Origin of the sequence: Kribbella sindirgiensis, assembly GCF_004331435.1 — a bacterium.
In the GTDB taxonomy this organism is placed as follows: Bacteria; Actinomycetota; Actinomycetes; order Propionibacteriales; family Kribbellaceae; genus Kribbella; species Kribbella sindirgiensis.
In genome coordinates this window covers 1-56,816 of the sequence record NZ_SJKA01000005.1, presented here as the reverse complement: position 1 = coordinate 56,816, position 56,816 = coordinate 1, and the positions used below count along the sequence as shown (strand labels likewise).

General features: G+C 69.1%; 53 protein-coding genes and 1 pseudogene (1 of these 54 running past the window's edge). 42 read left to right on the top strand and 12 right to left on the bottom strand.

All coding sequences use genetic code 11. The features are described from left to right. The 6 genes and pseudogenes from murD to ftsZ form a co-directional block, all read left to right on the top strand. Nucleotides 1-794: the 3' portion of a UDP-N-acetylmuramoyl-L-alanine--D-glutamate ligase gene (murD, locus tag E0H50_RS15325; protein WP_131288711.1), read on the top strand. It extends 640 nt beyond the left edge of the window; only the last 794 of its 1,434 coding nucleotides appear in the window; its start codon lies beyond the left edge, outside the window; it ends in the stop codon at nt 792-794. A gap of 4 nt (nt 795-798) precedes the next feature. Then, the gene (ftsW, locus tag E0H50_RS15320; RefSeq protein ID WP_131288710.1) at nt 799-2,046 is read left to right on the top strand and encodes a putative lipid II flippase FtsW; all 1,248 of its coding nucleotides are present in this window, start codon (nt 799-801) and stop codon (nt 2,044-2,046) included. Nucleotides 2,047-2,068: 22 nt separating this feature from the next. Further along, on the top strand, nt 2,069-3,169 hold the full coding sequence (gene murG / locus E0H50_RS15315) for an undecaprenyldiphospho-muramoylpentapeptide beta-N-acetylglucosaminyltransferase (RefSeq protein WP_131288708.1): 1,101 nt from the start codon (nt 2,069-2,071) through the stop codon (nt 3,167-3,169). Then, on the top strand, nt 3,166-4,626 hold the full coding sequence (gene murC / locus E0H50_RS15310) for a UDP-N-acetylmuramate--L-alanine ligase (RefSeq protein WP_131288706.1): 1,461 nt from the start codon (nt 3,166-3,168) through the stop codon (nt 4,624-4,626). Before murG ends, murC begins: the two co-directional genes overlap by 4 nt. An 18-nt stretch (nt 4,627-4,644) precedes the next feature. Further along, nucleotides 4,645-5,385, top strand: coding sequence for a cell division protein FtsQ/DivIB (locus tag E0H50_RS15305; RefSeq protein WP_131288704.1), 741 nt, complete (start codon nt 4,645-4,647; stop codon nt 5,383-5,385). Nucleotides 5,386-5,543: 158 nt separating this feature from the next. Then, nucleotides 5,544-6,743, top strand: a pseudogene (gene ftsZ, locus E0H50_RS15300) (cell division protein FtsZ); the annotation flags it as partial. A gap of 313 nt (nt 6,744-7,056) precedes the next feature. On the opposite strand, the gene E0H50_RS15295 reads toward ftsZ, so the two are convergent. Next, complete coding sequence (locus E0H50_RS15295; RefSeq protein WP_131288700.1) at nt 7,057-7,578, bottom strand: ArsR/SmtB family transcription factor; 522 nt, start codon at nt 7,576-7,578, stop codon at nt 7,057-7,059. A gap of 57 nt (nt 7,579-7,635) precedes the next feature. Between E0H50_RS15295 and E0H50_RS15290 the strand changes: the two genes are divergently transcribed. The 6 genes from E0H50_RS15290 to E0H50_RS15265 all read left to right on the top strand — a co-directional run bounded on the left by E0H50_RS15290 (nt 7,636) and on the right by E0H50_RS15265 (nt 11,862). Then, nucleotides 7,636-8,538: a S41 family peptidase gene (locus E0H50_RS15290; RefSeq protein WP_131288698.1), complete on the top strand. Its 903-nt coding sequence runs from the start codon at nt 7,636-7,638 to the stop codon at nt 8,536-8,538. Nucleotides 8,539-8,547: 9 nt separating this feature from the next. Next, complete coding sequence (pgeF, locus tag E0H50_RS15285; RefSeq protein ID WP_131288696.1) at nt 8,548-9,276, top strand: peptidoglycan editing factor PgeF; 729 nt, start codon at nt 8,548-8,550, stop codon at nt 9,274-9,276. Further along, complete coding sequence (locus E0H50_RS15280; RefSeq protein WP_131288694.1) at nt 9,273-9,986, top strand: YggS family pyridoxal phosphate-dependent enzyme; 714 nt, start codon at nt 9,273-9,275, stop codon at nt 9,984-9,986. The genes pgeF and E0H50_RS15280 overlap by 4 nt, the downstream gene beginning before the upstream one ends. Before the next feature lie 80 nt (nt 9,987-10,066). Continuing rightward, complete coding sequence (locus tag E0H50_RS15275) at nt 10,067-10,633, top strand: cell division protein SepF (protein ID WP_131288692.1); 567 nt, start codon at nt 10,067-10,069, stop codon at nt 10,631-10,633. 38 nt (nt 10,634-10,671) lie between these two features. Beyond that, nucleotides 10,672-10,977, top strand: a complete 306-nt coding sequence (locus tag E0H50_RS15270) for a YggT family protein (protein ID WP_130379857.1) — start codon at nt 10,672-10,674, stop codon at nt 10,975-10,977. 135 nt (nt 10,978-11,112) lie between these two features. Beyond that, entirely contained in the window at nt 11,113-11,862 is a 750-nt protein-coding gene (locus tag E0H50_RS15265) for a DivIVA domain-containing protein (RefSeq protein ID WP_131288690.1), read from the top strand. A 95-nt stretch (nt 11,863-11,957) separates the two neighbouring features. On the opposite strand, the gene E0H50_RS42960 is transcribed toward E0H50_RS15265, so the two are convergent. Then, entirely contained in the window at nt 11,958-12,131 is a 174-nt protein-coding gene (locus tag E0H50_RS42960; protein WP_165547151.1) for a hypothetical protein, read from the bottom strand. 287 nt (nt 12,132-12,418) lie between these two features. Beyond that, entirely contained in the window at nt 12,419-15,562 is a 3,144-nt protein-coding gene (gene ileS / locus E0H50_RS15260) for an isoleucine--tRNA ligase (protein ID WP_131288688.1), read from the bottom strand. Nucleotides 15,563-15,841: 279 nt separating this feature from the next. On the opposite strand from ileS, the gene E0H50_RS15255 reads away from it, so the two are divergent. From E0H50_RS15255 to E0H50_RS15220, 8 genes are all read left to right on the top strand, one after another. Beyond that, nucleotides 15,842-16,117: a DUF167 domain-containing protein gene (locus E0H50_RS15255; protein WP_131288686.1), complete on the top strand. Its 276-nt coding sequence runs from the start codon at nt 15,842-15,844 to the stop codon at nt 16,115-16,117. Between the two features lie 187 nt (nt 16,118-16,304). Next, nucleotides 16,305-16,991 (top strand): TraR/DksA family transcriptional regulator, encoded by a 687-nt coding sequence (locus tag E0H50_RS15250; RefSeq protein WP_131288684.1) that lies wholly within the window; start codon nt 16,305-16,307, stop codon nt 16,989-16,991. Then, nucleotides 16,964-17,575: a signal peptidase II gene (lspA, locus tag E0H50_RS15245; protein WP_131288682.1), complete on the top strand. Its 612-nt coding sequence runs from the start codon at nt 16,964-16,966 to the stop codon at nt 17,573-17,575. The genes E0H50_RS15250 and lspA overlap by 28 nt, the downstream gene beginning before the upstream one ends. Nucleotides 17,576-17,607: 32 nt before the next feature. Then, entirely contained in the window at nt 17,608-18,516 is a 909-nt protein-coding gene (locus E0H50_RS15240; protein WP_131289580.1) for an RluA family pseudouridine synthase, read from the top strand. After that, nucleotides 18,513-19,118: a Type 1 glutamine amidotransferase-like domain-containing protein gene (locus E0H50_RS15235; protein WP_131288680.1), complete on the top strand. Its 606-nt coding sequence runs from the start codon at nt 18,513-18,515 to the stop codon at nt 19,116-19,118. Before E0H50_RS15240 ends, E0H50_RS15235 begins: the two co-directional genes overlap by 4 nt. Before the next feature lie 129 nt (nt 19,119-19,247). Beyond that, entirely contained in the window at nt 19,248-22,796 is a 3,549-nt protein-coding gene (gene dnaE, locus E0H50_RS15230) for a DNA polymerase III subunit alpha (RefSeq protein ID WP_131288678.1), read from the top strand. A 153-nt stretch (nt 22,797-22,949) separates the two neighbouring features. Next, complete coding sequence (locus E0H50_RS15225; RefSeq protein WP_131288676.1) at nt 22,950-23,621, top strand: Abi family protein; 672 nt, start codon at nt 22,950-22,952, stop codon at nt 23,619-23,621. Beyond that, nucleotides 23,618-24,256, top strand: coding sequence for a hypothetical protein (locus E0H50_RS15220; RefSeq protein WP_238150979.1), 639 nt, complete (start codon nt 23,618-23,620; stop codon nt 24,254-24,256). Before E0H50_RS15225 ends, E0H50_RS15220 begins: the two co-directional genes overlap by 4 nt. On the opposite strand, the gene E0H50_RS43805 is transcribed toward E0H50_RS15220, so the two are convergent. Next, nucleotides 24,253-24,678 carry a hypothetical protein gene (locus E0H50_RS43805; RefSeq protein WP_238150978.1) on the bottom strand — a complete coding sequence of 142 codons (426 nt, stop codon included), beginning with the start codon at nt 24,676-24,678 and terminating at the stop codon, nt 24,253-24,255. The two genes, E0H50_RS15220 and E0H50_RS43805, sit on opposite strands and share 4 nt — an antisense overlap. On the opposite strand from E0H50_RS43805, the gene E0H50_RS15215 reads away from it, so the two are divergent. From E0H50_RS15215 to E0H50_RS15205, 3 genes are all read left to right on the top strand, one after another. Further along, nucleotides 24,673-26,175 carry a DUF3352 domain-containing protein gene (locus tag E0H50_RS15215; RefSeq protein WP_238150977.1) on the top strand — a complete coding sequence of 501 codons (1,503 nt, stop codon included), beginning with the start codon at nt 24,673-24,675 and terminating at the stop codon, nt 26,173-26,175. The genes E0H50_RS43805 and E0H50_RS15215 overlap by 6 nt on opposite strands. A gap of 135 nt (nt 26,176-26,310) precedes the next feature. Continuing rightward, the gene (locus E0H50_RS15210; RefSeq protein ID WP_131288674.1) at nt 26,311-26,682 is read left to right on the top strand and encodes a VOC family protein; all 372 of its coding nucleotides are present in this window, start codon (nt 26,311-26,313) and stop codon (nt 26,680-26,682) included. Nucleotides 26,683-26,744: 62 nt separating this feature from the next. Further along, entirely contained in the window at nt 26,745-27,893 is a 1,149-nt protein-coding gene (locus E0H50_RS15205; protein ID WP_131288673.1) for a serine hydrolase domain-containing protein, read from the top strand. On the opposite strand, the gene E0H50_RS15200 is transcribed toward E0H50_RS15205, so the two are convergent. The 3 genes from E0H50_RS15200 to E0H50_RS15190 form a co-directional block, all read right to left on the bottom strand. Next, the gene (locus E0H50_RS15200; RefSeq protein ID WP_131288672.1) at nt 27,894-28,463 is read right to left on the bottom strand and encodes a dihydrofolate reductase family protein; all 570 of its coding nucleotides are present in this window, start codon (nt 28,461-28,463) and stop codon (nt 27,894-27,896) included. Between the two features lie 78 nt (nt 28,464-28,541). Further along, nucleotides 28,542-30,374: a DNA helicase RecQ gene (gene recQ / locus E0H50_RS15195; protein ID WP_131288670.1), complete on the bottom strand. Its 1,833-nt coding sequence runs from the start codon at nt 30,372-30,374 to the stop codon at nt 28,542-28,544. 10 nt (nt 30,375-30,384) lie between these two features. Next, nucleotides 30,385-31,257 carry a helix-turn-helix domain-containing protein gene (locus E0H50_RS15190; protein ID WP_131288668.1) on the bottom strand — a complete coding sequence of 291 codons (873 nt, stop codon included), beginning with the start codon at nt 31,255-31,257 and terminating at the stop codon, nt 30,385-30,387. 122 nt (nt 31,258-31,379) lie between these two features. On the opposite strand from E0H50_RS15190, the gene ilvD reads away from it, so the two are divergent. Together ilvD and E0H50_RS15180 are read left to right on the top strand one after the other, a co-directional pair. Beyond that, nucleotides 31,380-33,230: a dihydroxy-acid dehydratase gene (gene ilvD / locus E0H50_RS15185; RefSeq protein WP_131288667.1), complete on the top strand. Its 1,851-nt coding sequence runs from the start codon at nt 31,380-31,382 to the stop codon at nt 33,228-33,230. Between the two features lie 10 nt (nt 33,231-33,240). After that, a complete protein-coding gene (locus E0H50_RS15180; protein WP_131288665.1) occupies nt 33,241-34,008 on the top strand; it encodes a phosphotransferase in 768 nt (255 codons plus the stop codon). Nucleotides 34,009-34,130: 122 nt separating this feature from the next. Here E0H50_RS15180 and E0H50_RS15175 read toward each other — a convergent pair whose 3' ends face one another. From E0H50_RS15175 to E0H50_RS15165, 3 genes are all read right to left on the bottom strand, one after another. Next, nucleotides 34,131-34,433: a type II toxin-antitoxin system PemK/MazF family toxin gene (locus E0H50_RS15175; protein ID WP_131288663.1), complete on the bottom strand. Its 303-nt coding sequence runs from the start codon at nt 34,431-34,433 to the stop codon at nt 34,131-34,133. Between the two features lie 10 nt (nt 34,434-34,443). Further along, on the bottom strand, nt 34,444-34,680 hold the full coding sequence (locus E0H50_RS15170; RefSeq protein WP_131288661.1) for a ribbon-helix-helix domain-containing protein: 237 nt from the start codon (nt 34,678-34,680) through the stop codon (nt 34,444-34,446). Between the two features lie 283 nt (nt 34,681-34,963). After that, on the bottom strand, nt 34,964-35,635 hold the full coding sequence (locus E0H50_RS15165) for an LON peptidase substrate-binding domain-containing protein (RefSeq protein ID WP_131288659.1): 672 nt from the start codon (nt 35,633-35,635) through the stop codon (nt 34,964-34,966). Between the two features lie 135 nt (nt 35,636-35,770). Between E0H50_RS15165 and hisD the strand changes: the two genes are divergently transcribed. From hisD to E0H50_RS15110, 11 genes are all read left to right on the top strand, one after another. Continuing rightward, the gene (hisD, locus tag E0H50_RS15160) at nt 35,771-37,108 is read left to right on the top strand and encodes a histidinol dehydrogenase (RefSeq protein ID WP_131288657.1); all 1,338 of its coding nucleotides are present in this window, start codon (nt 35,771-35,773) and stop codon (nt 37,106-37,108) included. Then, complete coding sequence (locus tag E0H50_RS15155; protein WP_131288656.1) at nt 37,108-38,226, top strand: histidinol-phosphate transaminase; 1,119 nt, start codon at nt 37,108-37,110, stop codon at nt 38,224-38,226. Before hisD ends, E0H50_RS15155 begins: the two co-directional genes overlap by 1 nt. Further along, nucleotides 38,223-38,825, top strand: a complete 603-nt coding sequence (gene hisB, locus E0H50_RS15150; RefSeq protein WP_131288654.1) for an imidazoleglycerol-phosphate dehydratase HisB — start codon at nt 38,223-38,225, stop codon at nt 38,823-38,825. Before E0H50_RS15155 ends, hisB begins: the two co-directional genes overlap by 4 nt. After that, a complete protein-coding gene (hisH, locus tag E0H50_RS15145) occupies nt 38,822-39,463 on the top strand; it encodes an imidazole glycerol phosphate synthase subunit HisH (protein ID WP_131288652.1) in 642 nt (213 codons plus the stop codon). The genes hisB and hisH overlap by 4 nt, the downstream gene beginning before the upstream one ends. A 153-nt stretch (nt 39,464-39,616) precedes the next feature. After that, complete coding sequence (locus E0H50_RS15140) at nt 39,617-40,402, top strand: ABC transporter ATP-binding protein (protein ID WP_131288650.1); 786 nt, start codon at nt 39,617-39,619, stop codon at nt 40,400-40,402. Next, complete coding sequence (locus E0H50_RS15135) at nt 40,399-41,220, top strand: ABC transporter ATP-binding protein (RefSeq protein WP_131288649.1); 822 nt, start codon at nt 40,399-40,401, stop codon at nt 41,218-41,220. The genes E0H50_RS15140 and E0H50_RS15135 overlap by 4 nt, the downstream gene beginning before the upstream one ends. Beyond that, entirely contained in the window at nt 41,217-43,055 is a 1,839-nt protein-coding gene (locus E0H50_RS15130; protein WP_131288647.1) for an AMP-dependent synthetase/ligase, read from the top strand. Before E0H50_RS15135 ends, E0H50_RS15130 begins: the two co-directional genes overlap by 4 nt. Beyond that, entirely contained in the window at nt 43,052-43,939 is an 888-nt protein-coding gene (locus E0H50_RS15125; RefSeq protein WP_131288645.1) for a branched-chain amino acid ABC transporter permease, read from the top strand. Before E0H50_RS15130 ends, E0H50_RS15125 begins: the two co-directional genes overlap by 4 nt. Beyond that, entirely contained in the window at nt 43,936-45,039 is a 1,104-nt protein-coding gene (locus tag E0H50_RS15120; protein WP_131288643.1) for a branched-chain amino acid ABC transporter permease, read from the top strand. Before E0H50_RS15125 ends, E0H50_RS15120 begins: the two co-directional genes overlap by 4 nt. Before the next feature lie 9 nt (nt 45,040-45,048). After that, entirely contained in the window at nt 45,049-46,350 is a 1,302-nt protein-coding gene (locus E0H50_RS15115) for an ABC transporter substrate-binding protein (RefSeq protein ID WP_131288641.1), read from the top strand. A gap of 91 nt (nt 46,351-46,441) precedes the next feature. Continuing rightward, nucleotides 46,442-47,842, top strand: a complete 1,401-nt coding sequence (locus E0H50_RS15110) for an alkaline phosphatase PhoX (protein ID WP_131288639.1) — start codon at nt 46,442-46,444, stop codon at nt 47,840-47,842. A gap of 545 nt (nt 47,843-48,387) precedes the next feature. On the opposite strand, the gene E0H50_RS15105 is transcribed toward E0H50_RS15110, so the two are convergent. After that, complete coding sequence (locus E0H50_RS15105) at nt 48,388-48,801, bottom strand: ferritin-like domain-containing protein (protein ID WP_131288637.1); 414 nt, start codon at nt 48,799-48,801, stop codon at nt 48,388-48,390. Continuing rightward, a complete protein-coding gene (locus tag E0H50_RS15100) occupies nt 48,798-49,355 on the bottom strand; it encodes a cell division protein FtsK (protein ID WP_131288635.1) in 558 nt (185 codons plus the stop codon). The genes E0H50_RS15105 and E0H50_RS15100 overlap by 4 nt, the downstream gene beginning before the upstream one ends. Nucleotides 49,356-49,494: 139 nt before the next feature. Here E0H50_RS15100 and rimP point away from each other — a divergent pair, with 139 nt between their 5' ends. The 6 genes from rimP (at nt 49,495) to truB (ending at nt 56,162) form a co-directional block, all read left to right on the top strand. Beyond that, nucleotides 49,495-50,040: a ribosome maturation factor RimP gene (gene rimP / locus E0H50_RS15095; RefSeq protein ID WP_131288633.1), complete on the top strand. Its 546-nt coding sequence runs from the start codon at nt 49,495-49,497 to the stop codon at nt 50,038-50,040. Between the two features lies 1 nt (nt 50,041). Further along, a complete protein-coding gene (gene nusA, locus E0H50_RS15090) occupies nt 50,042-51,034 on the top strand; it encodes a transcription termination factor NusA (protein WP_131288631.1) in 993 nt (330 codons plus the stop codon). Nucleotides 51,035-51,079: 45 nt separating this feature from the next. Next, the gene (locus E0H50_RS15085) at nt 51,080-51,385 is read left to right on the top strand and encodes a YlxR family protein (protein WP_131288629.1); all 306 of its coding nucleotides are present in this window, start codon (nt 51,080-51,082) and stop codon (nt 51,383-51,385) included. 134 nt (nt 51,386-51,519) lie between these two features. Beyond that, nucleotides 51,520-54,726, top strand: coding sequence for a translation initiation factor IF-2 (gene infB / locus E0H50_RS15080; RefSeq protein WP_131288627.1), 3,207 nt, complete (start codon nt 51,520-51,522; stop codon nt 54,724-54,726). A gap of 96 nt (nt 54,727-54,822) precedes the next feature. Next, on the top strand, nt 54,823-55,263 hold the full coding sequence (gene rbfA / locus E0H50_RS15075) for a 30S ribosome-binding factor RbfA (RefSeq protein WP_202868161.1): 441 nt from the start codon (nt 54,823-54,825) through the stop codon (nt 55,261-55,263). 8 nt (nt 55,264-55,271) lie between these two features. Beyond that, on the top strand, nt 55,272-56,162 hold the full coding sequence (gene truB / locus E0H50_RS15070; protein ID WP_131288623.1) for a tRNA pseudouridine(55) synthase TruB: 891 nt from the start codon (nt 55,272-55,274) through the stop codon (nt 56,160-56,162). Nucleotides 56,163-56,816: the final 654 nt, after the last annotated feature.

Sequence of the window (56,816 nt, the reverse complement as noted above, 5' to 3'; positions counted from 1 at the left end):
CGCAGGACAAGGGCCGGATCTTCGAGAACTGCCAGGTCGCGTGCGTGTACAACGTCGCGGACCCGGCCACCGAGCACCTGGTCGAGGAAGCCGACGTGATCGAGGGCTGCCGCGCGATCGGTTTCACCCTCGGTACGCCGGGACTCTCGATGCTCGGCCTCGTGGACGACCTGCTCGTCGACCGCGCGTTCGTCGAGCAGCGCCAGACGTCGGCGCTGGAGCTGGCATCGATCAACGACGTGACGCCGCCTGCACCGCACAACGTGGCGAACGCGTTGGCGGCCGCGGCGCTGGCGCGCGCGTTCGGCGTACCGGCGACCGCGGTCCGCGCCGGGCTGCGCGGGTTCCGGCCCGACAAGCACCGGATCGCGCACGTCGCGGAGGTTGCCGGGGTCAACTATGTCGACGACTCGAAGGCCACCAACCCGCATGCCGCGCAGGCGTCGCTGCTGGCCTACGAGCACGTGGTGTGGATCGCCGGCGGCCAGGCCAAGGGCGCGACGTTCGACGAGCTGGTGATCGCGGCCCGCAAGCGTTTGCGTGCGGTCGTCCTGCTGGGGCAGGACAAGGACGTGATCGCGCAAGCTCTGCAGCGACACGCACCGGATGTCCAAAGGATCGTCGTCGAGTCAACGGACACTGGAGCCATGGAGATCGTGGTGGGGGAGGCGGCGAAGCTCGCACAGGTGGGTGACACCGTGCTGCTCGCGCCCGGCTGCGCTTCCTGGGACATGTTCGCCAACTACGGAGCCCGCGGCGACGCGTTCGCCGAAGCCGTACGCCGACTGGGGTGATCGCGTGACGTCGATCGCCGATCAGCCGGAGAAGAAGCAGAGCAGCGAACGCGCCTGGATCGCGGCGATCAAGGACGTGCTCGACCGGCCGCTGACGTCGTACCACATCGTGCTCGGCGCCACCGGTCTGCTGCTGGTGCTCGGCCTGATGATGGTGCTGTCGGCGTCCAGCGTGCTCTCGCTGCGCGTCAACGGGAACAGCTACACGATCTTCGTCCGGCAGCTGATCTGGGTCGGCGTCGGGCTGCCGATGGCGTACGTCGCCTCGCGGATGACGCCGCGGCACTTCCGGATGCTCGCCTACGTCGCGCTGCTCGGTTCGATGTTCCTGCTGGTCCTGACCTACATCCCGGGTCTCGGCGTGGGCGTCAACGGCAACACCAACTGGCTGAACCTCGGCGGGCCGCTGCAGATCCAGCCGAGTGAGTTCGCCAAGCTGGCGATGGTGATGTGGTGCGCGGACCTCTATGCGCGCAAGGAGAAACTGCTCACCCAGTGGAAGCATCTGCTGGTCCCGATGGTGCCGGTTTGTGGTCTGGTGATCGCGCTGGTGGTCGGGCAGCACGACCTCGGTACGGCGCTGGTGCTGATGGCCGTGATGATCGGCATGATCTGGATCGTCGGCGCGCCGACCCGGCTGTTCGTCGCCACCATCGCAGTGGTCGGCACGGTCGCGGCGTACTTCGTGAACGCGGAGAAGTACCGCCTCGACCGGGTGACGTCGTTCCTGGACCCGTTCGCCAATCCGACCACCGTCGGCTGGCAGGCGTACCACTCGTTCTACGCGCTCTCGACCGGCGGCTGGTGGGGCGTCGGGATCGGTAACAGCCGGCAGAAGTGGAGCAACCTGCCGGAGGCGCACACCGACTTCATCTTCTCGGTGATCGGTGAGGAGCTCGGCCTGGTCGGGTCGCTCACCGTCCTCGCCCTGTTCCTCACCCTGGCCTACGCCGGGGTGCGGATCGCGACCCGGAACACCGAGCCGTTCGTCCGCTATGCGGCGGCCGGGATCACCATCTGGATCATGGCGCAGACGCTGGTCAACCTCGGCGCCGTGATCGGACTGCTACCCATCGTGGGTATCCCGCTCCCGCTTTTGTCGTACGGTGGTTCCGCACTGCTGCCGACGCTGATCGCGATCGGCATGCTGCTGTCCTTCGCGAAGGCCGAGCCCGGCGCGCAGGCCGCCCTGAAAGAGACCCGGCGACCTCGTTTCGGCTGGTTGCCTTCGCGGCGTATGTCGTACAAATGAACCCGCGGGAGCGTTGAAAGCTGTGCCCAGCATCGTTCTGGCCGGTGGCGGTAGCGCCGGTCACACCTCACCCCTGATCGCCACCGCAGACGCCCTGCGCCGGATCGACCCGACGATCGAGATCATCGCCCTCGGCACCGAGCGCGGCCTCGAGACCCGCGTGATCCCCGAGGCGGGGTACCGGCTGGAGCTGATCCCGCCGGTACCGCTGCCGCGCAAGCCCACGCCTGCGCTCTTGGCTGTTCCCGGGAAGCTGCTGTCCTCGGTCAGCGCGGCCCGGAAGGTGCTCGACGAGGCCAAGGCCGACGTGCTGGTCGGCTTCGGCGGCTACGTCTCCACCCCGGCGTACGTCGCCGCCTGGCGGCGGAAGACCCCGATCGTGGTGCACGAGGGCAACGCGGTCCCGGGGATCGCCAACAAGTTCGCCGCCCGGTACTGCACCGAGCACGTGAAGACGTCGTTCCCGGGCACCGAGCTGCCGCACGCCGAGTACGTCGGCCTGCCGATCCGGCGGGCGATCTCGACGCTGGACCGGGCCGCGCTGCGCGCCGAGGCCCGGCGGTTCTTCGGCCTCGACCCGGACGCGCCGACACTGTTCGTGACCGGCGGCTCACAGGGCGCCCAGCGGATCAACGAGTCGGTCTCGGGCGCCGCCGCGGACCTGCAGGCGGCCGGGATCCAGGTGCTGCACGCGATCGGCCCGAAGAACACCCTCGAGATGCCCCGTGAAATTGCAGAGACCGGACCGCTGCCGTACGTCGTCCTGAACTACGTCGACCGGATGGACCTCGCGTACGCCGCCGCGGACCTCGTGGTCTGCCGCTCGGGCGCGAACACGGTCACCGAGGTGTCCGGCGTCGGCCTGCCCGCGATCTACGTTCCGCTGCCGATCGGTAACGGTGAGCAAAGACTGAACGCGAAGCCGGTGGTCGACGTGGGTGGAGGTGTGCTGATCGACAACGCCGAGCTGTCCGTGGACTGGGTGCGCGCCAACGTGCCGCAACTTCTGCTCGACCGCGAGCGTCTGACAGCCATGTCCACAGCTGCGACCGGTGTGATCCGGACCGACGCCGACGACCGATTGGCGCGGATCATCCTCGATGTGGTGAGGTCTGCGTCGTGATCGTGACCGCACCTGACACGCTGCTACCGGCCGAGAAGCTGGGCAGGGTGCACTTCGTAGGCATCGGCGGCGCCGGGATGTCCGGGATCGCCCGGATCATGGCGTCGCGCGGGATCGAGGTGTCCGGCTCGGACGCCAAGGACGGCAAGGTGCTCGCCGCGCTCCGCGCGCTCGGCGCGACCTGCTGGGTCGGCCACGCCGGCGAGCACGTGAAGGACGCCGACACCGTGGTGGTGTCGACCGCGATCCGCGAGACCAACCCCGAGGTGGTCGCCGCCCGCGCGGCCGGGATCCCGATCCTGCCGCGGGCCGCCGCGCTCGCCTCGGTGATGGTCGGCCGCCGGACCCTCGCGGTCGCGGGCACCCACGGCAAGACCACGACCACGTCGATGCTGACGGTCGCGCTGCAGCACTGCGGAGCGGACCCGTCGTACGCGATCGGCGGCAACCTGAACGAGTCCGGGTCGAACGCCCACGACGGCACCGGCGACCTGTTCGTCGCCGAGGCGGACGAGTCGGACAAGTCGTTCCTGACCTACGCGCCCGAGGTGTCGATCGTCACATCGGTCGAGCCGGACCACCTCGACAACTACGGCGACGAGGCCAGCTACCGGAAGGCGTTCGAGGAGTTCTGCGGACGGGTCCTGCCCGGCGGTTTCATGGTGATCTGCCAGGACGACGCGGGCGCCCGGACGCTGGCGTCGTACGCGCGGGACCGCGGGATCGACGTCCGGACGTACGGCGAGGCCGAGGACGCGGACCTGCATGTCACCGAGATCACCGCGACCGGGGCGACGCAGTCGTTCGTGCCGGTGTACCGCGGCCGCAAGCTGCCGGTCGTGCAGCTGCAGCAGGCCGGGAAGCACAACGCGCTGAACGCGTCGGCGGCCCTGACCGTCGGACTCGGGCTCGGGTTCTCCGCGGCCGACCTGGCCGAGGGGCTGGCGTCGTTCACGGGTACCGGCCGGCGGTTCGAGTTCAAGGGTCTCGAGGACGGCGTGCGGGTCTTCGACTCGTACGCGCACCACCCGACCGAGCTCGCCGTCGACCTGACCGCGGCCCGCCAGGTGGCGGGGGAGGGGCGCGTGATCGCGTGCTTCCAGCCGCACCTGTTCAGCCGGACCCGGATCTTCGCCACCGAGTTCTCCGAGGCGCTGGCCCTGGCCGACGAGGTCGTGGTGATGGACGTGTTCGCGGCCCGCGAGGACCCGGAGCCCGGTGTCACCGGCGCCCTGATCGCGAACCACGTGCCGCTGAAGCCCGAGCAGGTGCGGTTCGAGCCGTCGTGGTCCGCCGTACCGCAGCTGGTCGCGGATCTCGCGCAGGCGGGCGACCTGGTGGTGACCCTGGGCGCGGGCGACGTGACGCTGATCGGGCCGGAAGTCGTTGGTTTGCTGGCCGAACGCAGCCTCACCCGCGAGCCTGCGCCGGAGGTCCTCGCTCCTGTGGTGGAGTAATTGCGTGGGGTTTGTTGAATGAGTCAGAGCGTCGATCTGGCGCGGGCACAGCAGAAGTTCGCGCGCCGGCAACGGCTGGTGCGGTGGCGGAGCTGGTTGCCCTGGGCCATCGGCGGCGGGCTGGTCGTGCTGGCCGGCCTGGTCGTCTGGCTGTTCTACTTCTCCTCCGCGTTCGCGGTCTCCGGGGTCCGGATCAGCGGTGCCGACACGGTGCCGGTGGCAACGATCGAACAGACCGCGGCCGCGCCGGCCGGGACGCCGCTGGCCAAGGTCGACCTGCGGTCGATCGCGGCCCGGGTGCGGACGATCCCGGCGGTCGCGGACGCGCAGGTGACGCGGGCGTGGCCGCGCAAGATCGTGATCGTCGTCACCGAACGGGTCCCGGTCGTGGTGGTAACCGACGGCTCGCGGTACGAGCTGGTGGACGCCACCGGTACGTCGTACCGCACGGTGCCGAACCGGCCGGCCGGGCTGCCGGAGGCGAAGGTGACCGGGGTCCGGCGCGACGTAACGATCCACTCGGTGGTGACGGTGTCGGCGTCCCTCCCGGACTCGCTGCGGGCGCAGGTGGGGTCGATCTCGGCAGCGTCGCCGGACTCGATCACCCTGAACCTGAGCTCCGGCGTGAAGGTCGTTTGGGGTAGTTCCGATGACAGCGAGCGCAAGGCCGAGGTACTGAGCGTGCTGATGAAGCGGCAGGCGAAGGTGTACGACGTCTCGGCGCCCGATCTCCCTGTCACCAAAGGCGAAAAGCGGTAACGCGTCACATGTGAGACGTGCGGCGAGGCGCGTGGATTTTGGCTGGAAGCGTCCCGTATCGTGCGGCGTAATCTAAAGTTGACATAAGTCTAAGCATGTACTTGAGGTTCAGTCTTTTCGCTGGACAACGGGAAAGCAACGAGGCGAGAGGCGCGGACGTGGCGGCACCGCAGAACTACCTGGCACTCATCAAGGTCGTCGGCATCGGCGGAGGCGGCGTGAACGCCGTCAACCGGATGATCGAGCACGGTCTGAAGGGCGTTGAGTTCATCGCCATCAACACCGACGCGCAGGCGTTGCTGATGAGCGACGCGGACGTCAAGCTCGACATCGGCCGCGAGGAGACCCGCGGCCTGGGCGCCGGTGCGAACCCGGCGATCGGCCAGAAGGCCGCGGAGGACCACGCCGAGGAGATCGAGGAGGCGCTGAAGGGCGCCGACATGGTCTTCGTCACCGCCGGCGAGGGCGGCGGCACCGGCACCGGCGGCGCGCCCGTGGTGGCGCGGATCGCCCGGTCGCTGGGTGCGCTGACCATCGGTGTCGTGACCCGGCCGTTCTCGTTCGAGGGCAAGCGCCGCGCCACCCAGGCCGAGGACGGGATCGCCACCCTCCGCGAGGAGGTGGACACGCTGATCGTCATCCCGAACGACCGGCTGCTGACCATCTCCGACCGCGCCGTGTCCGTGCTGGACGCGTTCAAGCAGGCCGACCAGGTGCTGCTGCAGGGTGTTTCCGGTATCACCGATCTGATCACCACGCCCGGCCTGATCAACGTGGACTTCGCCGACGTCAAGGCGGTCATGTCGAACGCCGGCTCCGCGCTGATGGGCATCGGCTCGTCGCGCGGCGAGGACCGCGCGGTCGCGGCCGCCGAGGCCGCCATCTCCTCACCGTTGCTGGAGGCAAGTATCGAGGGCGCGCACGGTGTCCTGCTCTCGATCGCCGGCGGATCCGACCTCGGCCTGTTCGAGATCAACGAGGCGGCCCAGCTGGTCTCGGAGTCCGCGCACTCGGACGCGAACATCATCTTCGGCGCGGTCATCGACGACGCCCTCGGCGACGAGGTCCGGGTCACCGTGATCGCGGCCGGATTCGACGGCGGGATGCCGAAGCGCCGCGAACAGGCGATGAACCAGGCCCGGCCGCAGTCGTCCCGCCCGCCGTCCCAGAACTACTCGTCGCCGATGTCCGGCGGCACGACCCCGCCGCCGGCCCAGCAGTCCGGCCAGCCGAGCGTGGCCCAGCCGCCCGCGCAGCCTGCTCCGCAGCAGCCCGCGCCGACCCCTCAGGCGTCTGCGCAGCCGCCGGTCGCAACCCAGCCTGCCCAGTCCGCTCCTGCGGCTCCGGCCCAGCAGCCCGCACCGTCGTCTCCCCAGAGCACTCCGACCGACAACACGGTCCCGGTGCCCGCTCCGACCGAGCCGCGGCCCGGAGCAGGGACGACGAACTCCGCACGCCCGCAGGCAGGTGACGGCGTCCGCACCGTGCAGTCCGGCCAGCAGTCGGCCCAGCCGGCTCCGCACACCCCGGCATCCCCGTCGACAGGGCACTCCTGGCCGACACACGGCCCGAGCAGCGCCGGCGGTCAGAGCGCCCAGCCGAGCCAGCCGGCCAAGCCGAAGAAGCCGGAGCCCGAGGAAGACCTCGACATCCCGGACTTCCTGAAGTAGGTCAGCTGTCCTCGCCGGCCGTCGTGGTCTGGCGAGGACGGTAGACGGACACGACCACGCCGTACCGCGACTCTCCAGGGCCCGCGTCGGCGAGATCGTCGGCCATCTGCTGCAGCGTCGCGGTGAGTTTCTCCGCCTGCGCCGCGGTCAGCCGGAGGTTCCGGACGGTGAACATCGGATCGTCGGCGGTCTCCAGGTCGGCCGCGACTGCCTGCAGCGCGACGGTGTTGTTCGCCCGCGCGCCTTCACCGGTGAACCCGAATCGCCGTACCGACCGCCGGTAGTACTGCTCGGTCCCGCCCCGCACCTGCCGCGTCTCGGCCACGTGCACCATTCCCGCGTCGCGGAGCACGCCCAGGTGATGGGCGACGTTGCCTTTCGCCGTCCCGAGTGCAGCGGCCAGCTGGCTGATCGTGGCCGCCTCCTGCCCGAGTGCGAACAGCAAGCGGTGCCGCAGCGGGTGCCCGAGCGCCTTGAACTGCGCGGCGCTGGACACGTCCAGGTGATCGATGATCTCGCCCATGAGTAAAGCGTCGAGATTTCTTGACACTTTGTCAATCCGCCTGCTGTACTCCCGGTCATGCACACCGAAGAGATCAGGACCGTCATCGGACGGCTGGGCGCGTTGGTCGCCGAGCACTACGTCTTTCCCGAGGTCGGCGCCGAGGTCGCGCACCGGCTCGCCGCAGCAACCGCCGAGGGCCGGTACGACGACCTTCAGGCGCCGGAGCAGCTGGCGGAGCGCGTCACGACCGACCTGCAGCTCGGCAACCGCGACAAGCACCTGCGACTCAAGTTCCACCCCGACGGGCCGCCGGACGAGACGGACCCGGTGGCCGAGGAAGCGCATTGGCGCCGTCGGGCCGAGCTCGACGCAGGCGGGATGGCGCGCGTCGAGCGGCTCGACGGCAACATCGGGCTGCTCGAGATCCGGCCGTTGCTGTATCCGCCCACCTTCGCCGGCGACGCGGTCACGGCCGCGCTGTCGCTGCTCGCGTCGGCCGACGCGTTGATCATCGATCTGCGGCGCTGCCTCGGGGGATCGCCCGACCAGGTCGCGTTGGTCTGCAGCTACCTGCTCGACTCCGACGAGCCCGTCCATCTGCAGGATCTGGTCGAGGCCGACGGTACGACGCGTCAGTTCTGGACGCTGCCCTTCGTGCCGGGCCCGCGGTTCGACGGCGGCAAGCCGATCTGGGTGCTGACCAGCTCGGCGACGTTCTCGGGCGGCGAGGAACTGGCCTACAACCTGCAGCAGTTCAAGCGCGGGACGATCGTCGGCGAGCGGACGCTCGGCGGAGCCCACCCGCGCCGTGGGTTCAAGCTGCACGAGCACCTCGAGGCGTCGGTGCCCGTGGCGCGTTCCGTGCACTCGGTCACCGGGACCAACTGGGAGGGCGTCGGCGTCGTTCCCGACGTCGACGTCCCCGCGGCCGACGCCTTCACCGAGGCCTACCGCCGCGCGACGGCTGCCGCTGGGTAATCTTCAGTCGTGTTCGGCTATGACGAGGTCCTTTCCGCCGCCCGGGTCGCCTTCACCGATCGGTTCGGGGGCGCCAGCAAAGCGCCGTACGGCGAGTTGAATCTGGGCAGCGCCTCGGGGCCGGACGTCGACGGCGTGATCGCCAACTTCGGGCTGATCGCGGCCGAGTTCGGGGTGCCCGTGGAGAACGTGGTGCGGGTCAGCCAGGTGCACGGTCGTGACGTGCACCTCGTCCGGCCCGGCGACGAACTTCCCACCCAGCCGATGCCGAAGGCCGACGGTCTGGTGACGACGCGGTCCGATGTCGTGCTGGCCGTTCGCGCGGCCGACTGCCTGCCGGTGCTGCTGGCCGGCGACGGCGTGATCGGCGCCGCGCACTCCGGCCGCAAGGGCATGTACGTCGGCATCGTCCCGGCGACCGTCGACGCGATGCGGGAACTCGGCGCCTCGACGATCACCGCCGTCCTCGGACCGTATGCCTGCGGGAACTGCTACGAGGTCCCCGACGAGATGCGGGCCGAGGTCGCGGAGCGGGTCCCGGCGTCGTACTCCGAGACGAGCTGGGGGACGCCCGCGATCGACGTGGCCGCCGGGGTGAAGGCGCAACTGGCCGAGCTCGGTGTCGACGTGGTCGATGCGACCGCCTGCACGATCGAGTCCGAGAACCTGTACTCGTACCGCCGCGAAGGCCCGGAGAGCGGGCGGATGGCCGGGCTGATCAAGCTGGTCGCACCGTGAGGACACGGACCGACGAACTCCGCGCCAATCTGGTGCAGGTGCAGGAGCGGATCGAGAAGGCCTGTCAGGCGGCCGGGAGGGCCCGGGACGAGGTCACCCTCGTGGCGATCACCAAAACCTTCCCAGTCAGCGACGTACGGGCGCTCGCGGGCCTCGGGATCCAGGACGTCGGGGAGAACCGGGAGCAGGAGCTCAAGTCCAAGGCGCCGGAGTGCCCGGAGCTCAGCTGGCACTTCGTCGGTCAGCTGCAGTCGAAGAAGTCCCGTTCGATCGCGCGGTACGCGTCGGTCGTGCACTCGGTCGACCGGTCGGCACTCGTCGAGGCGCTGTCGAAGGCCGCGGTCGCCGAGGAGAAGACGCTGCGGTGCCTGATCCAGGTGAGTCTCGCGGCGTACGGAACCGCGGACGCGGCGACCGGCGCGAGCCGGGGCGGTGTCGCTCCTGCCGACGTACCGGACCTGGCTGCGCAGATCGCGGTCGCCGACGGGCTCGAGCTCGGGGGAGTGATGGCCGTCGCACCCCTCGGTGCGGACCCCGAGAAAGCCTTCGCCGGGCTGCGTGAAGTAGCGTCGCGACTACGCTCCGAACACGCCGGCGCGGACTGGATCTCGGCCGGGATGACCGGCGATCTGGAGGCCGCGATCAAGCACGGTGCGACACACGTGCGGCTCGGGCGTGCATTACTCGGTACGCGCTCCCCGCTGGGTTAGTGTCGACATCGAGCGGGTTTGCTTCCGGCTCACTGTTGTCGATGGGTTGTCGCTGAACCGGATCGAGGTGCTGGAGGGCCATGAGCGGCGCACTGCGCAAGATGGGTGTGTACCTCGGCTTGGTCGAGGACGGGGAGCGCTACAACGCGCGGTACGACGACGAGTACGACGACTACGACGAGTACGAGGACGAAGCCGTCGACGGGGACTCCCACGAGACCGAGCCGGTACCCGCCGGCCGGGAGAGCCGCGAGCCTCGCACCGAGCCCCAGTTCCAGGGCCGCGAGGACCGTCAGGACCAGAGCGGCGCCACGGTCAGCAAGTTCCCAGACCGGCGCGGTGTCGCGTCGTCCCCGGAGGTTACCGAGTTGGCCCGCATCACCACCGTGCACCCGCGCAGCTACAACGAGGCGCGCGTCATCGGTGAGCACTTCCGCGACGGCACGCCCGTCATCATGAACCTGACCGAGATGGACCACTCCGACGCCAAGCGGCTGGTGGACTTCGCGGCCGGCCTGATCTTCTGCTGCCGGGGCTCGATCGAGCGGATCACCACCAAGGTGTTCCTGGTCTGCCCACCGAACGTGACGGTGGCCGCCGAGGAGAAGGAAAAGATCGCTGCCGACGGGTTCTACAACCAGAGCTGAGGCCGGCCCTTCCGCCGTCTTCTACACTCGTTGTCGACATGGATGCTCTAGCGCTCGTCCTCATCGTTCTGTACTGGGTACTGCTCGCCTTCTTCTTGGTGCTGGTGGCACGGTTCGTACTCAGTCTGATCGTCATGTTCGCTCCGCAGTGGCACCCCAAGGGGCCGCTGCTGCTGTTCTTCGAGCTGATCTACTCGATCACGGACCCGTTCCTGAAGCCGCTGCGGCGGATCCTGCCCCCGATCGGGGCCGGCGGGATCCGGATCGACCTGTCGATGCTGATGCTGTTCGTGATGGTGTCGGTGGCGATGGCGATCAACTCGACGGCCCTTCGATCGTTGTAAGGGTGAGGACCGCGAAGACTGGGTAGATAGAGCCCGGATTCCGTCATAAGACAACGAAGCGATAACGTGATCTACTGAGTCGCCAAGGCGAGGGCCACGGGGACTCCGCCAAGACACAGACAAACGAGGTGAAAGATGCCGCTGACGCCGGATGACGTCCGCTCGAAGCAGTTCACGCCCGTCCGACTACGGGAGGGCTACGACGTCACAGAGGTCGACTCCTTCCTCGACGAGGTGGAAGCCGAGCTCGAGCGACTTCTCGCCGAGAACGAGGAGCTGCGGGCCAAGCTCGCGGCGGCTCAGCGCGCTGGTGCTGACCAGCAGCGCCCGGTCGACCAGACCGCCGCGCTGCCGCCAGTCGTGCAGCAGCCGAAGCCCCCGGTCGTGGTCGAGAAGCCCGAGGAGAAGCCGCCGGTGGTGGCGCCTCCGACCGCGGCTGCGGCGGCCGGCACCGTCGGTGACGCCTCCAGCTCCGCGGTGCGGCTGCTGGAGATGGCCACCAAGCACTCCGACGACCTGGTCCAGGAGGCGAAGGACACCGCCGACAAGATCATCGGCGAGGCCCGCGCCAAGGCGGAGCGCCTGGAGAACGAGGCCCGCGGCAAGGCCGACCGGATGACCGGCGAGGCCCGCGCCCGCGCCGAGAAGCTCGACGGCGAGATCGCCGAGCGGCGCGCGCAGATGCTCGGCACGCTGGAGAAGCAGAAGGGTCAGCTCGAGCGCACGATCGACGACCTGCACGCTTACGAGCGTGAGTACCGCAGCCGCCTGAAGACGTACTTCACCGAGCAGCTGAAGGCGCTCGGCAACGGCGACGACACGCTCAGCCCGCGCAACGGCTTCCGGCCGGAGGCGCGTGCGCAGGCGCACGGTCACGGCGTCTAAAAACCTCTGCTGAAGGGGCGGTGCTTTCCGGCAGCACCGCCTCTTCGGCATGTCTGGCCACGTTTGACTGAGGGTCCTGTCCCGGTGACAGGCTGTCAGGGCCAGACCGAATGAACCTTGCGGCCGCTGAGTGTCTCGACCTCGGCCAGCCGCAGCCGGTACGGCGTCAGCCGTAGGAGCGAGGGTGATTCCCCGGCAGGACCATCGGGGAACACACTCCAGAAGTCGTAGCCGAGTGGTGCGGGAGCGTCCCGGTACAGCTCCCACACTCGTTGCCGGGTCGCGGCATCCGTGACCCACCCGCCTCGCAGTCCGCGACGGCCACCTCACGACCGGGCTCCCAGCAGCCGCAGCTCACGTACGCGCCACCGACCCATGCCCCACTGACCCAGGTCCCACCTCCGCCCGGCCGCCGAGCCCCATTTGCCTGGTCGACCCATGAAATGGGGGGTTTGTGACCCTGGTTACGGGTCACAAACCCCCCATTTGCTGGGTCAGCCAGCCAAATTGGTGGGTCAGCCAGGCAAATGGGGACGGGCGGGGTGGGGGGTGGGGGTTAGGCCTTCGTGAGCCAGTAGGTGAGTTGGAGGTCCTCTTCGGTGCCTTCGGCAACGTCGGTGGACTCCGACGGGGCGGACTGGGTGAGTTCGACGGCGAGGACCTCGCGGGCGATCTCGTCGGCGTGTTTGCCGAGGGCATCGGTCAGCTCGGCGTCGGTCGAGGTGAGCCAGACCCGGATCCGGTCCGACACCTCGAGGCCGGCGTTCTTCCGGGCCTCCTGCAGGGTGCGGACGACCTCGCGGGCCAGCCCGGCCTGCTTGAGCTCCGGCGTGACCTCGAGGTCGAGGGCAACGGTCTCGCCCTGCTCGTTGACCACCGACCAGCCTTCCTTCGGCCGCTCGGACACCAGCACCTCGGCCGCGCTCACCTCGACGTCGGAGCCGTCGACCACAACGGTCGCCGTCCCCGACTCCTTCAGCGCGGCGGCCAGCGCGCCGGCGTCGGCAGCGGCGATCGCCGCCGCGACCACCGGGGTCTGCTTGGCGAACCGCTTGCCGAGCTCCCGGAAGTTGCCCTTGGCAGAGAACTCGACCAGGTCCGCCCCCGCCGAGGACAGCGGCGCGACCGTGCCCACGTTGAGCTCGTCGGCGATCTCCTGCAGCAGTTCGGCCGACAGGTCCGCGATCGCGGCCGACCCGACCAGCGCGCGCGCCAGCGGCTGCCGCGTCTTCACCTTCGCCTCCGCCCGCGCGGACCGGCCGAGCTCGACGACCCGGCGCGCCATCGACACGTGCTGCGCCAGTACGTCGTCGATCAGCGTCTCGTCGTACGTCGGGAAGCTCGTCAGGTGCACCGATTCGGGCAGGCCGGACGTGACCGGGCGGAACACGTCCTGCCAGACCCGCTCGGTGACGAACGGCGTCAGCGGCGCCATCACCCGGGTGAGGACCTCGAGCGTCTCGTGCAGGGTGGCCAGCGCGCTCGAGTCACCGGACCAGAACCGGCGGCGGGAACGGCGGACGTACCAGTTCGAGAGCACGTCGACGAACGAGTTGATCAGCAGACCGAGCCGCTGGGTGTCGTACGCGGCGTAGGCCTCGTCGGTGTCCCGGACCAGCCGGTGCGTCTCGCTGACCAGCCAGCGGTCGAGCACAGAGCGGTCGGCGACAACCGGCGCGTCGGCGGGGGACCAGTCGGCGAGCCGGGCGTAGAGCGCGTGGAACGCGACCGTGTTCCAGTAGGTGAGCAGCACCTTCCGGACGATCTCGTTGAGCACGTTCGGCCCGATGCCGCGCGCCTTCCACGGCGACCCGGACGCGGCCATGAACCAGCGCACCGCGTCCGCGCTGTGGTTGTCCATCAGCGGGATCGGCTCCAGGATGTTGCCCAGGTGCTTGGACATCTTCCGGCCGTCCTCGGCGAGGATGTGCCCGAGGCAGACGACGTTGCGGTACGACGACTCGTCGAACACCAGCGTGCCGATCGCCATCAGCGTGTAGAACCAGCCGCGGGTCTGGTCGATCGCCTCGGCGATGAAGTCCGCCGGGTAGGTCTCCTCGAACTTCTCCTTCGACCCCTCCACCCACGGGTAGCCCCACTGCGCGAACGGCATCGAGCCCGAGTCGTACCAGGCGTCGATGACCTCGGGCACGCGGCGCGCCTCGGCGCCACAGGTCGGGCAGTCGAAGGTGATGTCGTCGACGTACGGCCGGTGCGGGTCGGTCGCGCTCAGGTCGCGGCCGGCCAGTTCGCCGAGCTCTGCCAGCGACCCGACGCACACCTGGTGGTCCTCACCGCAGCGCCAGATCGGCAGCGGCGTACCCCAGTAGCGCGAGCGGGAGACGGCCCAGTCGATGTTGTTGCGCAGCCAGTCGCCGTACCGGCCCCACTTGACCGAGTCCGGGTACCAGTTGGTCTTCTCGTTCTCGCGGAGCAGGGCGTCCTTCACCTGGGTAGTGCGGATGTACCAGGAGGGGAGCGCGTAGTACATGACCGGCGTGTGGCAGCGCCAGCAGTGCGGGTACGGGTGCTCGTACGGCACGTGCTTGAACAGCAGACCGCGGTCCTTCAGGTCCCTGACCAGCGTCTCGTCGGACTTCTTGAAGAACTGCCCGCCGACCAGCGGTACCTCGGCGTTGAAGTGACCGCTCGCGTCCACCGGGTTCACCACCGGCAGGTTGTACGCCCGGCCCACCGCGAGGTCGTCCGCGCCGAACGCGGGGGACTGGTGCACCAGACCGGTGCCGTCCTCGGTGGTGACGTAGTCCGCGAGTACGACGTAGTGCGCCGGCTCGTCGAACGGTACGAGCTCGAACGGCCGCTGGTACGTCCACCGCTCCATCTCGCGACCGCCGTACTCACCGGTGACCGTCCAGCCCTCACCGAGCCGGTCCAGCAGTGGCTTGGCGACCACCAGCGACTCGGTGCCGTCGGTGGCGACGACGTACTCGACCTCCGGGTGGACGGCGACCGCGGTGTTCGACACGAGGGTCCACGGGGTCGTCGTCCAGACCAGGAGCGACGCCTGGCCGGCCAGCGGCCCCGAGGTGAGCGGGAAGCGGACGTAGACCGACGGGTCGACGACGGTCTCGTACCCCTGGGCGAGCTCGTGGTCGGACAGGCCGGTGCCGCAGCGCGGGCAGTACGGCGTGATCCGGTAGTCCTCGACCAGCAGGCCCTTGTCGTGGATCTGCTTGAGCGACCACCAGACCGACTGGACGTACTCCGGGTCCATCGTCTTGTACGGGTGCTCGAGGTCGACCCAGTAGCCCATCCGGACGGTGAGCTCGTTGAACGCGTCGACGTGCCGCAGCACGGACTCACGGCATTTGGCGTTGAACTCGGCGATGCCGTACGCCTCGATGTCGTTCTTGCCGTTGAAGCCGAGCTCCTTCTCGACCGCGACCTCGACCGGGAGGCCGTGGCAGTCCCAGCCGGCCTTGCGCTCGACCCAGAAGCCCTTCATGGTCCGGTAGCGCGGGAACACGTCCTTGAAGACGCGGGCCTCGATGTGGTGGGTGCCGGGCATGCCGTTCGCGGTCGGCGGACCCTCGGAGAACGTCCACGGCTGACCGCCGGCGGACTGCTCGAGGCTCTTGGCGAAGGTGTCGTGCTCGTCCCAGAGGGTGAGCACCTCGCGCTCGAGCGCGGGGAAGTCGACCTGGGCGGGAACCTGCCGCCAGGGGGTGTTTGCCGCCATGTTGTGCGTCCTTCGTCGCGTCCTGCTTGCTGGACGAGGGACGAAGCGCCAGGTTTGTCACCCGGCTACCGCGCGGTACCACCCTCCTTGGCGACCCGGAGTGCGGTCACCCACTTCCTTAACGACACGCTGCCGGTTCTAATGGGTCCCTACGGACTGTTCTTCCGGCGGCTCCGGGGTGATGGCCCCATCACTGCCTTGCGGTTCGTGGTCATCAGTGTACGGCGTCGTACGAGCTGACTACGAATCGTTAATCAGTGGTCAAGGGAGAATTCGGGGATGAGAATTCTCGTGCGGGTGAAGCCGGGGGCTTCCAGGACCGCGGTCGGCGGCCGGTACGACGGTCCGTCGGGGCCGGCGCTGGTGGTCGCGGTGGCAGCTCGTGCGGTGCAGGGACAGGCGACGAAGGCTGTCCTGACGGCGGTCGCGGCGGAGTTCGGCGTACGGCGTTCCGCGGTGACACTGGTACGTGGTTCGACCAGCAGGGACAAGCTGGTCGAGATCGAGGGGGAGGCGAACGACATCCGGGCGCGGCTCGAGCGATTGCTCGGCTGACCAGGGACTGTTACGGACAGTGATGTCCGCAATGCGGTTGTGACGCGCAGAACATCGAGCGGGCTTGAAGAACCGACTACCGTATGTCCACGGTCTGCGCGTCGGACTGGCACGCGGTGTTCGCGTGGCCTACTGTCTTGCGACCAGTCCGCTTCAGTCTCCGACGGAAGGCAGGGGGTAGCTGACCATGGCTACATCGGCACGGAAGAAGTCCGCCCCCCAACGTTCTGCCGCGGCCAAGAAGAGCGCCGCCGCCAAGCAGTCCGAACCGGTCCAGAAGACGACGGCTCGCAACGGTGCGGCGAAGACCTCGCCGGCCAAGAAGACCTCCGCGGTGAAGAAGTCGTCAGCGACCACCGCGGCCAAGAAGACAGCGGCTAAGACCCCTGCCAAGAAAGCTCCGACGAAGAGGGTGGCCATGAAGACGAACGAGAACAGGACCCCGGCGACGGCGCCGGCGAAGTCCGCTGCACACACGGCCGAGACCTTCAAGGTGAAGCCGGGTGAGGACCCGTGGACCGCTGCCGAGCTGGCCGAGCTGCGCGCGGAGCTGGAGGGTGAGGTCGAGCACCTCAAGCAGGAGATCAAGGACGCCGAGCAGGAGATCGCTGGCCTGTTCCGGGACGGCAGCGACGGCGCCGGCAACGACCAGGCGGACGTCGGCTCCACGACCCTCGAGCGGTACCACGAGCTGACGCTGGCCAACAACGCCCGCGACATGCTCAACCAGATCGAGTTCGCGCTGACCCGGATCGACGACGGCACGTACGGCGTCTGCGACAACTGCGGCAACGCGATCGGCAAGGGTCGGCTGCAGGCGTTCCCGCGTGCGACACTGTGCGTCTCATGCAAAGAACGCCAGGAACGCCGCTGAACGACCCCACCTCGTCCGACCAGGTGGAGGACGAAGCCACACCGGAACCGGCCGACGACCCGTCGGCCGGTTCTCCGTCGTCCCCGTCACACCGGTCGTGGAAGTGGACTGTGTTGTTCGGTGGGGTTGGGCTGGTGGTCCTGTTCCTGGATCAGCTGACCAAGGCGCTGGCTCTGGCGCATCTGACGCCGGGTGAGCCGGTCGATGTGATCGGGTCGCTGCTCAAGTTCAACCTGATCCGGAACTCCGGTGCCGCGTTCAGCCTGGGTGCGGGCTACACGCCATACATCAGCGCGATCCAGATCGCGGTGGCGCTCGGGGTGGTGTACCTGTCCCGCAAGCTCCGGTCGGTGGGCTGGGCGGTTGCGTTCGGCCTGCTGTTCGGTGGTGCGGTCGGGAACATCCTGGACCGCATCTTCCGGGAGCCGTCGCCGTTCCACGGGCATGTGGTCGACTTCCTGCAGACCCCGCACTGGGCGATCTTCAACGTCGCGGACATGGCCGTGACGTCGGCCGCCGTACTGCTGGTGATCCAGACCCTGCGCGGCATCAGGCTCGACGGCACCCGGGAGCACCGGCGGTGACATCGGGGACATCAGGGAGCTCCCGGACCGTGATGGTGCCCGACGGTCTCGCGGGCGAGCGGCTGGACGCGGCGCTGTCGCGCCTGTTCGGCGTGTCCCGGACGAAGGCGGCCGAGCTGATCGAGTCCGGCCTGGTCCAGGTGGACGGGGCCACGGCGCCGAAGTCGTCCCGGGTCGCGGCCGGTGTCCTGCTCGACGTCGAGCTGCCGGCGCCGCCGTCCGAGGTGACCGTCGTACCGGAGACCGTCGACAACCTGCGGATCGTGTACGACGACGACGAGATCGTGGTCGTGGACAAGCCGGTCGGCGTCGCCGCGCACCCGTCGCCGGGATGGACCGGCCCGACCGTGATCGGGCACCTGGCCGGCGCGGGCTTCGCCATCTCCACCAGCGGCGCTGCCGAGCGCAAGGGCATCGTGCACCGGCTCGACGTCGGGACGTCCGGGCTGATGGTGGTCGCGAAGACGGAGTACGCGTACACCGTCCTGAAGCGCGCCTTCAAGGAGCGCACGGTCAAGAAGATCTACCACGCGCTGGTGCAGGGCCATCCCGACCCCTTCACCGGTACGGTCGACGCGCCGATCGACCGGCACCCGCACCACGACTACAAGTTCGGCGTGGTGGCCGGCGGCAAGCCGAGCATCACGCACTACGAGACCCTGGAGGCGTTCCGGTACGGGACCCTCCTGGAGATCACCCTCGAGACCGGGCGCACCCACCAGATCCGCGTCCACATGTCCGCGATCGGCCACCCGTGCTGCGGCGACCTCACGTACGGCGCCGACCCGGTCCTCGCGGAACGCCTCGGCCTGACCCGCCAGTGGCTGCACGCAATGCGCCTCGGCTTCACCCACCCGGGCACGGGCGAGTACGTCGAGTTCACCTCGAAGTATCCCGACGACCTGGAGCACGCCATCGACCTGCTCGTCGACGCCCAGTGAAGCTGTACCTCTCGTCCTTCCGCCTCGGCGACCACCCGGAACACCTGGTCGCCCTGCTGCCACGCAACCCGAACGTCGCGGTGATCTGCAACGCGATCGACGCGGAGGACCCGGCCGTCCGTGCGGAGAAGGTCGCCGAGGAGATCCGGTGGCTGACCGAGCTGGGGCTTCGCGCCGAGGAGCTGGACCTGCGCGTGACCGCCGACTTCGACGGGTACGACGGCCTGTGGGTCCGCGGCGGCAACGTCTTCGTCCTCCGCGCCGCGATGTCCCGCTCCGGCGCCGACCGTACCCTTCCCAACCTGATCAGGTTGGAGCAGCTCGTGTACGCCGGCTACAGCGCCGGGCCGTGCGTCCTGGCGCCGAGCCTCCGCGGGCTCGAACTGTGCGATGACGTCACCGCCGTCGACGGCGACGTCATCTGGGCCGGTCTCGGCGTCCTCGACCACGCGATCGTCCCGCACCTCGACTCACCCGGTCATCCCGAGACCGAACTGCTCGCCGGCGTCGCCGAGTTGTACGAGCGGACCGCCGTACCGCACCTCAAGATGCGCGACGGCCAGGCGCTCGCCGTCGACGGCGAGCGCCGCGAACTGGTGTGAATCTGGTTCGGTCCACGCCCGGATAGCGGGCGGTGGACGGCGTGTCGGTGAGCCGGTTCAGAACTGTCCACGGGCCCGCATAGGCTGTAGCGGTTCATCTGAATCGCGCCCTGGGAGGTCTGCGTCGATATGGCGTCCAGCGACAGTTTTGTGCATCTCCACGTGCACACGGAGTACTCGATGCTGGACGGCGCCGCGCGGATCGACGAGTTGTTCAAGACCGCCCAGGAAATGGGCATGCCGGCGATCGCGACCACCGACCACGGGTACGTGTTCGGCGCCTACGAGTTCTGGAAGACCGCGAAGAAGTACGACGTCAAGCCGATCATCGGCGTCGAGGCGTACCTGACGCCGCACACCCACCGCTCGGAGCGGAAGCGGGTCAAGTGGGGTGACGCGAACTCCGGCCGTGACGACGTCTCCGGCTCGGGTGCCTACACCCACATGACGCTGCTGGCGAAGAACACCTCCGGTATGCACAATCTGTTCAAGATGAGCTCGCTGGCCAGCCTCGAGGGCTACTACTTCAAGCCCCGGATGGACCGCGAGCTGCTGAACACGTACGGCCAGGGCCTGATCGCGACCACCGGCTGCCCGTCCGGCGAGGTGCAGACCCGGCTCCGCCTGGGGCAGTACAAGGAGGCCGTCGAGGCCGCCGCGGAGTTCCGCGACATCTTCGGCCGGGAGAACTACTACTGCGAGCTGATGGACCACGGCCTCGGCATCGAGCGGAACATCCAGGGCGACCTGCTGAAGCTGGCCAAGGAGCTCGGTCTGCCGCTGGTCGCGACCAACGACCTGCACTACACCAAGCCCGAGGACTCGACCGCGCACGCCGCGCTGCTGTGCGTCCAGTCCGGCTCGACGCTGTCCGACCCGAACCGCTTCAAGTTCGACGCGAACGAGTTCTACGTCAAGACCGCGGCCGAGATGCGCGAGGTCTGGAAGGACTTCCCGGAGGCGTGTGACAACACGCTGCTGATCGCCGAGCAGTGCGATGTGAGCTTCACCGAGGGCGAGGGCCGGTTCATGCCGCGGTTCCCGTGCCCCGAGGGCCACAACGAGGAGTCGTGGTTCGTCGCCGAGGTCGAGACCGGTCTGCACTTCCGGTATCCCGACGGGATCCCGGACGACGTCCGGAAGCGCACCGACTACGAGATCGAGGTCATCGTCTCGAAGGGGTACGCCGGCTACTTCCTCGTCGTCGCCGACTTCATCAACTGGGCCAAGGCGAACGGCATCCGGGTCGGCCCGGGCCGTGGCTCCGGCGCGGGCTCGATGTGCGCGTACGCGATGAAGATCACCGACCTGGACCCGCTGCTGCACGGTCTGTTCTTCGAGCGCTTCCTGAACCCGGAACGCATGTCGATGCCCGACTTCGACATCGACTTCGACGACCGTCGCCGCCCCGAGGTGATCCGCTACGTCACCGAGAAGTACGGCGACGACCGGGTCGCGATGATCGTCACCTACGGCACCATCAAGGCCAAGCAGGCGATCAAGGACGCCGGCCGGGTGCTGGACTACCCGTTCGCGATGGGCGACCGGATCACCAAGGCGATGCCGCCCGCGGTGATGGGCAAGGACGTCCCGCTGTCCGGCATCTTCGACCCGCAGCACAAGCGGTACTCCGAGGCCGGCGAGTTCCGCACGCTGTACGAGGGCGACCAGGACGTCCGCAAGATCGTCGACACCGCCCGCGGCCTGGAGAACCTGAAGCGCCAGTGGGGTGTGCACGCGGCCGGCGTGATCATGTCCAGCGAGCCGCTGATCGAGCTGATCCCGATCATGCGCCGCGAGCAGGACGGCCAGGTGATCACCCAGTTCGACTACCCGAGCTGCGAGACGCTCGGCCTGGTCAAGATGGACTTCCTGGGCCTGCGGAACCTGACGATCATGGACGACGCGGTCAAGAACATCGAGGCCGCGCACGGGATCACGATCGACCTCGACAAGCTGAGCAAGGACCTCGACGACAAACCGACGTACGACCTGCTGGCGCGGGGTGACACGCTCGGCGTCTTCCAGTTCGACGGCGGGCCGATGCGGGCGCTGCTGCGGCTGATGAAGCCGGACAACTTCGAGGACATCTCGGCGAGTACGGCGCTCTACCGGCCGGGCCCGATGGGCGCGAACAGCCACACCAACTACGCGCTCCGCAAGAACGGGCAGCAGGAGATCAGCTACCCGCACGACGAGCTCGCGGTCGCGCTCGAGCCCGTCCTCGGCGTCACCTACGGCCTGATCGTGTACCAGGAGCAGGTGATGGAGATCGCCCAGCGCCTGGCCGGCTACACGCTCGGCAAGGCGGACCTGCTGCGCCGGGCGATGGGCAAGAAGAAGCGCGAGGTGCTGGACGCGGAGTACGTCGGCTTCGCGGAGGGCATGAAGTCCAACGGTTTCTCCGACGCGTCGATCAAGGCGCTGTGGGACGTTCTGCTGCCGTTCTCCGACTACGCGTTCAACAAGGCGCACTCCGCGGCGTACGGTCTGGTCTCGTACTGGACCGCGTACATGAAGGCCAACTACCCGGCGGAGTACATGGCCGCCGTCCTGACGTCCGTGAAGGACGACAAGGACAAGATGGCCATCTACCTGAACGAGTGCCGCCGGATGGGCATCAAGGTGCTGCCGCCGGACGTCAACGAGTCCGACTCGAACTTCACCCCGGTCGGCACCGACATCCGCTTCGGCCTGTCCGCGATCCGTAACGTCGGTGTGAACGTGGTCGCCGAGATCGTCGCGGCCCGCGAGGAGAAGGGCCGGTTCACCGACTTCGTCGACTTCATCGACAAGGTGCCGCTGCCGGTCTGCAACAAGCGCGTGATCGAATCGCTGGCCAAGGCCGGCTCGTTCGACTCGATGAGCCACGCCCGGCGGGCGATCGTCGCGGTGCACGAGCAGGCCGTCGACGAGGCCATCGACCTCAAGCGGAACGAGGCGCACGGGCAGTTCGACCTGTTCTCGATGGGTGACGACGACACGGACGAGGGCGAGGGCAACAGCCGCCTGACCGTGACCGTCCCGGAGATCGAGGAGTGGGACAAGGCCACCAAGCTGGCGCACGAGCGCGACATGCTGGGGCTGTACGTGTCCGACCACCCGCTGTTCGGCGTCGAGCACGTGCTCACCAACGGCAGCGACTGCACGATCGGTCAGCTGCTCGCCGACGAGGAGCGGCCGGACGGCAGCCGGGTGACGATCGGCGGCCTGGTGACCGCGGTCCAGCGGAAGGTGAACAAGCGCGGCGACATCTACGCGATCGTCACCATCGAGGACCTCGAAGGTTCGATCGAGGTGATGATGTTCTCCTCGGCGTACCAGCTGCACGCGCACCTGCTCACCAACGACGCGATCATCCTGATGAAGGGCCGGGTACGCCGCCGCGAGGACCGGCTCGAGCTGAGCGGCGACGAGGTCGTCGTCCCCGACCTCACCGAAGGCCCGAGCGGGCCGGTGGTGCTCACGATGCCGGTCAACCGCTGCACTCCGCCGGTCGTCGACCAGCTGAAGGACATCCTGACCTCGCACCCCGGGATGACCGAGGTCCACCTCCGCCTCCAGGCGCGCCAGAAAACGACGGTCATGCGGATCGGCGACCGCTTCCGCGTGACCCCCACCTCGTCCCTCATGGCCGACCTGAAAGCCCTCCTGGGCCCGTCCTGCCTGGCCAGCTGATCGATGGCAGGAGGAAGCGCCCGGACAAGCAAAGGCCCCGGGGGGTTTCCCTGACCGAAGTCGGTACGCCGTCATTCCCGGGGCTCTCGTTGCTTCTCAAGAATACCAGTTCAAGGCGACCTCCGGGCAGGTCTGTGTGCGATGAGTAACCGAATGCAGCGCCACACCGCGTCGCGCAGCCGACCGTGGACGCTGGAGAACCTACTGTCTGAGGCCCGCCTGGGCCCGTATCTCGCCGCGACAGACGGCAGCCTGACCTCGGCACTGCGTCTCTACGACTGGAACACCCAAGCCAGCTCCGCATTCCACGAGGAACTGCACTATGTCGAGGTGGGGCTGCGCAATGCGATGGATCGGCAGCTCGCAGCTTGGGCGAAGGGGCTGGGTGCTCAGTCGTCCTGGTACGCCGATTCGCGCGTACCGCTGACTCCACGGACTCGCCGCAAGGTCGCGGACGCTCGTAACAACGCCACTCGAGGTGGCCGCCCTGAGCTTCATGGCAAGGTAGTCGCCGAGTTGATGTTGGGCTTCTGGTGGTCTCTGCTGTCCGATGAGTACAACCGGCGGCTCTGGCAGCCTTGTCTCCAGTACGCGTTCGACGGGCCGGTCCGCCGAACGCGGTTGCATTCGGAGCTGGATGAACTGCGACGCCTGCGCAATCGGATCGCTCATCACGAGCCAATCCATGGACGTGACCTGCTTGCGGACCATCAGCGCGTGCTCGATGTCGCGAGGCGGATCTCGCCACGACTGAGTGAACGCGTCGAGGCGGTCAGCCGGGTGCCGAAGCTCCTTGTGGAGCGGCCTGCCACACTGTGCACGTGAGTCAACCACGACAACCGTCACTGCCGCAGTCCGGGCAGCCGTCGCCGTACCTGGCGCCGCCGTCGTATAACCCGTTTGGTGCGCCGGTGGTCGAGGAGCCGCGGTTGCCGTGGGCGAAGGCGGTTCTGGTGACCGTGGTGGTGTTCCTGGTCGCCGGTGTGGTGGCCGGGTGGGGATGGCAGCAGTTCTCGCCGTTGGCGCAGTACACCGTGGACGAGCAGGGTGGCGCGCTGGGCGAGGAGCAGATGACCCGGATCTTCGGGCCGGACGGGACGTTCACCGCGATCGGGTTCGTGACGGCCGTGGTGCTCGGCGCCGCGTTGTTCTGGTGGCTGCGGAACTACGGCCCGTGGTCGGTCGCGATCGTCACGCTCGGTGCGTGCCTCGGTGCCGGAGTGTCGTGGGGCGTTGGCATGCTCCTCGGGCACGACCCGCTCGAGCCGCGGCTGCGGGCCGCTCACCCGGGTGATCTCGTCTCGGCCCCGCTGGAGCTGCATACGTGGACCCCGGCGGCCTCCTGGCTGGTCGGTGCCGCCTTGGCCTGCGCGATCATCGCGGCCACCACCTGGCGCGCCGACCCGGTTGCAACCACTTCGCAACCTGCTGCGTCGGACCCTGGACCGCCGCTCCACTAGCCTTTGTAGGTCCGGCGGTGAGGCCACCGGAGCCAGCGAGGGAGCATATGTCCGACCAGAACCAACCACCCACGTACCCAGGTGCCGGCGGTCAGCAGCCGCAGTACGGTCCGCCGCAGGGTCAGAACCCGCAGGGGCAGAACCTCTGGCCCCAGCAGGGCGGTCCCCAGGGCCCGCAGCCGGGCCAGCAGGGCTACCCGCAACAGGGCCAGCCTTACGGCGGCCCACAGCACGGTGCTCCGCAGCAGGGCCAGCAGTACGGCGGCCCACAGCAGGGCGCTCCGCAGCAGGGCCAGCAGTACGGTGCCCCGCAGCAGGGCGGCCCGCAGTACGGCGGTCCCCAGGGTCCGCACGGCCCGCAGCCCGGTTCGCCGTACGGCCAGCCGGGTCAGCCGGGTCAGGCGTCGTACGAGCAGATGCATGTCGGTGGGCAGCCGCCGCAGGGCCCCGGGTACGGCGGTCCGCAGCAGTGGCAGCCGGAGCCGAAGAAGAAGCGCGGCAAGCTGATCCCGATCATCGCCGCCCTGGCGATGGTGCTGGTGGTCGCGGGCGGCGGCATCTTTGCCTACGGCAAGCTCGGTGGCGGCGGTAAGCAGCCGGCCGACGTTCTGCCGGGCACCGCGGTCGGGTACGTCCGCGTGGACCTGAACCCGTCCGCCGGCCAGAAGGTCGCGGCGATCCGGTTCATGATGAAGTTCCCGTCCGTGAAGGACAACCTCGGCCTCACCGGTGAGCAGGACGACCTGAAGCAGAAGCTGTTCGAGCAGATCAAGAAGTCGGCCGGCGACGACCTCGCCCAGGTCGACTACGACAAGGACGTCAAGCCGTGGCTCGGTGACCGCGCCGGATTCGCCGCGCTGCCGCCGGCCGAGGGCAAGGACGAGCCGGTCCCGGTGGTCGCGGTCCAGATCAAGGACGAGGACGCCGCGACCAAGGGCATGGACAAGCTGCTGGCGAACGAGGACGAGAAGCCCGGTCGCGCGTTCAGCAACGGCTACATGCTGCTGGCCGAGAACCAGGCGACCGTCGACTCGGCGATCGCGACGGCGAAGGACAACCCGCTGAGCAAGAACGCCAAGTTCAGCGCGGACATGGACAAGCTCGGCGAGCAGGGCTTCATCTCGGGCTGGGCGGACGCGAAGGGCCTGGCCTCGATCAGCGGCAAGGTCGACTCCGGCCAGATCGCCGGCCTGGGTGACGCGACCGCTGCGGTGGCGCTGCGGTTCGACGCGTCGTACGTCGAGCTCAAGGGCATCGCGCACGGCGACAAGAGCGTCAAGGTGGGTGCCGCCGACGCCGGCGACCTGGTCACGAAGCTGCCGGACAGCACGGCCGGCGCGATCGCGATCTCCGGTGGCGAGAGCCTGATCGACACCGCCTGGGCGCAGGTGCAGAAGGCGGGCGGCGACAAGCTCCAGCCGATGATCGACGAGATCGCGCAGGAGACCGGTCTGAAGCTGCCGGACGACCTGAAGAGCCTCGCGGGCAAGAACCTGTCGGTCTCGATCGACAAGGACACCGCGGACGGCCCGAAGATCGCGGCCCGGATGGAGACCGACCCGGCGAAGGCCGAGCCGGTCGTGCAGAAGCTGACCTCGCTGCTCCGCCAGCGGTCGTCGGCGAACATCCCGATCGAGACCGCGAAGGACGACGACACGCTCGTCGTCTCGACCAGCAAGGACTACGCGGAGACGGTGCTGAAGGGCGGCAACCTTGGCGGCACCGAGAACTTCAAGCAGGCCCTGCCCGACACCAAGGGCGCCGTGATGATCGGGTACGTCGACTTCGAGGCTGCCGGCGCGCTCAGCGACCGGTTCTCCGAGGACAAGGATCTGGCCGCACTCCGCTCAGCCGGCATCGTGACCCGCTCCACCGGCGACGGCGAGGCGGAAATCACCATGCGAGTCGTCGCGAAGTAGTCAGCCACACGCTGCCGAACAGCCCCGGACCGCCTGATCGCAGGCGGTCCGGGGTTTCTTTTCGGGGTGATGTCGAAAACCGCGGATCGGGTTCTACCTCTGGGTGAAAGCACCTCTTCACGAAGGAGAACCACCATGAACCATGTCAGCGAGATCCGCACCGTCGGCGTACCGGTGACCGACCAGGACCGTGCGGTCGCGTTCTACATCGAGACCCTGGGCTTCGAGCTGCTGATGGACGCACCGCTGCCGCAGTTCGGCGGCCGCTGGATCGTGGTCGCGCCGGCCGGCTCGGCCGCGAGTATCGCGCTCGTACCCGCGAGGGAGGGCAATCCGGCCGGCGTCGACACCGGCATCCGGATGGCCAGCCCGGACGCGAAGGCGGCCCACGAGTACTTCCTCGGTGCCGGCGTCGACACCGACGAACTGCTCGAGTGGCCGGGCGTCCCGCCGATGTTCAGCCTCCGCGACCCGGACGGAAACCGGCTCTACATCTCCCAGGCCTGACCCGTCGAATACTGCCCGATCGGGAAGGGGGTCGTGGGCTGCTGCGGTGTCATCATCGACGGATGGCGCGAACTGGGGTGGCAGTGCTGCTGGTGCTGGGGCTGGTGGGCTGTTCGGGCGGGGACGGGCAGCCCGGGGGTCCACCAAGCACTCCGGCCGCCGTGAGCTTTCCCGACCCGGGGACGGGCGCACTGGATCCGGCGAAGGCGAAGGTGCTGCAGGACGTGCTCGCGAAGGTGGTGTCGATGCCGGACATCGAGTCCGGCGCGCGGGGCGTGACCGCGGCGGTGGTCACCGATCAGTGGAGCTGGTCGGGCGCCGCCGGGCTCGACGCGCGCGGGACGAAGCTGGTGCCGACGTCGAGCATGGCGGTCGCGAGTATCACCAAGACGTTCGTCGCGTCCGAGGTGATGCTGCTCGCGAAGGCGAAGAAGGTCGATCTCGATGCGCCGCTGTCGACGTACGTGAAGCACAAGCTGACCGCGAACAACGCGACCGTTCGCCAGCACCTCTCGATGACGTCCGGCGTACCGAACTACTTGCCGGAGGACTACGGCCGGATGGACAAGGCGATCGCGGCCGTGCCCAGCAAGCACTGGACCCCCGAGCAGGCGCTGTCCTACGACACCGCGCCCGTTGGGCCGCCCAACAGCCCCTACAACTACAGCAACCCGAGCTACGTTCTGCTCGGCATGCTGATCGAGAAGGTGACCGGGCAATCGCTCGCCGCCGTACTTCGCCGGGACCTCGCGATCCCGGCCGGTCTGCAGCACGCTGCCTTCCAGGACGCCGAGAAGCCACAGGCGCCGGTGGTCGCCGACGCCAACCCGGCGTGCGGCGCACCGGACGGATACCTTCCCTGCCGGGCGATCGCCAGCCTGTCCGCGGCGAACGCGGGTCTGGCCGCCGATGCGCCGACGGTCGCGCGCTGGGGCTACGAGCTGTACGGCGGCCGCGTGCTGCCGGCCGATCTCGTCGCGGACATGACCAGCGGCGACGGCGAGTACGGACTGGGCACGATGCTGTTCTCGCAGCAGTTCGGGGCGGACCCGGCGTACGGTCATCGCGGTGACCTGCCCGATCACTCCAGTCTGCTGCTCGTGATCCCGGCCAAGAAGCTCGCGATCGCGATACTCCTTGCGGACGGCAACAAACACGTCGACACCACGATGACCGGCCTGCTGACCGCAGTGGGACCGCTGCTCAGCTGATCAGCGGCGGACCCGGTAGCGCAGGTGGGTTGCTCGCGGTGTGTCGATCACGCGGACGATCTCGAGTTCGACGCGTTCGGGGAGTACGTCGAACAGGCGCAGGCCGCTGCCGAACAGGACCGGGACCTGGCTGAGCTGCAGCTCGTCGAGGACGCCGGCCGCCAGTGCCAGCTGTGCGGTGATCGCGCCGTGGACCAGTACGTCCTTGTCACCGGCCGCCGCCTTGGCCTGCGCCATCGCGGTCTCGATATCGCCGACGACGTGGACGTTCTCGTAGCCGACCGGTGACGGGTCGCGGCTGAGGACGAAGAGCGGTACGCCGTGGTGGTCGCCGCCGTAGTAGTCGACCTGCTCCGCCGTACGACGGCCGACAAGGACCGCGCCGGTGGCGTTCAACTCGTCCCAGATCTCGCCCGGCTCGCCGTCCGGGCGGCCGACCTCGCCGTCCGCGTCCAGGTACCACTCGTGCAACCGCAGGAAGTCGTCGCCGCCCGGGTTACCGGGCCGGTCGTCCGGACCGGCGATGTAGCCGTCGGCGGACATCGACATCAACAGCACCGATGAGGACATGAGCGTTCTCCAGTCTTCGCGAGCACGGCCGCTCCGCACCCTTGCCTACGCGTCGAAGACCGCGAACACGATTCGACATCACTCCGCGGCCAATGTCTCCAGCACGCCCTCGCCGTACTTGGTCAGCTTGTTCTCGCCGATGCCGCTGATCGTGCCGAGCTCGGCCAGCGACGTCGGCTGGTCGGTGGCGATCTGCCGCAGCGTCGCGTCGTGGAAGATGACGTACGCCGGGACGCCCTGCTCCTTGGCGGTGGCTGCCCGCCACGCGCGCAACCGCTCGAACACCGGCGCCGCCTCCGGTGGCAGATCGACCGCCGGCTTCTTCCCGCCCGACGACCTGCTCGAAGACCGGGTGCGCTCGGGCTCGCGGCGCATCATCACCTCGCGCCGTTTGCCGAGCACCTCGCCGCTCTCCTCGGTCAGCACGAGCGTGCCGTAGTCGCCTTCGACGGCGAGCAGCCGCAGTGCGAGCAGCTGCCGGATGACGCCACGCCACTCGGTGTCCTTCAGCTCGGTGCCGATCCCGAACACCGTCAGCTGGTCGTGCCGGAACTGCTTGACCTTCTCGGTCTCCTTGCCGAGCAGGATGTCGATCAGCTGTCCCGCACCGAACTTCTGCCCGCGCTCCCGCTGCAGCCGGTACACCGTCGACAGCAGTTTCTGCGCCGCGATCGTCCCGTCCCACGACTCGGGCGGCGTCAGGCACGTGTCGCAGTTCCCGCAGGCGTCGCCGTGCTGGCCGAAGTACGCCAGGAGTTGCGACCGCCGGCACTGCACGGTCTCGCACAGCGCGAGCATCGCGTCGAGATGTGAGCTGAGCCGCCGTCGATGCGCGAGGTCGCCCTCGGACGTGTCGATCATCTTGCGCTGCTGCACGACGTCCTGCAGCCCGTACGCCAGCCAGGCGGTCGAGGGCAGTCCGTCCCGCCCCGCGCGACCGGTCTCCTGGTAGTACCCCTCGACGGACTTCGGCAGGTCGAGATGCGCGACGAACCGGACGTCCGGCTTGTCGATCCCCATCCCGAACGCGATGGTCGCCACCACGACCAGCCCGTCCTCGCGCAGGAACCGCGCCTGGTTCGTCGCGCGGGTCCGGCTGTCCAGGCCCGCGTGGTACGGCACGGCCTCGATCCCGTTCTGGGTGAGGAAGGCAGCAGTCTTCTCGACGCTGTTGCGGGACAGGCAGTACACGATGCCGGCGTCGCCGGCGTGCTCGGTGCGGAGCAGGTCGAGCAGCTGCCGCTGCGGGTTGTCCTTCGGGACGATCCGGTACTGGATGTTGGGCCGGTCGAAGCTCGCGACGAAGTGCTTCGCCTCGTCCAGCTTCAGCCGGGTCGCGATCTCCTGATGGGTCGCCTCGGTCGCCGTCGCGGTCAACGCGATCCGCGGGACGTCGGGCCAGCGCTCGTGCAGCTCGGACAGCATCAGGTAGTCGGGCCGGAAGTCGTGGCCCCACTGCGACACGCAGTGCGCCTCGTCGATCGCGAACAGCGCGATCTTGCCCTGGTCGAGCAGCCGCACGGTCGACTCCACCCGCAGCCGCTCGGGCGCCAGGTACAGCAGGTCGAGCTCGCCGGCCAGGAACGCCTGCTCGACCTCACGCCGCTGGTCGAAGTCCTGCGTGGAGTTCAGGAATCCCGCCCGTACGCCGAGCGCGGTCAGCGCGTCCACCTGGTCCTGCATCAACGCGATCAGCGGCGAGATCACGACGCCGACGCCGGACCGGACGAGCGACGGGATCTGGTAGCACAGCGACTTGCCGCCACCGGTCGGCATCAGCACCAGCGCGTCACCGCCCGCGACGACGGTGTCGATGATGTCGGCCTGCTCACCGCGGAAGGATTCGTACCCGAACACCCGCCGGAGAACCTGAAGCGCTTCGGAATCGGGCAACTCGGTCGTCTCACTCACCCCGGCGAGTTTAGTGAGATCCGGCCGACGATGCTGGCACGATCGCCGCAACCTGTGGATTACCCGGCAGACTCGGCAGTTCCTCGGTCATCCACTGCCGCGGTGAGCAGCCGGCGATCGCCCGAAACTCACGGGTCAGGTGCGACTGGTCGGCGTACCCTGCAGCGGCCGACAGCTCCGACAACCGGGTGCGCGGATGGCCGCGCAGGTAGCTGGTGACGCGCTCGAAGCGCAGGACCCGGGACGCGACCTTGGGCGGCAGGCCGAACTCGGACGTGAACCGGTCGGTGAGGTGCCGCCGGCTCCAGCCGACCTCGGTCGCCAGCTCCTGTACGCCGATGGCGCCGCTCGACGCGCACAGCCGCTGCCACGCCCAGTCGAGCTCCGGACGGGCCGCACTGGGCCGGCGCGCGCCGAGCCACCGCAGCAACATGTCCTCGAGCACATCGAAGCGGGTCGACCAGCTCGCCTCCGCACGGAGGTGCTCGGTCAGCTCGCGGGCCGGTCGTCCGAGCACGTCGTCGAGGCCGACGACCGCCGACGCGAGCTCGCCCGGCGGCAGCCCGAACAGCACGCGCGCGGCCGCGGGAGCGAGTGACAGCTGCACACCGGCCCGGCTCGGCGTCTGACCGATCTGCACGGCCGTGGAGTGCAGTCCGCCGACGAGCGCGTCGTACTTCTCCACGGGGCTGCCCGGCCACGCGACGCCGAGGGGGTCGTCGAGCGTGACGACCAGGGTCAGGTAGCGGGAGGGCAGGCCGCGGTGCAGGTCCGGGGGATCGGCGTTGTACGCGTAGCCGATGACGTCACCGACGTACGGCCGCAGGGCAGGGTGCACCGGACGGGTCGCATAGCTCGTCGTCGCGTGCGCACTCCCGGTCATGAGATCAGGCTAGAGGTGTCCACGGACAGAATCAGTGCTCCAGGATCCGGGACCCGCGTACCGGCATCCGGACGAGCGTGGCAGTATCGATAGGTACGTACTAGCTGCAAGGAGATGTCGTCGTGCCTGCTCTCAGGTCCCGCACTGTCACCCACGGCCGCAACATGGCGGGCGCCCGCGCGCTCATGCAGGCCTCCGGGGTAGCCCGGGAGGACTTCGGGAAGCCGATCATCGCGGTGGCGAACAGCTTCACCGAGTTCGTCCCCGGCCACACGCACCTGGCCCCGGTCGGCCGGATCGTGTCCGAGGCGATCCACGCGGCCGGCGGCATCGCCCGCGAGTTCAACACGATCGCCGTCGACGACGGGATCGCGATGGGTCACGGCGGCATGCTCTACAGCCTGCCGTCCCGCGACCTGATCGCCGACTCGGTCGAGTACATGGTCGAGGCGCACTGCGCGGACGCGCTGGTCTGCATCTCGAACTGCGACAAGATCACCCCCGGCATGCTGATGGCGGCGCTCCGGCTGAACATCCCGACCGTGTTCGTCTCCGGCGGCCCGATGGAGGCCGGCCGCGCGACGCTCGTCGACGGCACGGTCCGCAAGCTCGACCTGATCGACGCGATGTCCGAGGCCGTCAACGAGAACGTCTCCGACGCCGACATCCTGCGGATCGAGGAGAACGCCTGCCCGACCTGCGGTTCCTGTTCCGGCATGTTCACCGCGAACTCGATGAACTGCCTGACCGAGGCGATCGGCCTCTCGCTGCCCGGCAACGGCTCCGTGCTGGCCACGCACACCGCCCGCCGCGCGCTGTACGAGAAGGCCGGCGAGACCGTCGTGCGGATCACCCAGCGGTACTACGACAACGACGACGCCACCGTGCTGCCGCGCAACGTCGCCTCCAAGGAGGCGTTCGGGAACGCGATGGCGCTGGACATCGCGATGGGCGGGTCGACCAACACGATCCTGCACCTGCTCGCCGCTGCGCAGGAGGCGGAGGTCGACTTCGACCTCGACGACATCAACGCGGTCTCGCGCCGCGTCCCGTGCCTGGCGAAGGTCGCGCCGAACGTGGCGCCGCAGGGCACGTACTACATGGAGGACGTGCACCGCGCCGGCGGCATCCCGGCCATCCTCGGTGAGCTGCACCGCGCCGGCCTGCTGAACCAGAACATCCACACCGTGCACAGCGACTCGATCGACGAGTGGCTGAAGACGTGGGACCTGCGCGGCGGGTCGCCGTCGCCGGAGGCTGTCGAGCTGTGGCACGCGGCGCCGGGCTGCAAGCGGTCGGCGACCGCGTTCTCGCAGTCGGAGCGGTGGGAGACGCTGGACGACGACGCGGCGAACGGCTGCATCCGGGACCGCGAGCACGCGTACTCCAAGGACGGCGGTCTCGCCGTACTGAAGGGCAACCTGGCCGTCGACGGCTGTGTGGTGAAGACGGCCGGCGTGGACGAGTCGATCTGGACGTTCGAGGGCCCCGCGGTGGTGTGCGAGTCGCAGGAGCAGGCCGTCGAGAAGATCCTCGCCAAGCAGATCCAGCCCGGCGACGTCATCGTGATCCGGTACGAAGGCCCGAAGGGCGGGCCGGGGATGCAGGAGATGCTGTACCCGACCTCGTACCTGAAGGGCCGCGGCCTGGGCAAGGTGTGCGCGCTGATCACCGACGGCCGCTTCTCCGGCGGTACGTCGGGACTCTCGATCGGGCACGTGTCGCCCGAGGCGGCGTCCGGCGGGACGATCGCACTGGTCCAGGACGGCGACCGGATCAAGATCGACATCCCGAACCGGTCGATCGAGCTGCTGGTCGGCGACGAGGAGCTGGCCGCGCGCGAGGCGGCGCTGAACGGCGTCTACGCCCCGAAGAACCGCGACCGCAAGGTCTCGAACGCGCTGAAGACCTACGCCGCCATGGCCACCAGCGCCGACAAGGGCGCCGTCCGCGACATCAGCAAGCTCGGCTGACCCGCAGCCGATGGACGAGCTGCTCCCCGGCGGCAGGTTCTCCCAGCCGGTCCGTCGGGGCGATACCGTCCAGCGCCGCCGCAGTACGGCGAACACCCATGCTTTGCTACGGCATTTCGAGGCGGTCGGATTCGATCTCGCGCCACGCCTCGTCGACGTCGATACCACGTCCGAGACGCTGACCTACCTTCCAGGGGCAACGGGGTACCCGCCGCTGAGTGCGGACCTGCGGTCGGACGAGGCACTGGTGAGCGTTGCCCGCGCGATCCGCCGCCTGCACGACGCGACCGAGGGCTTCGTCCCGGCCGAGCAGCACAGCTGGAACGCACTGGAGGTCGCGGCGCCGGTCACCATCGACTGCATCGGGCACCACGACCTGGCGCCCTGGAACCTCGTGTTCGAGGGACGCCAGGTCACCGGGATCATCGACTGGGACACGATCCGGCCGTCCAATCGCCGGTGGGACCTCGCCTACACCGCACACCAGTTCGTACCGTTCCATCCGCCGGCCTCGCTGGAGCCGTTCGGCTGGACGAGTGAGCCGGAGCGTGCCCGACGGCTTCGGCTGTTCTGCGATTCGTACGACGCCGGGGTCGAGCCGGCCGAACTGGTGGATCTGGCGGCGATCAGACTGCTGTCGTTCGGTGCGCACATCGAGGAGCGGGTGCGGGCGGGCGACCCGGTGTTCGCGGTGCATGCCGACGAGGACCACGCGGGCGGCTACCGAGCGGCTGCGGCGTACCTACTGGCACATCGAGCCGAGCTGCTTCAGGTGTGATGCCCAGCGAGGTTGACCAGTCGCGCCATCACCACCACACGTGCGGGTGGTCCTTTCCGGTAACAATGTTGCGTCTGGCGGCAGAAAGGTTCCGGAAAGACGCCCGGGCCCGGACAGCAACGTCAGAACTCGAGGTCGAAGGCCAGGTTGATCGCCTCGGCCAGGGCTGGTTCCTGGTCGGGGTGGAGGTAGCCGATCAGGCGGCCGAGCTGGGCCTTCGGGATGGTCTGGATGTTGTCGCAGGAGATCGCGCTCGGGTGGTCGAGGCCGTTGTCGGGTCCAACCAGGACCTCGGTGGACAGGCCGCGGATCGTGCTGGTGATCGGGGCGACCGTCACGTTGGTGAGACGCGGGCGGATCAGTTCACGGGTCAGCACGACGACCGGCCGGGGCTTGTCGAGCCGGGCGATGTGCAGTGGACGCACGACGTCGTACTCAGTCGAGGTCGCTGAGGACGGTGCCCGCTGCTGTGGGGGCGAGGCCCTCGAGATCGTCGTACCCGCCGTGCTCGCTCAGGATGTCGAGGTCGCGCGCCGCCAGCTCGCGCCGCCGCTCACGCACCATCGCCCGGGCGACCACGGAGGCCCGGCTCGTCGCCTTGTCGGTCGCGACGAGCTCGTCCATGAAGTCGACCAACTCGTCCGGCAGCCGGACCGTGATCTGCTTGCTCATACCAAAACCATACCGCTACGGGATTCATTTCGGTAGCACTAACCAGAGCCATGCGCCGCAAGTTCGCGTCGTACGTCAAGCCTGAGGCGATCGCGGCGCACCCGGCAGGGACCGCAGCGCACCGACCAGCATGCTCCGTCCACAAAACGCCCCAAACCGGTTTGGGGAGGTTCTTGTCCCGATCCGGGGGTACGAACCTCCCCGGACTTCGCTGGATGCCGCAGGCTGGCCGCGATCAGTTCTTCGGGCCTGGACTCAGCTCGCGAGTTTCGGGCGCAGGAGGCTAGTTGGGGGAGAGGGCCGACCAGGCGATGAGGTCGGTGGCGGGCAGCGACGGGAGGGCGGTGATCGCGGAGAGCTCGGTGTCGATGAGGGCGACGAGCTGGACGAGGCGGGTGGTGACGTCCTCGGCCTCGAGGAGCTTCTGCCGGTCGGGGGTCATGAGTTTCATCGCGGCCGACATCAGGTACGACAACGTGCCCGGGTCGTCGGGGAGGTCGCCGAGGTGCAGGCCGGGGCGGCTGATCTCGCTGATCGCGTCGGCGTACTTGCGGAACCGCTCGAGCGCGACCGTCGCCGTCCCCAGCGGGTCGTCGCCGAGGTCGTCGGGCAGCCACTCGACATCCGCGACCAGGTAGTCGCCGGCGCCGTCCAGCTCGCTCACCTTGAACCGCCGGTTGCCGGTCAGCGTCACCTCGATCGGCCCGTCGTCGTCCGCGTCCAGCGCGATCTCGGAGATCGTCGCCGCGCAGCCCGTCCCGTACAGCGACCGGAACACCCGCTCGCCCAGCTCGTACCCGTCGCGGACCGCGAGCGCGCCGCAGACCAGCTCGCCGCCGTTCTCGACCAGGTCGCGGACCACCGCGCGGCCCTGGACGTCGGTCACCGGGATGGAGACCACCAGGCCGGGAAAGATCACCGTGTCGACAGTGAGCAACGGCAGGCGGGAGTCCATGCCGATGAGCCTAGTGGACACCGCCCCCGATCACGGCCGGTGACTGCGCCCTACACAGTGCCGGTACGGCGTTGCTCGCGGCCGACCTGTGGATACTGGGCGAGGCGGCCCGGGCCGCGCCACTAGACTGGCGCCATGATTCGCCGCGTCGACCTGCGGGGCCGAGTGGCGGCCGGAGAGGTCTCCGACCTCCAAGCCGAAGTGAATGCCCTCGTTCCCCGAGCCGTGTTCGACGTCGAGAAGGCTCTCGACGTCGTCCGACCCATCTGCCTGGACGTCCGCCATCGCGGCCTCGAGGCGATCCGGGAGTACGGCGAGAAGTTCGACCATGTGCGCGTCGAGGACATCAGGGTCCCGGCCGCGGCGCTGAAGACCGCGCTCGAGGACCTCGACCCGGAGGTGCGCAGCGCCTTCGAGGAGTCGATCCGCCGGGTCCGTGAGGTCAGCCAGGACGAGCTCACCGCCGACATCGCCTCCGAGCCTGCTCCCGGCGGGCGGGTGACCCAGCGGTTCGTCCCGGTCCAGCGCGTCGGCCTGTACGTGCCGGGCGGCCGGGCGCCGCTCGCGTCCTCGGTCGTCATGAACGTCGTCCCGGCGCAAGTGGCCGGCGTACCGTCCCTCGCTGTTGCTTCACCGCCACAGAAGGAGTTCGGCGGCCTGCCGCACCCGACGGTGCTGGCGGTGTGCGCGCTGCTCGGGATCGAAGAGGTCTACGCGATGGGCGGCGCGCAGGCGATCGCCGGTTTCGCGTACGGCTTCGGTGCTGGTGTCACGGGCTGCAAGAAGGTCAACCTGATCACGGGTCCGGGCAACATCTACGTGGTCGCCGCCAAGCGGTTCCTGCTGGGCGAGGTCGGCATCGACTCCGAGGCCGGCCCGACCGAGATCGCGGTGCTCGCCGACGACACCGCCGATCCGAAGCACGTCGCCGCCGACCTGATCAGCCAGGCCGAGCACGACCCGATGGCCGCCAGCGTGCTGGTGACACCGTCCGAAGCCTTGGCCGCTGCGGTCGAGGCCGAGCTGCCGGGCCAGGTCGCGCAGACCAAGCACCGGGATCGCGTGACCGAGGCACTGCAGGGTCAGCAGTCGGCCGTCGTGCTGGTCGACGACCTCGAGCAGGGCACCGCGGTCGTGGACGCGTACGCCGCCGAGCACCTGGAGATCCAGACCGCCGACGCCGAGGAGCGGGCCGGCCTGATCACCAACGCCGGCGCGATCTTCGTCGGCAGCTGGTCGCCGGTGTCGCTCGGCGACTACTGCGCCGGCTCCAACCACGTCCTCCCGACGGCCGGTTGCGCCTGCCACTCGTCCGGCCTGTCCGTGCGCAGCTTCCTCAAGGCAGTGCACGTGATCAACTACTCGCGCGACGCGTTGCAGGAGGTCGCCGGTCACGTGGTCACGCTCGCCCACGCCGAGGATCTGCCTGCTCACGGCGCCGCGGTGTCCGTCCGATTCCCAGGGGAGCAGTGATGGGGCGCTTCGACGGGCTGCCGATCCGCGAGGAGCTGAAGAGCTTCGAGCCGTACGGCGCCCCGCAGCTCGACGTCCCGGTGCTCCTGAACGTCAACGAGAACCCGTACCCGGCGAGCGAGGCGACCGTCGCCGACATCGCCGCGGCGGTCACCGAGGCCGCCCGGGGCATGAACCGGTACCCGGACCGCGAGTTCATCGGCCTCCGCGCGGATCTCGCGGCGTACCTGGCCCGTGAGTCCGGTGCCCAGCTCGAGCCGGAGCAGCTCTGGGCGGCGAACGGGTCCAACGAGGTGATGCTGCACATCCTGCAGGCCTTCGGCGGCCCCGGCCGTACGGCGCTCTCGTTCGCGCCGACGTACTCGATGTATCCGGAGTACGCGCGGGACACGAACACCGCGTGGGTGGCCGGCCGCCGCGCCGAGGACTTCACGCTGGACAAGAGCAAGGCGCTCGCGGCGATCTCCCGGCACCGCCCGTCGGTGGTGCTGCTCGCCTCGCCGAACAACCCGACCGGGACGGCGCTGCCGATCGACGTGACCGAGGCGATCGTCGCGCAGGCCGGTGCCCAGGGCGCCGTGGTCGTGGTCGACGAGGCGTACGCCGAGTTCCGCCGCACCGGGACGCCCAGTGCGGTCAGCCTGTTGCCGTCGTACCCGAATCTCGCGGTCGCGCGGACGATGTCGAAGGCGTTCGCGATGGCCGGCGGCCGGGTCGGGTACCTTGCCGCGAGCAAGCAGTTCGTGGATGCGTTGCGGATCGTCCGGCTGCCGTACCACCTGTCCGCGGTGACCCAGGCGGTCGCGCGGGCGGCGTTGCAGCACTCCGACGAGCTGCTCGGCCGGGTCGAGCAGTTGCGGGTCGAGCGCGACGAGACGGTCGACTGGCTGCGGTCGCTGGGGTTGCGGGCGGTCGACTCGGACGCGAACTTCGTCCTGTTCGGCACGTTCGCGGACCGGCACGCGGTCTGGCAGGCGTTGCTGGACGACGGCGTACTGATCCGGGAGACCGGTCCGGACGGCTGGTTGCGGGTCTCGATCGGCACCGGCGACGAGATGGCCGCGTTCCGCGCTTCACTGGAGCGCGTTCTGAAGACAGATACGGGAAGGCTGACATGAGCGGGCGTACGGCGCGGATTGATCGCGAGACCAGTGAGTCGAAGGTCCTCGTCGAGCTGAACATCGACGGCGAGGGCCGGGCGGACATCTCCACCGGGGTCGGGTTCTACGACCACATGCTGAACGCGCTCGCCAAGCACGCGCTGCTCGACCTGCACGTGAACACGGTCGGCGACCTGGAGATCGACGCGCACCACACGGTCGAGGACACCGCGATCGGTATCGGTCAGGCGCTGAAGGAAGCGCTGGGCGACAAGCGCGGGATCCGACGGTTCGGCGATGCGACCGTGCCGCTCGACGAGGCGCTCGTGCACTGCACGGTCGACCTGTCCGGGCGTCCGTACTGCGTGCACACCGGCGAGCCGGACGGTCAGGTGTACGCGATCATCGGCGGCGACTACTCCGGTTCGCTGACCCAGCACGTGTTCGAGACGCTCGCGTTCAACGCCGCGATCTGCGTACACATCCGGGTGCTGTCCGGCCGCGACCCGCACCACATCGTCGAGGCGCAGTTCAAGGCGTTCGCCCGGGCACTCCGGGCCGCCGCCGAGCTGGACCCACGGCAGCCGGGCATCCCGTCCACGAAGGGCGCCCTGTGAGCAAAAAGGTTGTTCTGCTCGACTACGGGTCCGGCAACATCCGGTCGGGGGAGCGCGCGCTGCAACGCGTCGGCGCCGACGTCACGGTGACCTCCGACTTCGACGCGGCCTGCAACGCGGACGGTCTGCTCGTGCCAGGCGTCGGCGCCTTCGAGGCCTGTATGACCGGGCTGAAGTCGGTCCGTGGCGATGTCGCGGTCGACCGCCGGCTGACCGGCGGGCGTCCGGTGCTCGGGATCTGCGTGGGCATGCAGATCCTGTTCGCCCGGGGCATCGAGCACGGCGTCGAGACCGAGGGCTGCGAGCAGTGGCCCGGTACCGTCGAGCGTCTGCAGCCGAAGAACGACCAGCCGGTCCCGCACATGGGCTGGAACACGGTCGACGTTCCCGGCGGTACGACGCTGTTCGACGGCATCGAGAAGGAACGTTTCTACTTCGTGCACTCGTACGGCGTGCGCGAGTGGCAACTGGTGGACGCCCGCGAGTCGGTCGCCCCGCTGGTGACCTGGACGACGTACGGCGCCGACCGGTTCGTCGCGGCCGTCGAGAACGGACCGCTCTCGGCCACTCAGTTCCACCCGGAGAAGTCCGGTGACGCCGGCGCCGATCTGCTCGCCAACTGGGTTCGATCGTTATAAGACCAGTTGCATAACTGGTTTCACCCCTGACGGTCGGTCACGGTTGCGTAGCTGTGTCCGATTTCCGGGCTGCGAGGACTTCAATCTTGCCACCGGTGCTGTCACACTCACTCGCCAAGATGCTGGTTGGGGAACCTCCACAAAGGGGGCCGGGTGCTGGCGGCGAAGAATCTCGAGGTCGTCTACGACGATGTGATGCTGGTGCTGCGGGGCGTCGGCCTCGAGGTTCCGCAGGGGCGGATCGTCGCGCTGCTGGGGGCGAACGGCGCCGGCAAGTCCACCTTGCTGCGCGCGTTCTCGGGGCTGCTCGACGTCCATGACGGCGCGGTCCGGCGGGGGGCGGTCACCCTCGACGGAGAGCCGATCCACACCTACGGCGCCAGCCGGATCGCTGCCCTGGGCATCAAGCAGGTGATGGAGGGCCGGCGTATCCTGGCCGACCTCACGGTCGAGGAGAACCTGCGGATCGGCGGGCACGTCAGCCCGCGGTCGATCAAGGCGAACCTGGACCGGACGTACCAGTTGTTCCCGGTGCTGGCCGACCGCCGCCGCCAGCTCGCGGGCTACCTGTCCGGCGGCGAGCAGCAGATGCTCGCGATCGGCCGGGCGCTGATGTCGGATCCGAAGTACCTGCTGCTGGACGAGCCGAGTCTCGGCCTGGCGCCGATGATCGTCCAGCAGATCCGGGACGTGATCGTGCAGATCAACCAGGACGGTACGACGGTTCTGCTGGTCGAGCAGAACGCGGCGATGGCGTTGTCGATCGCCGAACACGGTTACGTGCTGGAGAACGGCACGATGGTGATGGACAAACCCGCCGCGGAACTGCTTGCCGACGGCGACGTTCGCGAGTTCTACCTCGGTCTCGGCGCCGAAGGCTCCGCGAAGTCCTTCCGGGACGTCAAGCACTACCGCCGCCGGAAGCGTTGGCTCTCATGACGGCGACCGACGCGCGGCAGAGTGCGAGCACGGAGGAAGCGACTCCGGTGCTCACCTTCGAGGACGTTGTGCTCGGGTTCGACGGGGTGACGGCCCTCAACGGGGTGAGCTTCACGGTGAACGCCGGCGAGCTGTTCGCGGTGATCGGGCCGAACGGCGCCGGCAAGACCTCGATCTTCAACGTGCTGTCCGGCGTCTATCGGCCGCAGCAGGGCACCGTCCGGTTCGGTGCCGAGGACCTGATCGGCCGTCGCCCGCACGCGATCGCGCGCCTGGGTGTCGCCCGGACCTTCCAGAACATCGAGCTGTTCTCCAACCTGACGGTGCTGGACAACCTGATGCTCGGCCGGCACCTCCATCACCCGTACGGCGTCCTCGCCGCGTTCGCGTGGCTCGGCAAGGCCCGGCGCAACGAGCTCGCGAACCGCCTCGCCGTCGAGGAGATCGTCGACTTCCTCGAGCTCGCCCCGTGGCGCCGGCTCCCGGTCGGACTGCTGCCGTACGGCATCCAGAAGCGGGTCGAACTGGGTCGCGCGCTCGCGTCCGAGCCGAAGCTGTTGCTGCTGGACGAACCGGTCGCCGGGATGAACCTGGAGGAGACCGAGGGCATGGCCCGGTTCATCCTCGACATCCGCGACGAACTGGGGTTGCCGATGGTGATGGTCGAGCACGACATGGGCCTGGTGATGGATCTGGCCGACCGGATCATGGTGATCGACTTCGGCAAGCCGATCCGCACCGGTACGCCGCGGGAGGTGGCGACCGATCCCGACGTGGTGCGCGCCTACCTGGGCGAGGAACACCGGGTGACGCCATGAGCACGATCGCCACCCGGGTCCGGGAACGGGCCCGGAAGACCCCGGGCGGAATCGCCTTGCGGGAAAAGGATCTGGGCATCTGGCAGCAGGTCAGCTGGCTGCAGTACTGGGACACCGCCGAGTTGGTCGGGCACGCGCTGATTGCCCTCGGCATCGAACCTGGCGACCGGGTCGCGATCCACTCGGAGAACCGGCGCGAGTGGCTCTACACCGATGTCGGCACGGTCGCCGTCCGCGCCGCCACCGTCGGCCTGTACCCGACCAACCCGGTCGCCGAGGTCGGCTACCTGCTCCGGCACTCCGGGGCGAAGGTGCTGATCGCCGAGGACCAGGAGCAGGTCGACAAGGCGCTCGCGGTCGACGACCTGCCCGAGCTGCGGCACATCGTGTACGTCGAGCCGCGCGGCATCCGCTACCGGTACGACGACCCGCGGCTGATCGCCTGGCCCGACTTCCTTGCCCTCGGCACCGAGCACCGCGCGGCCCACCCGAACGCCGTGGCGCAACGGATGATCGACGCCCGCCCGGACGACGTGGTGACGCTGATCTACACCTCCGGGACCACCGGACCGCCGAAGGGCGTGATGCTGACCGGCGCGAACGTCGACTTCGCGATCCAGGAGCTGGTCGAGCGCGGCGGCTTCACCGCGCCGCCGCCGTCCCCGCGCGACAGCGTGCTGTCCTACCTGCCGTTGTGCCATGTCGCCGAGCGGATCTTCAGCGGCTGGTTCGGCGCCGGGGCCGGCGTCTGCGTGCACTTCGCCGAGTCGATCGAGACGGTCGCGACCAATCTGCACGAGGTACAGCCGACCGTCCTGTTCGGCGTACCGCGGATCTGGGAGAAGATCGCGGCCGGTGTGCAGATCCGGATCGAGTCCGCGGACCCGGTCAAGCGCCTGGTCGGCGGCTACTGGTTGCGCCGGGCCGACTGGATCGGCGGCATCCTCGCAGCCAACGGCGGACGGCACACGGCGGCCTCGCGAGCGGTCTACGCTATCGGCTGGTTGTTCTGCTACCGCGCGCTGAAGGATCGCGTGGGCCTGCGCAAGGTCCGGTACGCCGCCTGTGGGGCCGCGCCGATCGCGCCCGAGGTCCTGCGGTTCTTCATGGGACTCGGCCTGCCGATGCACGAGGTGTACGGCATGACCGAGAACACCGCGGTGGCGACCGCCAACCGTCCGGGCCGGGTCAAGGTCGGCACGGTCGGCGAACCGCACGAGGGCGTCGAGGTACGGATCGACGAGAGCACCGGCGAGATCCTCACCCGCCATCCGGGGACGTTCGCGGGCTACTGGCAGGACCCGGAGGCGACCGCGAAAGTGCTCGGCCCGGACGGCTGGCTGCACACCGGCGACGTGGGGGAGTGGGTGGACGGTACGCACCTGCGCATCACCGACCGGATGAAGGACATCATCATCACCGCGGGCGGCAAGAACGTCGCGCCGTCCGAGCTCGAGAACGCCCTGAAAGCCTCGCCGTACATCAAGGAAGCCGTCGTGATCGGCGACCGGCGCAAGTTCCTCACCGCGCTGATCGGCATCGAGCCGGACACGGTCGGGCACTGGGCGCAGGTCCGCCGCCTGCCGTACTCGACGTACGGCGACCTGTCCGCGAAGCCCGAGGTGATCGGGCTCGTGCAGGGCGTCGTCGACGAGGTCAACGAACGGTTCGCCACCGTCGAGCAGGTGCGGTCGTTCCGGCTGCTGCCGAAGGTGCTGGACCACGAGGACGGCGAGCTGACCGCGACCCAGAAGGTCAAACGCACCGCGGTCGCGACCGCGTTCGCCGGCCTGGTCGAGTCGATGTACGGCGGGTACGGCGGGGGTGCCCGATGAACGAGTTCGTCGCCACGGTGGTCCGCGGTCTCGGCAACGGGTCCATCTACGCCCTGCTGGCACTGGGTTTCGTGATCGTCTACAAGTCCATGCGGGTGATCAGTTTCGCCCAGCCGGCGTTCATGATGGCGGGCGCCTTGCTGACCGGCTATCTGGTGCTGTCGATGAACTTCTTCGTCGCCGTCCTGGTCGCGCTGCTGCTGACCGGGCTGCTCGGCGCCGTGGTCGAACGGCTGGCGTTGCGGCCGATGATCGGCAAACCGGTGTTCGTGATCGCGATCATCACGCTCGGCGTCGACATCGTGATCCGGACGGTGGTGAACTCGTTCATCGGCCTGGACATCCGGCAGATGGGTGATCCGTGGGGGCTGCGGCAGGTCGACGTACTGGGTGCCAAGATCGACCAGCGGCATCTCGCGACACTCGTGACGACCCTGATCGTGGTGGCCGCGCTGTTCGCGTTCTACCGCTGGTCGCGCACCGGCCTGGCGATGCGCGCGGCCTCGTCGGACCAGGAGGTCGCCCTCGCACAGGGAGTCTCGGTCGGGCGGGTGTTCTCGCTGTCCTGGGCACTCGCGGCCGCCCTCGCCGGGCTGGCCGGGGTGTTCCTGTCGACCGGCATCGGCCTCGAGCAGAACCTCTGGCTGACCGCGCTCAAGGCGCTGCCGGTGATCATCCTCGGCGGCCTGGATTCCCTCGGCGGCGCGGTGGTCGCAGGGCTGACGATCGGCGTGATCGAGGCGCTCGTCGGCAGCTACGGCGACAACCTGCACCCGGTGTTCGGCGGCGACTTCTTCCTCGTCGTCCCGTACCTGCTGATGCTCCTCGTCGTGCTCGTCAGACCCTACGGACTCTTCGGCACGCGCGAGGTGGAGCGAATATGAGTCGACCACTGCTCTACCTGTCCTACCAGCAGGACACAGCCTTGCTGAACACGCCGGGGAAGCGGTTCTGGACCTCGGTGCTCGGGATCGTGGCGGTGTCGTTGCCGTTCCTGCTGACCGACGACCTGCTGGTGGTCCTGGCGACCGCATGTGTGGCGTCGATCGGGGCGATCGGGCTGAACCTCGTCACCGGGTACGCCGGGCAGGTGTCGCTCGGGCACGCGTTCTTCCTCGCCATCGGCGCCTATACGGCGGCGGCGTTGTCGGGGGATCCGGACAGCACCCGGCTGATCGGCTTCGGGATCACCTCGGTACCGATCTGGCTGCTCGCGGCCGGTCTGGTCGCGGGACTGGCCGGGTTGATCGTCGCGCCGCTGGCGGCCCGGCTGCGCGGGTTGTACCTGGCGGTGGTGACGCTGGGTCTGGTGTTCATCGGCGAGCACGTGTTCAAGCACTGGCGCGATCTCACCGGGGGCGTCGGGGTCGGCCGCCCGGCCGCGGTACCGGAGCTGTTCGGGATCCAGTTCGCGGTGGACGGGTCGCTGTTCACCAAGGCGCAGAAGCTGTACCTGCTGATGCTCGTGCTGCTGGTGATCTTCGGCGTCCTGGCCCGGAACCTGGTCCGCTCCCGGATCGGCCGGGCGCTGGCCGCGGTCCGGGACCGGGACCTGGCCGCCGAGGTGATCGGGGTCGACGTGACCCGCTACAAGATGATCGCGTTCGCGGTGTCGTCGTTCTACGCCGGCGTCGCGGGCGCGCTGCTGTACGTGATGATCGGCTTCGTCGAACCGGGGTCGTTCAACCTCGGCATGTCGGTGCAGTACATCGCGATGGTGCTGATCGGAGGGGTCGCCACCATCTCGGGTTCGGTACTCGGCGCGCTGTTCATCACGCTGTTGCCGCGGGTCACCCGCGAACTCCCGGCCGTGCTGCCGTTCATCAGCAGCAGTTCCGCGGCCGGCGGGATCACGGTCTTCCAGGTCGAGACGATCCTCTACGGCCTGCTGATCATCGCCTTCCTGATCTTCGAACCGCGTGGGCTGTTCGGGATCTGGATCCGGCTCCGCACCTATTGGAAATCCTGGCCGTTCTCGCACTAAGGAGTTTCGATGAGCATTCGGAGGGGAATCGCTGTCGCGCTGGTCGCGGCGATGGCCGTGCTGGTGGGGTGCCGGAACGACGCCCCGGAGACGCAGCAGGGCGGGTCGGGCGTCAAGTTCGACGTCGGGGTCACCGCCGAGCCGTGCCCGGCCGCGGTCGACAAGACCAAGGGCTGCATCTACCTCGGTTCGATCTCGGACCTGACCGAGGGCCCGTTCAAGGCGCTCGGCGTACCGATCACCGAGAGCCAGAAAGCGTTCTGGCAGCGGGTCAACAAGGCCGGCGGGATCGGGGCCTACGAGGTCGACGTGACGAAGTACGTCAAGGACAACAAGTACAACCCGCAGATCCACAACGAGGTGTACTCCGAGATCAAGCCCGACGTCCTGGGGCTGGCTCAGACCCTCGGCTCGCCGACCACGGCCGCGATCCTCGGCGACCTGAAGGCCGGCGGGATGATCGGCGTACCGGCGTCCTGGACGTCGGCGTGGGCGTTCGAGGACGTGATCCTGGAGTCGGGGACGAACTACTGCTTCGAGTCGATGAACTCGGTCGACTTCGCGGTCGAGACGCTGAAACCGAAGAGCGTCGCCGCGGTGCACTTCCCGGGTGACTACGGCGACGACGCCGCGGCCGGGACGAAGATCGCGGCCGAGGCCAACGGGCTGAAGTTCACCGACATCCCGACCGCGCCCGGGCAGGAGAACCAGGGCGCGGCGATCCAGAAGCTGCTCGCGGCCAAACCCGATCTGGTCATCCTGACCACCGGCCCGACCGAGGCGGCCACCATCGTCGGCGGCGCCGCGCAGAACGGGTTCAAGAGCCCGTTCATCGGCACCAGCCCGACCTGGAACCCGGCCCTGCTGAAGAGCCCGGCCGCGCCGGCCCTGACCGCGCTCTACCGGCAGTCCGGACCGTGGGCGCCGTACGGCGCCGACACCCCGGGGCACAAGGCGCTCGGGGAGTCGATCAACCAGGAGACCTTCAAGGCCGCACCGAACGACGGCTACACGGCCGGCTGGGTGTGGTCGTACCCGCTGAAGGCCGCGCTGCAGAAGGCGGTGGACTCCAAGGACCTCACCCGGGCCGGGCTGCTGGCCGCCGTGAAGTCACTGGAGACCGTGGACTACGAAGGGATGCTGCCGGCCGAGGCGGGCCGCTTCAGCGGCGAGCCGAACGAGCGCGTCTTCCGCGGCAGCATCATCTCGAAGGTGGACCCGACGGCGCCGACCGGCGTCAAGGTCGAACGCGACTTCTTCACCGGCAAGACGGCGAAGGCGTACGACTTCACCAAGCCTTGCTATCAGTGACGGCACACGGGTTCATCTTGTAGGCGTCTGCCGTTCACCGTATGTTCACCGGTGACCGGCAGATCCTTACGCCCACGAGGAGGCCCTACCCGTGTCCGTTCACGAGAATCCCCTGTCCCGGCGGCAGTTCGTCACCCGAGCTGCCGCGGCCGGTGTCGCGGTCAGCGTCGCGGGCTCGGTGGAGGCGTTGTACACCGCCCAGCCCGCGCTCGGCACATCCGGCCCGAAGATCGGCTACGGACCGCTGATCGAGGACCCCGACGGCATGCTCGACCTGCCGCGCGGTTTCAGCTACAAGATCCTGTCCCGCGAGGGCACCGTCCGTCCTGACGGCCTGAAGACGCCGAGCCGGTTCGACGGTATGGGCGCCTTCGCGGACCGGCACGGCGGCGCCCGCCTGGTCCGCAACCACGAGTGCAGCCCGACCGCCACGATCAAGGTGGTCGCGCCGCCGGAGCGCACCTACGACCCAGGTGGCGCCGGCGGCACCAGCACGCTGGTCGTGGACCGGCACAACAACGCCACGCAGGAGTTCGTGAGCCTCGGTGGTACGGCGATCAACTGCTCCGGCGGCATCACGCCGTGGCGCACGTGGCTGACCTGTGAGGAGACCGAGGCGAAGGCCGGGACCACCGGCTACACCAAGGACCACGGCTTCATCTTCGAGGTCGACCCGTACGACGACCGCCGCAACCAGAACCCGGTCCCGCTGACCGCGATGGGCCGGTTCCAGCACGAGGCGGTCGCGGTCGATCCGGCCACCGGGATCGTCTACGAGACCGAGGACGCGTTCGTCGCGCCGCTCGGCGGGTTCTACCGTTTCCTGCCGAACCGTCCGCGCGGTGGATGGGGTTCGCTGCGGGCCGGTGGGGAACTGCAGGCGATGTACATCCCGGGGCTGCCCGACCTGTCCGTCGTCCAGGAGGCGGGAACCCAGTTCGGCGGAGTGCAGTGGATCAAGGTGCCCGACCCGCTGGCCACGACGGAGTCCGTCCGCGCGCAGGACTACGGCAAGCCGATCACCGGCGGTTACAAGCTCGAGGGCTGCTGGTGGGGGACACAGGACCGCTGCGTGTACTTCGTCTCGTCGTTCGCCCGCACGGAGCTCGGCCCGAAGGTCAATCACGACGGTCAGGTCTGGCGGTTCGACCCGCGGAAGAAGACCCTGCGCCTCGAGGTGATCTTCACCCGGCCGTCGCCCGGATCGGACGACCCCGAGTTCGACGCCCCGGACAACATCACGATGTCGCCGTACGGCGGGCTGATGATGTGCGAGGACGGTCTCGGCGAGCAGCACATCCTCGGCACCACGGAGGACGGCGAGGTCTTCAAGTTCGCCCGCAACCGGGTGAACAACGGCACCCCGGAGGACCCGGAGTACGGCGAGCTGGCCGGGGCCGGCTTCTCCGCCGACGGCCGCACGATGTTCTTCAACGTCTACACCCCCGGCATCACCTACGCGATCACCGGCCCCTGGCGCCGGAGGCGCTGACCCACCCCGCTCCGTCGAGGAGATATTTGGCTCTCCGGCTGGCCTGACCGAGCGCGACGAGAGCTCCCGCATACGAGGGGATATCCGTCGGTGTTGTGGCTTCTCCGTTGGTATGCGAGGGGAGGAGCCACAACACCAGGGGATATCCCGTCTCGTGCCGGAGGTATGGGTGTTGTGTGGCCGGCTGGGTGATCGGGTTGGTGGTGGCACGGACCTGGCGGCCGTGTGATGTGCAAGTTCGACAGGTAGTGCACCGGCGAGACGGTGTACGCACGAACACGTTCACGCTCAGGCGCACTACCCGGCCACCTGACACGTCCTGTCGAGCTGCGGATCACACCAGGCCCGGCGCGCCCTGGAACCCGTCGACCACCCAGTCACAAGAGCCGGGATATTTCCTTGGTCCGCCAGGCAAATGATGGGTTCGTGACCCTGAGAATGGGTCCGGAACCCCTGATTCGATGGGTATGCCAGGCAAATTGGACTCAGCGGTCGGCTCGGGTCGGTGGGGCCGCGCCCGGCGGGCGTGGTGGGGCGGGAGCGGGTCAGGGGGTTGCGCCGGGGAAGGCTACGGGCGCGCCGCCCCAGGTGAGTTGGCTGGTCGCGTACGCGACCAGGGTCTCGATGGCGAACGCTCGGACGGCGGGTTGTTCGGCGGCCTCGACGAGGTCGCCGTACACCGCCGCGATCCGGCGCTCGATCACCAGGATCAGCGCGGTCGCCGTCGCGGTGTTGGTGACCGGCCGAGGGAGGTCGTACGCCGGTTCGGCCGCGACCGGGGTCTCACCGGCGGCGACCAGCAACGCGCTCAGGTGGTCGCGGTTGTCGCGGTGACTCTCGAACGTGTCCGTCGCGGAGCGGTACCGCGCCCCGCTGAGCTTGCCCCCGGCCACGCCTACGCCGTACATCGCTGCGTGCTCACCCGCGAGCGCCGCCTGCAGGGCTTCGACCTGATTCACGACGCGTCCTTCTTCTTGGGGGCGAGAGTCGCGGACAGTTGGGTCTCGGCCGCGGCGATCTCGGCGAGCAGGCGGGCCGGGGCGCCGGACAGCTTGACCGCGGCCGCGGCATGCGTGACGGCGGCGGCCTTCTCCTGCTGGGCGATCGCGGCCAGCGCGGCCCGAGAGTTCGAGCCCGCGGCGACGGCCTTGGACGCCTGCGCGGTCACGCCCTGGGTCTCCTTGAGCTTCGCCAGGTGGCTCACGTGGTACTTCGCGCCCGCGGCGAGCTGAGCCCGCAACACCGGGAACTTGCGGCTCGCGGTTGCGTAGAGCTGTGACAATTGAGTCACCTGGGTCGCCACGGTGCTGAGCGCCGCGACGACGGCCGGGTCGACGGTCGGTGTCTCCTCGGTCGGCCCCGGTGCCGTCGGCGTGCCGTTCACGGCGCCCTTCGTGCCCGGCGTACCGGCTCCGGAGGCGGCGTCGTCCTTGCAACCGGCCAGCGCGACCGCGCCCGGAACCAGGGCGGCGGTGACGAAGACAGTACGTCGGTTCAGGCGGCGTTCAGGCACGGCGGAACGATACCTGCTGACCGGCCCGGGAGAGCCGATGACCGGGATCGGGGCACCGGGCGGATAGGGTGGGCTACTGCTCTCGGCCGGACCGCCGGGATCAGAACGGGTGCACAACTGGAGAGAGGCAGGTCAACCTGTGAGCCGAAAGCCGGGCCCCACGAGCCACACGGACACCACGAGCCTCGAGAACTTCCTGCGGCCGATCGTCGAGCAGTTCGGCTGCGACCTGGAGGCCGCGGACGTCACGCCGGCCGGACGCCGCCGCCTGCTGCGCGTCCTGGTCGACCGCGACGGCGGCATCAGCCTGGACGACGTCGCCGAGGTGACCCGGGCCATCTCCAAGGCGCTCGACGCCGACGACATCATGGGCGAGGGCGCCTACACGCTGGAGGTCTCCAGCCCCGGCGTCGACCGCCCGCTCACCCTGCCCCGGCACTGGCGCCGCAACACCGGCCGGCTGGTCGCGGTCACGCTGACCGCCGGCGGGAAGCTGACAGGGAGGATCAAGTCCGTCTCCGAGGAGGCGGCCGAACTGGACGTCGACGGCAAGCGGCAGAGCGTCGCGTACGCCGACGTGGCCAAGGCCAAGATCCAGATCGAGTTCAACCGGACCGCCGGCAACGACACTGAGCCATCTGACGATGGAGAAACACCTGCCGACGGCACGGTGGAGGAGAACTGACATGGACATCGACATGGCCGTGCTGCGGTCGCTGGAACGGGAGAAGGACATCTCCCTGGACGTGGTCGTCGAGGCGATCGAGCAGGCGCTGCTGGTCGCGTACCACCGCACCGAGGGCGCCCAGCAGCACGCCCGCGCCGAGCTGGACCGCAAGACCGGGCACGTGACCGTCTTCGCCCGCGAGCTGGCCGAGGACGGCACGCTGGCCCGCGAGTACGACGACACCCCGCACGACTTCGGCCGGATCGCGGCCACCACGGCCAAGCAGATCATCCTGCAGCGGCTGCGCGACGCCGAGGACGAGGTGCGGTACGGCGAGTTCTCCGGGAAGGAGGGCGACATCGTCTCCGGTGTCGTCCAGCAGGGCCGCGACCCGCGGTCGGTGATGGTCGACCTCGGCAAGATCGAGGCCGTGCTGCCGGCGCCCGAGCAGGTGCCGGGGGAGAAGTACGAGCACGGATCCCGCCTGCGGGTGTACGTCGTCGGCGTCCGGAAGGGCTTCAAGGGCCCGCAGATCACCGTCAGCCGGACGCACCCGAACCTGGTGAAGAAGCTGTTCGCGCTGGAGGTCCCGGAGATCGCCGACGGCACCGTCGAGATCACCGCGATCGCCCGCGAGGCGGGGCACCGGACCAAGATCGCCGTCCGCACCCTGAACCCGTCCGTGAACGGCAAGGGCGCCTGCATCGGGCCGATGGGTCAGCGGGTGCGCAACATCATGCACGAGCTGCACGGCGAGAAGATCGACATCATCGACCACAGCGACGACCCGGCCACCTTCGTCGGGAATGCGCTGTCCCCGGCGCAGGTTACGTCGGTCGAGGTGGTCGACGCCGCGGCCCGTGCGGCGCGCGTCGTCGTACCCGACTACCAGCTCTCGCTCGCGATCGGCAAGGAGGGGCAGAACGCCCGCCTCGCCGCCCGGCTCACCGGCTGGCGGATCGACATCCGGCCGGATACCGATGTGACTCGGGATAGCGAGAAGGTAGACTGATTTCTCGGTCGGTCGACTGAGTCGCAACCACACCCAGAGGAATAAGTGACAGACGCGCGTCCTGGCAAGGTTCGGGAGCGCACCTGCATAGGGTGCCGGAAGCGGTCCAGTCCGACTGACCTGCTGCGGATGACGGTGTCCGGAGGGCCAGGAAATCTCACGGTTCTCCCGGATCCCGGGCGTCGGGCACCTGGTCGTGGAGCGCATCTGCACCCCACGGCGGAGTGCTTCGAGCTGGCTGTCCGGCGCAAGGCGTTCCCACGGGCCTTCCGGGTCCTGGGGCCGCTCGATGTCACCGGGCTGCACGACTACCTCGCGCAGCGTGATAATCAAGATGTACACACGGTCTGACCGGACCGTGTGACCGACATGAAGGCGGGTCATCGACTCATGACCACTCGATGAGTGTCTACCGATGAGTGCAAAGCGATGAGCACGTACGTCAACTAACGGTCCGCGCCCAGGCTCGGACCAGAGGGAGAGTAGTGGCAAAGGTCCGGGTCTACGAGCTCGCGAAAGAGCTCGGAGTTACCAGCAAGGTCGTTCTGACCAGACTGAACGACATGGGCGAGTTCGTCCGATCGGCGTCCTCGACGATCGAGGCACCAGTAGTCCGCAGGTTGGCGGAGGAGTTCGAGAAGAACCCGCCGAAGAAGCGTGCGGCCAAGAAGGCCGCCGCCAGCACGTCTGCCGCGCCGCAGGCGACCGCACCGGTCGCACCGGCGCCGAAGCCGGCCCAGCCGGCTGCCCCGAAGGCTCCGGCCGAGCGCACCGCGCCGGCCGCTGAGGTGCGCACCGAGGCGGCTCCGGTCGCCGAGGCGCCGGCCGCATCGACTGCGGCCCCGGCGGCCGAGTCGGCGCCGGCGAAGTCGGCCCCGGGGATCAAGCCGGGACCGCGTCCGGGCCCGAAGCCGGGTCCGCGCCAGGAGTCCGCTCCGGCCGAGCCGGCCGCGCCTGCCCCGGTGGAGTCGGCTCCGGTCGAGTCCGCTCCGGCGGCGAAGGCGGAGAGCCCGGCGGCCCCGTCGTTCGAGGCTCCGGCCGCGAAGGCAGGCCCGTCGGCACCGGCGCCGGCGCCGCGTCGTACCGGTGGCGACTCCGCGGCCCGTCCGGGTCCGCGTCCGGCTCCGGGTGCGAGCCCGCGTCCGGGCGGCCAGGGCGGCAGCCAGGGCTCCGGCCCGCGTCCGGGTGGCCAGGGTGGTCCCGGTTCCGGTCCGCGTCCGGGTGCGCCCCGTCCGGGTGCCCCGCGTCCCGGCGCGCCCCGTCAGGGCGGCCAGGGTGGCGGCGGCCCGCGTCCGGGTGCCCCGCGTCCGGGCAACAACCCGTTCAGCTCGACCCAGGGCATGCAGCGCGGTGGACCGCGCCCCGGCCCGGGTGGTGGCGGCGGTGGCGACCGGCAGGGCGCTCCGAGCCCGGCCGGGATGGCTCCGCGTCCGCCGCAGGGTCGCGGTGGCGAGCGGGGCGGCGAGCGCGGCGGTAGCGACCGTCCGCGTTCCGGTGGTGTGCCGGGCGCCCCGCGTCCGAACCCGGCGATGATGCCGAAGTCCTCGGCCGGTACGTTCACCGGCCGTCCCGGCGGCGGCTCCGGCGGTCCCGGTGGCGGTGGCGGCGGTGGCCGCGGTCGTCCCGGCGGCGGTCCGGGTGCCGGTCCGCGCGGTGGTGGCGGTGGCGGCGCCGGTGGCGGCTTCCGTCCCGGTGGCGGCGGCCCGAGCGGCCCGCCCGGTGGCGGCGGTGGCCGTCCGGGTCCGGGCAACCGCGGTCGTGGCGGGACGCAGGGTGCCTTCGGGCGTCCGGGCGGTCCGGCGCGTCGTGGCCGCAAGTCGAAGCGGGCCAAGCGCCAGGAATTCGACAACATGCAGGCTCCGGCCGTCGGCGGCGTGCGCGTCAAGCACGGTGACGGCGAGGTCGTGAAGCTGCCGCGTGGCGCGTCGCTGACGGACTTCGCCGAGAAGGTCGGAGTCGACCCGGCGTCGCTGGTCCAGGTGCTGTTCCACCTCGGTGAGATGGTGACCGCGACCCAGTCGGTGAACGAGGAGACGCTCGAGCTGCTCGGTACCGAGCTGAACTACGACGTCCAGATCGTCTCGCCGGAGGACGAGGACCGCGAGCTGCTGCAGTCGTTCGACATCGACTTCGGTGCCGACGAGGGCGACGAGAGCGACCTGGCTCCGCGGCCGCCGGTGGTGACCGTCATGGGTCACGTCGACCACGGTAAGACGAAGCTGCTGGACGCGATCCGGATGGCGAACGTCCAGGCCAAGGAAGCCGGCGGTATCACCCAGCACATCGGTGCGTACCAGGTGACCACCGAGGTCGACGGCCAGGAGCGGGCGATCACCTTCGTCGACACCCCGGGTCACGAGGCGTTCACCGCCATGCGTGCCCGTGGTGCGCAGGCCACCGACATCGTCATCCTGGTGGTCGCGGCCGACGACGGCGTGATGCCGCAGACGATCGAGGCGCTGAACCACGCCCGGGCGGCGGGTGTCCCGATCGTGGTCGCGGTGAACAAGATCGACGTCCCGGCGGCGGACCCGACCAAGGTGCGCGGTCAGCTGACCGAGTACGGCCTGGTGCCCGAGGAGTACGGCGGCGACACGATGTTCGTCGACGTCTCGGCCAAGTCCCGGATCAACATCGACGGCCTGCTCGAGGGCGTCGTACTGACCGCGGACGCGGCGCTGGATCTGCGGGCCAACCCGAAGATGCACGCCGAGGGCATCGCCATCGAGGCGAACCTCGACAAGGGCCGTGGTCCGGTCGCGACCGTGCTGGTGCAGCGCGGAACGCTCCGGGTCGGCGACTCGATGGTGGTCGGTCCGGCGTACGGCCGGGTGCGGGCCATGCTCGACGAGCACGGCGACCCGGTCGAGGAGGCGACGCCGTCGCGTCCGGTCCTGGTGCTCGGTCTGACCGCCGTACCAGGTGCGGGTGACAAGTTCCTGGTCGTCGAGGACGACCGCCGCGCCCGGCAGATCGCCGAGAAGCGGGAGGCCCGCGCCCGGGCGGCCGCGAACGCCAAGCGTCGCGCCCGCCGTACCCTCGAGGACTTCATGGCCTCGATGGAGAAGGGCGAGAGCCAGGAGCTGCTGCTGATCCTCAAGGGCGACGTGTCCGGTTCGGTCGAGGCGCTGGAAGACGCCCTGGTCCGGATCGAGGTCGGCGACGAGGTCAACCTGCGGATCATCGACCGTGGTGTCGGTGCGATCAACGAGAACGACGTCAACCTGGCCATCGCGTCGAACGCCGTCATCATCGGCTTCAACGTGCGGCCGGCGGGCAAGGCCGGGGACCTGGCCGAGCGCGAGGGCGTGGATGTCCGGTACTACTCGGTCATCTACTCGGCGATCGACGACATCGAGGCCGCCCTGAAGGGCATGCTCAAGCCGATCTACGAGGAGGTCACCCTCGGCCAGGCCGAGATCCGGGAGATCTTCCGCTCCTCGAAGGTGGGCAACATCGCCGGTTGCTGGGTGACCAGCGGCCTGCTCAAGCGGAACGCGAAGGTCCGGTTGATCCGGGACGGCGCCGTGGTCGTCGACAACACCGAGCTGTCGTCGCTGAAGAGGTTCAAGGACGACGCGTCCGAGGTCCGCGAGGGCTTCGAGTGCGGTCTGACCATCAACAACTTCAACGACATCAAGATCGGCGACGTCGTCGAGGCGTTCGAGCTGCGCGAGAAGCCGCGCAGCTGACACGTAGGCGGTGACCCGGTGCGGGTCACCGAGGAGTAGCGTCCGGAGAGACTGCGGTCTCTCCGGACGTTGTTCATGATGAGGGAGTGAGCCCTGATGGGTGAAGCAAGGGCGAAGCAGCTGGCCGACCGGATCCAGGTGCTGGTCGCCGAACTGCTGGAGCGCCGGGTCAAGGACCCGCGGCTCGGGTTCGTCACGGTCACCGACGCGCGGCTGACCGGCGATCTGCGCGAGGCGAGCGTCTTCTACACGGTGTACGGCGACGAGCAGGCGCGCGCGAACACGGCGGCCGCGCTGGAGTCGTCGAAGGGCTTGATCCGCAGCGAGGTCGGGAAGGCGCTCGGGTTGCGCCACAGCCCGAGCGTGGCGTTCTTCCTGGACGCCGTGCCGGAGAACGCCGGCCAGATCGAGGAACTGCTCGAGAAGGCCCGGATGGCCGACGCCGAGGTGGCCAAGGCCGCCGCGGGCGCGAAGCCGGCCGGCGACGCGGACCCGTACAAGCGCCCGCACGACGAGGACGACGACGAGCAGGACTGAGTACTGCGTTGAGCCTTGACTTCACGTCGACGTCGGACGGCATTGTCGTCGTCGACAAGCCCGCCGGGCTGACCTCGCACACCGTCGTCGCCCGGATCCGCCGGCTGGCGGGGACCCGGAAGGTCGGCCATGCCGGCACGCTGGACCCGATGGCGACCGGTGTGCTGGTCGTCGGCCTGAACCGGGCGACCCGGCTGCTCGGCCACCTGCAGCTGGCCGACAAGTCGTACGACGCGACGATCCGGCTCGGCGCCACGACGACGACCGACGACGCCGAGGGTGAGATCACCTCCACGGTGCCCGTCGACGGCATCACCGCCGAGGCGATCGCGGCCGCCGTCGACGGGTTCCGCGGGGACATCTCGCAGGTCCCGTCGACGGTGTCGGCGATCAAGGTCGACGGGAAGCGTGCGTACGACCGGGTGCGGGCGGGCGAGGAGGTCGTGCTCAAGGCCCGGGCGGTGACCGTGTCGCGCTACGACATCCTCGACGTCCGCGCCGCCGCCGAGGGCATCGACGTCGATGTCTCCGTCGACTGCTCCAGCGGCACGTACATCCGTGCCCTCGCCCGTGATCTGGGCGCCGAGCTCGGCGTCGGCGGTCACCTGACGGCGCTGCGCCGTACCAGGGTCGGATCGTTCGGTCTCGAGACCGCCCACACCCTGGAGTCCCTCGCCGAGTCCTTCGACTGGCTCCCGATCGCGGATGTTGCCGCCGGCACCTTCCCGCGGTACGACGCCGACGACGCCCAGGCAGCCGCGATCCGCACCGGCCGCCAGCTCCCGGGCATCGAGCTCCCCGCCGGGCAGACTGCGATGTTCGCCCCGGACGGCACCTTCCTGGCCCTCTACGAGCCACACGGCCCGGTCGCCAAACCCACCGCAGTCTTCGTCAGCTGACAGGTTTCTGTCGCTCTTGTGGCTGATGTGTGGTTGGCCGGGGCGGTTGTGTATGTGTTCTGGACAGGACGTGTCGAGTGGCTGGGTAGTGCACCTGAGCGTGATCGTGCCCGCATGTACGGCGTCCCACCGGTGCTCACCTGTCGAGCCGCCCCCGGCACCCCGCACAAACCCCGTCGCCGCTGTCGCTCCCCAAACCAGTTCGGGGAGCCGGCGGACCGCAGGTACCGCCGGTTCCTCGAGTCGTGGATTTCGGCGACCGAACGGAACCTCGATTCACGACTCGTGGTTCCCGGCGCCGACCAAACGCCACGACTCGGTGTGATCACCCCGGACAAGGCAGTCGTTCTGCGTCGGCCGGGCCGGCGCCTCACCGCATGGGTGTTCTGCACCACCGAGGGAGCGCCACCCGCAGGGGCGGCGGGGCGGCGGTCGGGAGGGGGACAGGTAACGGCGACCGGGCACAGGTAAGAGCAGGTGCCGACCCACCATTGCATGTGTCACCACCCCAGATCGGGCTGATCACCACCCGCACGTCGGACGGAAGAGCCCTTTTGAGTTCCTAAGGGATGTCAAGCCGCCGACGGATTCGTAGACTTGGTGTTGGCGGGTCGGGATGCTGGAGCGCTTTGCGACTCCTTCTGCTCCCGGCCC

What these genes read in the sequence shown, in the direction of transcription:
- E0H50_RS15305 (WP_131288704.1), top strand. Translation starts at nt 4,645, where the DNA reads ATGAGTCAGAGCGTCGATCTGGCGCGGGCACAGCAGAAGTTCGCGCGC.
- E0H50_RS15130 (WP_131288647.1), top strand. Translation starts at nt 41,217, where the DNA reads ATGAGCACGATCGCCACCCGGGTCCGGGAACGGGCCCGGAAGACCCCG.
- E0H50_RS15190 (WP_131288668.1), bottom strand. Translation starts at nt 31,257, where the DNA reads ATGACCGGGAGTGCGCACGCGACGACGAGCTATGCGACCCGTCCGGTG.
- E0H50_RS15165 (WP_131288659.1), bottom strand. Translation starts at nt 35,635, where the DNA reads ATGGACTCCCGCCTGCCGTTGCTCACTGTCGACACGGTGATCTTTCCC.
- hisB (WP_131288654.1), top strand. Translation starts at nt 38,223, where the DNA reads ATGAGCGGGCGTACGGCGCGGATTGATCGCGAGACCAGTGAGTCGAAG.
- E0H50_RS15135 (WP_131288649.1), top strand. Translation starts at nt 40,399, where the DNA reads ATGACGGCGACCGACGCGCGGCAGAGTGCGAGCACGGAGGAAGCGACT.
- E0H50_RS15115 (WP_131288641.1), top strand. Translation starts at nt 45,049, where the DNA reads ATGAGCATTCGGAGGGGAATCGCTGTCGCGCTGGTCGCGGCGATGGCC.
- E0H50_RS15275 (WP_131288692.1), top strand. Translation starts at nt 10,067, where the DNA reads ATGAGCGGCGCACTGCGCAAGATGGGTGTGTACCTCGGCTTGGTCGAG.
- E0H50_RS15270 (WP_130379857.1), top strand. Translation starts at nt 10,672, where the DNA reads ATGGATGCTCTAGCGCTCGTCCTCATCGTTCTGTACTGGGTACTGCTC.
- nusA (WP_131288631.1), top strand. Translation starts at nt 50,042, where the DNA reads ATGGACATCGACATGGCCGTGCTGCGGTCGCTGGAACGGGAGAAGGAC.
- E0H50_RS15240 (WP_131289580.1), top strand. Translation starts at nt 17,608, where the DNA reads ATGGTGCCCGACGGTCTCGCGGGCGAGCGGCTGGACGCGGCGCTGTCG.
- E0H50_RS15200 (WP_131288672.1), bottom strand. Translation starts at nt 28,463, where the DNA reads ATGTCCTCATCGGTGCTGTTGATGTCGATGTCCGCCGACGGCTACATC.
- E0H50_RS15205 (WP_131288673.1), top strand. Translation starts at nt 26,745, where the DNA reads ATGGCGCGAACTGGGGTGGCAGTGCTGCTGGTGCTGGGGCTGGTGGGC.
- E0H50_RS15125 (WP_131288645.1), top strand. Translation starts at nt 43,052, where the DNA reads ATGAACGAGTTCGTCGCCACGGTGGTCCGCGGTCTCGGCAACGGGTCC.
- E0H50_RS15225 (WP_131288676.1), top strand. Translation starts at nt 22,950, where the DNA reads ATGCAGCGCCACACCGCGTCGCGCAGCCGACCGTGGACGCTGGAGAAC.
- E0H50_RS15265 (WP_131288690.1), top strand. Translation starts at nt 11,113, where the DNA reads ATGCCGCTGACGCCGGATGACGTCCGCTCGAAGCAGTTCACGCCCGTC.
- ileS (WP_131288688.1), bottom strand. Translation starts at nt 15,562, where the DNA reads ATGGCGGCAAACACCCCCTGGCGGCAGGTTCCCGCCCAGGTCGACTTC.
- rbfA (WP_202868161.1), top strand. Translation starts at nt 54,823, where the DNA reads ATGGGTGAAGCAAGGGCGAAGCAGCTGGCCGACCGGATCCAGGTGCTG.
- E0H50_RS15210 (WP_131288674.1), top strand. Translation starts at nt 26,311, where the DNA reads ATGAACCATGTCAGCGAGATCCGCACCGTCGGCGTACCGGTGACCGAC.
- E0H50_RS15180 (WP_131288665.1), top strand. Translation starts at nt 33,241, where the DNA reads ATGGACGAGCTGCTCCCCGGCGGCAGGTTCTCCCAGCCGGTCCGTCGG.
- hisD (WP_131288657.1), top strand. Translation starts at nt 35,771, where the DNA reads ATGATTCGCCGCGTCGACCTGCGGGGCCGAGTGGCGGCCGGAGAGGTC.
- dnaE (WP_131288678.1), top strand. Translation starts at nt 19,248, where the DNA reads ATGGCGTCCAGCGACAGTTTTGTGCATCTCCACGTGCACACGGAGTAC.
- E0H50_RS15155 (WP_131288656.1), top strand. Translation starts at nt 37,108, where the DNA reads ATGGGGCGCTTCGACGGGCTGCCGATCCGCGAGGAGCTGAAGAGCTTC.
- E0H50_RS15250 (WP_131288684.1), top strand. Translation starts at nt 16,305, where the DNA reads ATGGCTACATCGGCACGGAAGAAGTCCGCCCCCCAACGTTCTGCCGCG.
- E0H50_RS15295 (WP_131288700.1), bottom strand. Translation starts at nt 7,578, where the DNA reads ATGGGCGAGATCATCGATCACCTGGACGTGTCCAGCGCCGCGCAGTTC.
- E0H50_RS15120 (WP_131288643.1), top strand. Translation starts at nt 43,936, where the DNA reads ATGAGTCGACCACTGCTCTACCTGTCCTACCAGCAGGACACAGCCTTG.
- E0H50_RS15255 (WP_131288686.1), top strand. Translation starts at nt 15,842, where the DNA reads ATGAGAATTCTCGTGCGGGTGAAGCCGGGGGCTTCCAGGACCGCGGTC.
- E0H50_RS43805 (WP_238150978.1), bottom strand. Translation starts at nt 24,678, where the DNA reads ATGCATCTGCTCGTACGACGCCTGACCCGGCTGACCCGGCTGGCCGTA.
- lspA (WP_131288682.1), top strand. Translation starts at nt 16,964, where the DNA reads ATGCAAAGAACGCCAGGAACGCCGCTGAACGACCCCACCTCGTCCGAC.
- E0H50_RS15215 (WP_238150977.1), top strand. Translation starts at nt 24,673, where the DNA reads ATGCATGTCGGTGGGCAGCCGCCGCAGGGCCCCGGGTACGGCGGTCCG.
- E0H50_RS15290 (WP_131288698.1), top strand. Translation starts at nt 7,636, where the DNA reads ATGCACACCGAAGAGATCAGGACCGTCATCGGACGGCTGGGCGCGTTG.
- E0H50_RS15170 (WP_131288661.1), bottom strand. Translation starts at nt 34,680, where the DNA reads ATGAGCAAGCAGATCACGGTCCGGCTGCCGGACGAGTTGGTCGACTTC.